Annotated in this window: 56 protein-coding genes (2 of these 56 only partly in view); 18 read left to right on the forward strand and 38 right to left on the reverse strand. The window is 65.2% G+C overall.

The window, feature by feature from the left end; genetic code table 11:
* Together EAH76_RS08140 and acs are read left to right on the forward strand one after the other, a co-directional pair.
* On the forward strand, positions 1-595 hold the 3' portion of the coding sequence (locus EAH76_RS08140; RefSeq protein WP_140849744.1) for a GntR family transcriptional regulator. 107 nt of this gene lie to the left of the window's left edge; 595 of the gene's 702 nt are visible here — the last part of the coding sequence; the start codon falls outside the window, past its left edge; the stop codon is at positions 593-595.
* A gap of 9 nt (positions 596-604) precedes the next feature.
* Positions 605-2,509, forward strand: a complete 1,905-nt coding sequence (gene acs, locus EAH76_RS08145) for an acetate--CoA ligase (RefSeq protein WP_140849745.1) — start codon at positions 605-607, stop codon at positions 2,507-2,509.
* A gap of 274 nt (positions 2,510-2,783) precedes the next feature.
* On the opposite strand, the gene EAH76_RS08150 is transcribed toward acs, so the two are convergent.
* The 4 genes from EAH76_RS08150 to EAH76_RS08165 all read right to left on the reverse strand — a co-directional run bounded on the left by EAH76_RS08150 (position 2,784) and on the right by EAH76_RS08165 (position 5,407).
* Positions 2,784-3,161 (reverse strand): hypothetical protein, encoded by a 378-nt coding sequence (locus tag EAH76_RS08150; RefSeq protein WP_140849746.1) that lies wholly within the window; start codon positions 3,159-3,161, stop codon positions 2,784-2,786.
* A gap of 76 nt (positions 3,162-3,237) precedes the next feature.
* The gene (locus EAH76_RS08155) at positions 3,238-3,564 is read right to left on the reverse strand and encodes a hypothetical protein (RefSeq protein ID WP_140849747.1); all 327 of its coding nucleotides are present in this window, start codon (positions 3,562-3,564) and stop codon (positions 3,238-3,240) included.
* A gap of 220 nt (positions 3,565-3,784) precedes the next feature.
* Entirely contained in the window at positions 3,785-4,345 is a 561-nt protein-coding gene (locus tag EAH76_RS08160) for a hypothetical protein (RefSeq protein ID WP_241659602.1), read from the reverse strand.
* Positions 4,346-4,552: 207 nt separating this feature from the next.
* Entirely contained in the window at positions 4,553-5,407 is an 855-nt protein-coding gene (locus EAH76_RS08165) for a LysR substrate-binding domain-containing protein (RefSeq protein ID WP_140849748.1), read from the reverse strand.
* A 117-nt stretch (positions 5,408-5,524) separates the two neighbouring features.
* Between EAH76_RS08165 and EAH76_RS08170 the strand changes: the two genes are divergently transcribed.
* The 9 genes from EAH76_RS08170 to EAH76_RS08210 all read left to right on the forward strand — a co-directional run bounded on the left by EAH76_RS08170 (position 5,525) and on the right by EAH76_RS08210 (position 15,595).
* The gene (locus EAH76_RS08170; protein WP_140849749.1) at positions 5,525-6,340 is read left to right on the forward strand and encodes an ABC transporter permease; all 816 of its coding nucleotides are present in this window, start codon (positions 5,525-5,527) and stop codon (positions 6,338-6,340) included.
* Positions 6,341-6,343: 3 nt separating this feature from the next.
* Positions 6,344-7,096, forward strand: a complete 753-nt coding sequence (locus EAH76_RS08175; RefSeq protein WP_140849750.1) for an ABC transporter ATP-binding protein — start codon at positions 6,344-6,346, stop codon at positions 7,094-7,096.
* Between the two features lie 29 nt (positions 7,097-7,125).
* Positions 7,126-8,238, forward strand: a complete 1,113-nt coding sequence (locus tag EAH76_RS08180) for an LLM class flavin-dependent oxidoreductase (protein WP_140849751.1) — start codon at positions 7,126-7,128, stop codon at positions 8,236-8,238.
* Entirely contained in the window at positions 8,235-8,804 is a 570-nt protein-coding gene (locus tag EAH76_RS08185) for a cysteine dioxygenase (protein WP_140849752.1), read from the forward strand. Before EAH76_RS08180 ends, EAH76_RS08185 begins: the two co-directional genes overlap by 4 nt.
* Positions 8,801-10,024: a rhodanese-like domain-containing protein gene (locus EAH76_RS08190; RefSeq protein ID WP_140849753.1), complete on the forward strand. Its 1,224-nt coding sequence runs from the start codon at positions 8,801-8,803 to the stop codon at positions 10,022-10,024. Before EAH76_RS08185 ends, EAH76_RS08190 begins: the two co-directional genes overlap by 4 nt.
* Positions 10,025-10,033: 9 nt before the next feature.
* Positions 10,034-10,684 carry a glutathione S-transferase family protein gene (locus tag EAH76_RS08195; protein WP_140849754.1) on the forward strand — a complete coding sequence of 217 codons (651 nt, stop codon included), beginning with the start codon at positions 10,034-10,036 and terminating at the stop codon, positions 10,682-10,684.
* A gap of 154 nt (positions 10,685-10,838) precedes the next feature.
* Positions 10,839-13,238 (forward strand): TonB-dependent receptor, encoded by a 2,400-nt coding sequence (locus tag EAH76_RS08200; protein ID WP_140849755.1) that lies wholly within the window; start codon positions 10,839-10,841, stop codon positions 13,236-13,238.
* Positions 13,239-13,264: 26 nt separating this feature from the next.
* Entirely contained in the window at positions 13,265-14,197 is a 933-nt protein-coding gene (locus tag EAH76_RS08205) for an ABC transporter substrate-binding protein (protein WP_161988996.1), read from the forward strand.
* Positions 14,198-14,224: 27 nt separating this feature from the next.
* The gene (locus EAH76_RS08210; RefSeq protein WP_140849757.1) at positions 14,225-15,595 is read left to right on the forward strand and encodes an LLM class flavin-dependent oxidoreductase; all 1,371 of its coding nucleotides are present in this window, start codon (positions 14,225-14,227) and stop codon (positions 15,593-15,595) included.
* A 34-nt stretch (positions 15,596-15,629) separates the two neighbouring features.
* On the opposite strand, the gene chrA is transcribed toward EAH76_RS08210, so the two are convergent.
* Complete coding sequence (gene chrA / locus EAH76_RS08215) at positions 15,630-17,036, reverse strand: chromate efflux transporter (protein ID WP_140849758.1); 1,407 nt, start codon at positions 17,034-17,036, stop codon at positions 15,630-15,632.
* On the reverse strand, positions 17,033-17,881 hold the full coding sequence (locus EAH76_RS08220) for a chromate resistance protein ChrB domain-containing protein (protein WP_140849759.1): 849 nt from the start codon (positions 17,879-17,881) through the stop codon (positions 17,033-17,035). Before EAH76_RS08220 ends, chrA begins: the two co-directional genes overlap by 4 nt.
* Before the next feature lie 288 nt (positions 17,882-18,169).
* Between EAH76_RS08220 and EAH76_RS08225 the strand changes: the two genes are divergently transcribed.
* Together EAH76_RS08225 and EAH76_RS08230 are read left to right on the forward strand one after the other, a co-directional pair.
* On the forward strand, positions 18,170-19,543 hold the full coding sequence (locus tag EAH76_RS08225) for an ATP-grasp domain-containing protein (protein ID WP_170208006.1): 1,374 nt from the start codon (positions 18,170-18,172) through the stop codon (positions 19,541-19,543).
* Positions 19,540-20,331, forward strand: coding sequence for a sulfite exporter TauE/SafE family protein (locus tag EAH76_RS08230; protein ID WP_140849761.1), 792 nt, complete (start codon positions 19,540-19,542; stop codon positions 20,329-20,331). Before EAH76_RS08225 ends, EAH76_RS08230 begins: the two co-directional genes overlap by 4 nt.
* A gap of 132 nt (positions 20,332-20,463) precedes the next feature.
* Here the strand turns inward: EAH76_RS08230 and EAH76_RS08235 are convergent, their stop codons facing one another.
* Positions 20,464-20,673: a hypothetical protein gene (locus EAH76_RS08235; RefSeq protein ID WP_140849762.1), complete on the reverse strand. Its 210-nt coding sequence runs from the start codon at positions 20,671-20,673 to the stop codon at positions 20,464-20,466.
* A 921-nt stretch (positions 20,674-21,594) separates the two neighbouring features.
* Complete coding sequence (locus EAH76_RS08245; RefSeq protein WP_241659603.1) at positions 21,595-24,183, reverse strand: PAS domain-containing protein; 2,589 nt, start codon at positions 24,181-24,183, stop codon at positions 21,595-21,597.
* 1,286 nt (positions 24,184-25,469) lie between these two features.
* Here EAH76_RS08245 and EAH76_RS08250 point away from each other — a divergent pair.
* Positions 25,470-26,906, forward strand: coding sequence for a carboxylesterase/lipase family protein (locus tag EAH76_RS08250; protein WP_140849763.1), 1,437 nt, complete (start codon positions 25,470-25,472; stop codon positions 26,904-26,906).
* A 43-nt stretch (positions 26,907-26,949) separates the two neighbouring features.
* On the opposite strand, the gene EAH76_RS08255 is transcribed toward EAH76_RS08250, so the two are convergent.
* From EAH76_RS08255 to ndhC, 21 genes are all read right to left on the reverse strand, one after another.
* A complete protein-coding gene (locus EAH76_RS08255; RefSeq protein ID WP_140849764.1) occupies positions 26,950-27,993 on the reverse strand; it encodes a GGDEF domain-containing protein in 1,044 nt (347 codons plus the stop codon).
* Between the two features lie 89 nt (positions 27,994-28,082).
* Entirely contained in the window at positions 28,083-28,361 is a 279-nt protein-coding gene (locus EAH76_RS08260) for a DUF1467 family protein (protein ID WP_140849765.1), read from the reverse strand.
* Positions 28,362-28,506: 145 nt separating this feature from the next.
* Positions 28,507-30,144: a ribonuclease J gene (locus EAH76_RS08265; RefSeq protein WP_140849766.1), complete on the reverse strand. Its 1,638-nt coding sequence runs from the start codon at positions 30,142-30,144 to the stop codon at positions 28,507-28,509.
* 124 nt (positions 30,145-30,268) lie between these two features.
* Positions 30,269-31,051 carry a type III pantothenate kinase gene (locus EAH76_RS08270; protein ID WP_140849767.1) on the reverse strand — a complete coding sequence of 261 codons (783 nt, stop codon included), beginning with the start codon at positions 31,049-31,051 and terminating at the stop codon, positions 30,269-30,271.
* A gap of 30 nt (positions 31,052-31,081) precedes the next feature.
* Positions 31,082-31,873 (reverse strand): biotin--[acetyl-CoA-carboxylase] ligase, encoded by a 792-nt coding sequence (locus EAH76_RS08275; protein WP_140849768.1) that lies wholly within the window; start codon positions 31,871-31,873, stop codon positions 31,082-31,084.
* Between the two features lie 5 nt (positions 31,874-31,878).
* The gene (nuoN, locus tag EAH76_RS08280; RefSeq protein WP_140849769.1) at positions 31,879-33,318 is read right to left on the reverse strand and encodes an NADH-quinone oxidoreductase subunit NuoN; all 1,440 of its coding nucleotides are present in this window, start codon (positions 33,316-33,318) and stop codon (positions 31,879-31,881) included.
* Positions 33,315-34,844, reverse strand: a complete 1,530-nt coding sequence (locus EAH76_RS08285) for an NADH-quinone oxidoreductase subunit M (protein WP_140849770.1) — start codon at positions 34,842-34,844, stop codon at positions 33,315-33,317. The genes nuoN and EAH76_RS08285 overlap by 4 nt, the downstream gene beginning before the upstream one ends.
* Positions 34,845-34,998: 154 nt before the next feature.
* Positions 34,999-37,137, reverse strand: coding sequence for an NADH-quinone oxidoreductase subunit L (gene nuoL, locus EAH76_RS08290; protein ID WP_140849771.1), 2,139 nt, complete (start codon positions 37,135-37,137; stop codon positions 34,999-35,001).
* A gap of 5 nt (positions 37,138-37,142) precedes the next feature.
* On the reverse strand, positions 37,143-37,448 hold the full coding sequence (gene nuoK, locus EAH76_RS08295) for an NADH-quinone oxidoreductase subunit NuoK (RefSeq protein WP_140849772.1): 306 nt from the start codon (positions 37,446-37,448) through the stop codon (positions 37,143-37,145).
* Positions 37,445-38,056 (reverse strand): NADH-quinone oxidoreductase subunit J, encoded by a 612-nt coding sequence (locus EAH76_RS08300; RefSeq protein ID WP_140849773.1) that lies wholly within the window; start codon positions 38,054-38,056, stop codon positions 37,445-37,447. The genes nuoK and EAH76_RS08300 overlap by 4 nt, the downstream gene beginning before the upstream one ends.
* Before the next feature lie 33 nt (positions 38,057-38,089).
* Complete coding sequence (gene nuoI / locus EAH76_RS08305; RefSeq protein ID WP_010187228.1) at positions 38,090-38,575, reverse strand: NADH-quinone oxidoreductase subunit NuoI; 486 nt, start codon at positions 38,573-38,575, stop codon at positions 38,090-38,092.
* Positions 38,572-39,738: an NADH-quinone oxidoreductase subunit NuoH gene (nuoH, locus tag EAH76_RS08310; RefSeq protein ID WP_140849774.1), complete on the reverse strand. Its 1,167-nt coding sequence runs from the start codon at positions 39,736-39,738 to the stop codon at positions 38,572-38,574. The genes nuoI and nuoH overlap by 4 nt, the downstream gene beginning before the upstream one ends.
* On the reverse strand, positions 39,735-41,735 hold the full coding sequence (nuoG, locus tag EAH76_RS08315; protein ID WP_140849775.1) for an NADH-quinone oxidoreductase subunit NuoG: 2,001 nt from the start codon (positions 41,733-41,735) through the stop codon (positions 39,735-39,737). Before nuoG ends, nuoH begins: the two co-directional genes overlap by 4 nt.
* 23 nt (positions 41,736-41,758) lie before the next feature.
* Entirely contained in the window at positions 41,759-42,475 is a 717-nt protein-coding gene (locus EAH76_RS08320) for a hypothetical protein (protein WP_140849776.1), read from the reverse strand.
* Between the two features lie 26 nt (positions 42,476-42,501).
* Positions 42,502-43,806 (reverse strand): NADH-quinone oxidoreductase subunit NuoF, encoded by a 1,305-nt coding sequence (nuoF, locus tag EAH76_RS08325; protein WP_140849777.1) that lies wholly within the window; start codon positions 43,804-43,806, stop codon positions 42,502-42,504.
* Positions 43,806-44,474: a complex I 24 kDa subunit family protein gene (locus EAH76_RS08330; protein WP_140849778.1), complete on the reverse strand. Its 669-nt coding sequence runs from the start codon at positions 44,472-44,474 to the stop codon at positions 43,806-43,808. The genes nuoF and EAH76_RS08330 overlap by 1 nt, the downstream gene beginning before the upstream one ends.
* Positions 44,474-44,779, reverse strand: coding sequence for a nuclear transport factor 2 family protein (locus EAH76_RS08335; protein WP_140850430.1), 306 nt, complete (start codon positions 44,777-44,779; stop codon positions 44,474-44,476). Before EAH76_RS08335 ends, EAH76_RS08330 begins: the two co-directional genes overlap by 1 nt.
* Before the next feature lie 26 nt (positions 44,780-44,805).
* Complete coding sequence (locus EAH76_RS08340; protein WP_140849779.1) at positions 44,806-46,041, reverse strand: NADH-quinone oxidoreductase subunit D; 1,236 nt, start codon at positions 46,039-46,041, stop codon at positions 44,806-44,808.
* Positions 46,038-46,862 (reverse strand): NADH-quinone oxidoreductase subunit C, encoded by an 825-nt coding sequence (locus EAH76_RS08345; RefSeq protein ID WP_140849780.1) that lies wholly within the window; start codon positions 46,860-46,862, stop codon positions 46,038-46,040. Before EAH76_RS08345 ends, EAH76_RS08340 begins: the two co-directional genes overlap by 4 nt.
* Positions 46,859-47,437, reverse strand: a complete 579-nt coding sequence (locus EAH76_RS08350) for a NuoB/complex I 20 kDa subunit family protein (RefSeq protein WP_241659604.1) — start codon at positions 47,435-47,437, stop codon at positions 46,859-46,861. Before EAH76_RS08350 ends, EAH76_RS08345 begins: the two co-directional genes overlap by 4 nt.
* Complete coding sequence (gene ndhC, locus EAH76_RS08355) at positions 47,428-47,802, reverse strand: NADH-quinone oxidoreductase subunit A (RefSeq protein ID WP_133189380.1); 375 nt, start codon at positions 47,800-47,802, stop codon at positions 47,428-47,430. Before ndhC ends, EAH76_RS08350 begins: the two co-directional genes overlap by 10 nt.
* A gap of 179 nt (positions 47,803-47,981) precedes the next feature.
* Here ndhC and EAH76_RS08360 point away from each other — a divergent pair, with 179 nt between their 5' ends.
* Complete coding sequence (locus EAH76_RS08360; RefSeq protein ID WP_140849781.1) at positions 47,982-48,638, forward strand: hypothetical protein; 657 nt, start codon at positions 47,982-47,984, stop codon at positions 48,636-48,638.
* 117 nt (positions 48,639-48,755) lie between these two features.
* Here EAH76_RS08360 and EAH76_RS08365 read toward each other — a convergent pair whose 3' ends face one another.
* The 4 genes from EAH76_RS08365 to EAH76_RS08380 form a co-directional block, all read right to left on the reverse strand.
* Positions 48,756-49,568: an inositol monophosphatase family protein gene (locus tag EAH76_RS08365; RefSeq protein WP_140849782.1), complete on the reverse strand. Its 813-nt coding sequence runs from the start codon at positions 49,566-49,568 to the stop codon at positions 48,756-48,758.
* A gap of 183 nt (positions 49,569-49,751) precedes the next feature.
* Positions 49,752-50,315, reverse strand: a complete 564-nt coding sequence (gene efp, locus EAH76_RS08370) for an elongation factor P (RefSeq protein ID WP_140849783.1) — start codon at positions 50,313-50,315, stop codon at positions 49,752-49,754.
* 57 nt (positions 50,316-50,372) lie between these two features.
* Positions 50,373-50,987: a M23 family metallopeptidase gene (locus tag EAH76_RS08375; RefSeq protein ID WP_140849784.1), complete on the reverse strand. Its 615-nt coding sequence runs from the start codon at positions 50,985-50,987 to the stop codon at positions 50,373-50,375.
* Positions 50,988-50,991: 4 nt separating this feature from the next.
* Positions 50,992-52,008, reverse strand: a complete 1,017-nt coding sequence (locus EAH76_RS08380; protein ID WP_140849785.1) for a L,D-transpeptidase family protein — start codon at positions 52,006-52,008, stop codon at positions 50,992-50,994.
* A 79-nt stretch (positions 52,009-52,087) separates the two neighbouring features.
* Here EAH76_RS08380 and EAH76_RS08385 point away from each other — a divergent pair, with 79 nt between their 5' ends.
* The gene (locus EAH76_RS08385) at positions 52,088-52,633 is read left to right on the forward strand and encodes a DUF882 domain-containing protein (protein ID WP_140850431.1); all 546 of its coding nucleotides are present in this window, start codon (positions 52,088-52,090) and stop codon (positions 52,631-52,633) included.
* 1 nt (position 52,634) lies between these two features.
* On the opposite strand, the gene EAH76_RS08390 is transcribed toward EAH76_RS08385, so the two are convergent.
* Genes EAH76_RS08390 through EAH76_RS08410 form a run of 5 tightly spaced genes read right to left on the reverse strand, consistent with a single transcriptional unit; the run spans position 52,635 to position 55,193 of the window.
* Complete coding sequence (locus EAH76_RS08390) at positions 52,635-52,907, reverse strand: type II toxin-antitoxin system RelE/ParE family toxin (protein ID WP_140849786.1); 273 nt, start codon at positions 52,905-52,907, stop codon at positions 52,635-52,637.
* Positions 52,885-53,079, reverse strand: coding sequence for a type II toxin-antitoxin system RelB family antitoxin (gene relB, locus EAH76_RS08395; protein WP_140849787.1), 195 nt, complete (start codon positions 53,077-53,079; stop codon positions 52,885-52,887). The genes EAH76_RS08390 and relB overlap by 23 nt, the downstream gene beginning before the upstream one ends.
* A gap of 32 nt (positions 53,080-53,111) precedes the next feature.
* On the reverse strand, positions 53,112-53,810 hold the full coding sequence (gene thiE / locus EAH76_RS08400) for a thiamine phosphate synthase (RefSeq protein ID WP_140849788.1): 699 nt from the start codon (positions 53,808-53,810) through the stop codon (positions 53,112-53,114).
* Positions 53,800-54,249 carry a hypothetical protein gene (locus tag EAH76_RS08405; RefSeq protein WP_140849789.1) on the reverse strand — a complete coding sequence of 150 codons (450 nt, stop codon included), beginning with the start codon at positions 54,247-54,249 and terminating at the stop codon, positions 53,800-53,802. The genes thiE and EAH76_RS08405 overlap by 11 nt, the downstream gene beginning before the upstream one ends.
* A gap of 35 nt (positions 54,250-54,284) precedes the next feature.
* On the reverse strand, positions 54,285-55,193 hold the full coding sequence (locus EAH76_RS08410) for a class I fructose-bisphosphate aldolase (RefSeq protein ID WP_140849790.1): 909 nt from the start codon (positions 55,191-55,193) through the stop codon (positions 54,285-54,287).
* A gap of 134 nt (positions 55,194-55,327) precedes the next feature.
* On the opposite strand from EAH76_RS08410, the gene EAH76_RS08415 reads away from it, so the two are divergent.
* On the forward strand, positions 55,328-56,536 hold the full coding sequence (locus EAH76_RS08415) for an MFS transporter (protein WP_140849791.1): 1,209 nt from the start codon (positions 55,328-55,330) through the stop codon (positions 56,534-56,536).
* 47 nt (positions 56,537-56,583) lie between these two features.
* Positions 56,584-56,945 carry the 5' portion of a TlpA family protein disulfide reductase gene (locus EAH76_RS08420; RefSeq protein ID WP_140849792.1) on the forward strand. 145 nt of this gene lie beyond the right edge of the window, so the window shows 362 of its 507 coding nt (coding positions 1-362); its start codon is at positions 56,584-56,586; its stop codon lies beyond the right edge, outside the window.

A 56,945-nucleotide genomic window follows, 5' to 3' on the forward strand; every position in this document is an offset into this window, starting at 1 on the left:
CGAGCAGCAGCTCGCCGCCCGCTACGGGGCGTCCCGCACCCCGGTGCGCGAGGCGCTGCGCCAGCTCGCGACCAGCGGGATGGTCGAAGTCCGCCCGCGCCGCGGGGTCATCGTCCGCCACGTCACATCGGACGAGGTGATGGACATGTTCGAGACGATGGCCGAGCTGGAGGCGACGTGCGTCCGGCTCGCGACCTACCGCATCACCCCGCTCGAGCGCAGCCGGTTGCTGCGCATCCACGAAGCCAGCGAAGCCGCGGTCGAAACCGGCGATGTCGATGGGTATGATGCGCTCAACCGCGAGTTCCACGAAGCGATCTACCGCGCCGCGCATAACGACTTCCTCGCCGAACAGACGATGGCGGTGCGCACCCGGCTCAACGCCTTCCGCCGCATACAGCTGCGCCAGGCGCGCCGGCTGTCGGTCTCGCGCGCCGAGCATGACGCGGTGATGCGCGCGATCGCGCAAGGCGATGGCGACGAAGCCGCGCGCCGGATGCGCGCGCACATGCTGAACGCCGCCAGCGCGCTCGACAGCTATATCGCGCAGCAGGATCTCGCGCTCGGCACCCCTGCCCCTTTTGCAAAGCCCTGAGGACGTTTCATGACCGTTGCAGACCTGACCATCGATCCATCCTGCCGCGCCGCCTTGCATGCGCGGTCGCTCGCCGACCCCGACGGGTTCTGGCTCGAGCAGGCGCAGCGGCTCGACTGGATCACCGCGCCGACCAAGGCGGGCGACTGGTCGTTTGCCGAGAGCGATTTCCACGTGCGCTGGTTCGACGATGGCGTGCTCAATGTCTCGGCGAACTGCATCGACCGCCATCTGGCGACCCGCGGCGACCAGGTCGCGCTGATCTGGGAGGCCGACGACCCCGCCGAGGAGCCGCGGCGCTACACCTATGCGGCGTTGCACGAAGAGGTCTGCCGCTTCGCCAACGTGCTGAAAAGCCGCGGTGTCGCCAAGGGCGATCGGGTCACCATCTACATGCCGATGATCCCCGAAGCGGCGTTCGCATTGCTCGCCTGCGCGCGGATCGGGGCGGTGCATTCGGTGGTGTTCGGCGGATTCTCGGCCGATGCGCTCGCCGGCCGGATGGAAGATTGCGGATCGAGCATCGTCATCACCGCCGACGAGGGCCGGCGCGGCGGCAAGGCCGTCCCGCTCAAAGCCTGTGTCGACGAGGCCGCACGGATCTTCACCGGGATCGAGACCGTCGTCGTCGTCCGCGCCACCGGCACCGCCGTCGCAATGCAGGAGGGCCGCGACGTCTGGTATGACGCGGTCGCCGCAACCGTCTCAGCGCAGTGCGACCCCGAGCCGATGGCGGCGGAGGACCCGCTGTTCATCCTCTACACCAGCGGGTCGACCGGCAAGCCGAAGGGCGTCGTGCACACCACCGCGGGCTATCTGCTGTGGGCAGCGCTCACCCACGCGACGGTGTTCGACTATCGCGCCCCCGAAGTCTATTGGTGCGCCGCCGATGTCGGCTGGGTCACGGGGCACAGCTATATCGTCTACGGTCCGCTCGCCAACGGTGCGACGACGCTGATGTACGAGGGCGTGCCCAACTGGCCGACCGCGTCGCGCATTTGGGAAATCGTCGATCGCCACCAGGTCGCCACGCTCTACACCGCCCCCACCGCTTTGCGCGCGCTGATGAAGGAGGGCGATGGCTATGTCACCGCGACCAGCCGCGCCTCGCTGCGCGTGCTCGGCAGCGTCGGCGAGCCGATCAATCCCGAGGCGTGGCGCTGGTATCACGACGTCGTCGGCGAGGGCCGCTGCCCGGTGATGGACACGTGGTGGCAGACCGAGACCGGCGGCCATATGATAACGCCGACGCCGGGCCTGCCGCTGAAGCCGGGTTCGGCCACCCTCCCCTTTTTCGGGATCGCGCCGCAGCTGCTCGATGCCGATGGCAAGACGCTGGAGGGCGCGGCCGAGGGCAATCTCGTCATCGCCGCAAGCTGGCCCGGCCAGATGCGCGGCGTGTGGGGCGACGAGCAGCGCCATTTCGAGACCTATTTCCGCACCTTCCCCGGGGTCTACACGACCGGCGACGGCGCCCGGCGCGACGCCGACGGCTATTACTGGATCACCGGCCGGGTCGACGACGTGATCAACGTCAGCGGCCACCGCATGGGCACCGCCGAGGTCGAAAGTGCGCTCGTGCTGCATGATGCGGTCGCCGAGGCCGCAGTCGTCGGCATGCCGCATGACGTGAAGGGCCAGGGCATCTACGCCTATGTCACGGTCAACGCCGATGTCGAGGCCGACGCGGCGCTCGCGAAAACGCTACGCGACTGGGTCCGCCACGAAATCGGCCCGATCGCGACCCCCGATGCGATCCAGTTCGCGCCGGGCCTGCCCAAGACGCGCAGCGGCAAGATCATGCGCCGGATCCTCCGCAAGATCGCCGAGGGTGACGTGTCGAGCCTCGGCGACACGTCGACGCTCGCCGATCCCGATGTCGTGACCGATCTGGTGCGCAACAGAGTCTGCTAAGCTTATACCTTGTTGCTGAGCGCCCGTGGTTCTGCGAGCTCACCCCGTGTCTACGCGGAGGATGTCCCTCGCAGTTGCACGGGCGTGGAACACGATCGCGCCGGTAGGCAGCACCCTCATGATCGTCGTGAAGCAATCATGTTTCATCGGCGTCTCTTCGAACCCGCTTTTTGCGTCGCCTCCGGCCCTTCCCAACTTCCGTGATTCTTTCAGGTCGACCAGAAGATCGGTTTAGATGCCGGCGCTTTGCCCCCTAAACGGCGATAACTGGTGGTTAGCTACCGTTCGGGCGGGCAGGAACGTAAACCGCTTCTGAAGAAGGGACACTCTGCAAGTCCCAGCCGAACGTGGCAGCGGCGTCCTTAGCCGCTATTCGTATCTGCTCCCAGAACGGGTGCTCGCGGACAGCCGTCTCATTCCAAAACGCGGCATGTTGCTCTCCAATCTTCGACAAGATCAGCGCGTCCAGCGCATCGATTGCGCCCCGCTGTTGCTCGGAAAACTGCCCTTCGTGGCCGACCATTTCATAAAGCCCATCTTCGAAATCGAGAGCCAACTCGTCGGCCTTGCGAACGAAGTCTGGGAAGAGAGAAAGCTGGATGTCAGCGGGCTGCGCCAGCGCTATGACCGCTCGCTGTAGCTGGTTGCGCACCGCTCTCTCCCATCACCCGCTGCGATCATAACAGTTGGGGTAGACGTCCGCTATTGGTCGCCTGCGGCCTGTTCGGTCAGCGCTCGACAGATCGCGGAAGTCGCGAGCAATCTGGCCCATGCACCTCATCGACACTCGTATCCGTCACCCATGCGCCGAACCATGAAAACGAACTCATGTCGGGCAGGTATGGCTTCAGCACCTCACGCTCGTAAAATTCGAGACGTCGAACGTCAGCTTCGACATGCGCCGATTGCTTCACGATCACCGTCTCTAATCGGTGGTGCTCCTGTCGGTGGGCATCGATCCAGTTCAACTTGCGAGCGCAAATACCTGTGCGGTCTCCGCGTGTTTCGGCGGCACTGGATAACGAGGCACCCGACAAGGCAACAAAACTAATCACGACTGATGATATGCGAAGCGCTCTCGACATCTCTCGCTAATAATCGAAACTTGCGATGTCCGCTATTGGTCGAATTCGGCCCGACCGCTTTTCCGCTCAACAGCGGACAGTCGGCTTTGGGGAATGGCGATCGCGCTGGCGGCGCTCAAACGGCGCAAATTGGTGGAGAGCGGTCACAAGCCTGTGTCCCGTCTCGATCTCAACCGTGAACCGACGCGAGTTATGGCAAGCGATCCGGTTCCGGCACGGGTAAAGATTTTAAGATCGACCGCAACTCGTCATTCCGAGTTTTGTATCGTTCGCGATCACATCCATAATCGACGTCGTAGTACTGGTCGAGCGACGGTCCGATCCAATGGAATGAGATCCCGCCGTTATCCGTGGCGTAGGGGCCATCGCATCGGCTACCGTGCATTAAATGCTCAAGAATTTTGCTGGAGGGGATTGTGTCAGGAGAGAGCCGAAAGGGTTCTGTCCGGTCGCGAAGCGCGTCCCACTTGTCAGCAGATAGTAAAAAGCGTCCTGACTTACCTGTAGAAGACTGCTTGAAGTTGCCGTTGCCTTTCCGGTCGATCAAAATCGCCAAGCCGGGGACGCTGATTTCCAACCGCTCGACGACGGGTTTATCAAACTTGCACCCCACGATAGCGACCGCGAGGGCGAAAATCGGCATCATGCGTTTCTGCATGATCGATGATCGCTTGTCGGTCGAGTGTTTGCAAGTGGTCGCAAGGCGCCCGGCTGCTTTTGAAGCGCGAAAGACCCAGAAGTCGACAGTCAAGCCCGCCCCGACCCTTCTTGAAAGCGGGCGTTGGTCCATCCTCGATTATGCCATGGATTGACCGCGAGTTGGCCGACCGTCTCATGGCCGGCTTGCCCTAAAGTCAGCCGATCATACCTCCGTCCGGACGTCCAACCTTAGTCGCTGATTGATAGCGGACGACCGACGCCAGCAGATGACTTCAGATGATTGGGGAGTCACGCTTCATCAAAATTCGGCACCCGACAAATCCATGTCCTTCACCCGCTCGGCGATAAGATCGTGAAGATGCAGCACCGCCGGCGGCAATCGCTCGCGCCGCTGCAATACGTACGTGACCGCCGGAAGCGGGGGCAATGAAGAGCCGATGATTTCGGGTAAGCCTGCAAATAGCTCGGTACGACAGGTAATGGCCACCCCGCCGAGCACGGCTGCGCGCAACACCGAGAGACTGGGCGTCTCGACCACCACTTGGTAAGGGGTGTCGGCCGCCTCGAGCGCAGCAATCGCCGCGTCACGGAAGCGGCATGGTCGTTCCAGCACGGCGAGCGGAACAGCGTCGCGTCCGACAAGCGGCGCGTTGCCGAACCAGCGCATCGGTTCCTCGCGAATGGCAGCGGGGTCTCCCACTGGCCCCATGCCGAGGATAACGTCCAACCGGTCGCTTTCGAGCAACTCGATCAGTTGTGGCGTGCCACCGACGCGCACCTCGAGCCGCGCGTCCGGATGCAATGCGACAAGCTGTGCGAGCACGCCCTGCAGCAGCGTTTCAGCGAAATCCTGGACAAATCCGATCCGCACCGATCCGGCCAGCGCGTCACCTGTCAACGTAGCGACGATACGATCGTTGAGCGCCAGGATTTCGCGCGCGTGAACCAGTACGCCTTCTCCCTGCGGGGTCAGTACCAGGCGCCGACCCTCGCGCAGGAACAACGGCACTTGCAGCAATTCTTCGAGCCGCTTCATCTGCAGGCTGATCGCCGGCTGGCTCAGGAACACGCGCTCGGAGGCGCGCAGCATCGAGCCGCCATCGACCACGGCGATGAAACTGCGCAACACATCGATCGGAAGATTGAGGGCCATGGGCCACCTATAAGCAACGCCAATCAGGCGCGTTAGCAAATCTATATTGATTTGGTAGGAGATAAACTGTCCTTTGGCACCGTAACGCTGGCATCCCCGCCACCGTGAGGAGCCGACATGGCACACAACGCCGCGACCCACGCACCGCACACGCTGCGCTCGTACCTTGGCCGGATCCGGTCGGGCGGCGCGCGCTGGGTGTCGCCGCTTGTCCTGCTGCTCTTGTGGGAAGCGGGTTCGCGCACCGGGCTGATCCCCGCGCGCACACTCGCAGCACCATCTGCGGTCGCCGCGACGATGGGGGGCATGATCGCCTCGGGCGAACTCGGCCACAACGTCCTCGTCTCGCTCGGCCGGGCAGGCCTCGGTCTGGCGATCGGAGTTCTGGTCGGTGGAACGCTGGCGATCCTGGCCGGACTGTCGAAGCGCGGTGAAACCGCGATCGACTCGCCGGTGCAGATGCTGCGCACGCTGCCGACCCTCGCGCTGACGCCGCTGTTCATCGTCTGGTTCGGGATCGGCGAAACGCCCAAGATCGTGCTGATCGCGGTCGCCACGACCTTCCCGGTCTATCTCAACCTCTACAACGGCATTCGCGGCGTCGATGCCCGGCTGGTCGAAGCCGCTCGCGCGTTCGGCCTGTCGCGCGCGGCGGTCATCCGCCACGTCGTGCTGCCCGGCGCGCTGCCCGCCTTCCTGGTGGGCTTGCGCTACGCCCTGTCGATCTCGGTGCTGATCCTCGTCGTCGCCGAGCAGATCAACGCATCGTCGGGGCTCGGCTACCTCATCAACAATGCGCGCGACTTCATGCGGACCGACGTCATCGTCGTCTGCCTGATGGTCTACGCCGCGCTCGGCCTCGGTGCCGATGCGGCGGTGCGGCTGATCGAGTTGCGCTCGCTCGCCTGGCGCCCGACGATCCTGGAGGCTTGAGCCATGAACGCACCCATTCCCTTCCCGACGCGTCCGCAACCCGTCGTGTCGCTCCGCGGCTTCACCCGGCGCTTCGGCAGCAACACCGTAATCGCCGGTCTCGACCTCGACATTGCCGAAGGCGAGTTCGTCGCGCTGCTTGGCCGCAGCGGCTCGGGCAAGACCACCTTGCTGCGCACGCTCGCCGGGCTCGACGGAGCGAGCGAAGGCGAGGTGCGCGTGCCCAACTCGCGTGCGGTGGTGTTCCAGGATGCACGGCTGCTGCCGTGGAAGCCGGTGTGGCAGAACATCATGCTCGGCTTGACGGGTCGCGATCTGCGCGCGCGGGCGGAAGGAGCACTGGCCGAAGTCGGTCTCGACCACCGCGCCGATGCCTGGCCGCTGACCCTCTCCGGCGGCGAGGCGCAGCGCGCGGCGCTCGCCCGCGCCTTGGTGCGCGAACCCAAGGTGCTGCTGCTCGACGAACCGTTCGCCGCGCTCGACGCGCTGACGCGGATTCAGATGCACGAGCTCGTGCTCGGCCTGTGGCGCCGGCATCGTCCGGCGGTGCTGCTGATCACGCACGATATCGACGAAGCGATCGCGCTCGCCGACCGCGTGCTGGTGCTCGATGGCGGCCGGATCGTCGCCGAGGAGCGCATCGCCTCCGATCGGCCGCGCACGCTCGATCCCGCGCTGCGCCGCCGCCTGCTCGCGCGTCTCGGTGTCGCCACGCCCGAACCGGTCGAGACCGTGTGGGCCGAAGCCGCCGACTGATCCCCTTCTTATTCAACAGGAGTTTACCGATGAGCCAGCACCCCGACACGCTCGAGATCCTCGGCATGATCTCGACCAATTACGCGTCCGAGATCCATCCGCCGAGCGGTCCGCAGATCGACCCGAGCTACACCGCCGCCTTCGCGCTGGCGCACGAGCAGGCCGGCTTCGACCGCATCCTGATCGGCTATCACAGCGCGGCGCCGGACGGATTCCAGGTCGCCGCCTATGTCGCGCAGGCCACGACCAAGCTGAAGATCCTGCTGGCGCATCGCCCCGGCGTGATCCAGCCCACCGTCGCCGCACGGCAGATCGCCACGCTCGACCAGTTCAGCGGCGGACGCCTCGCGGTGCATATCATCTCTGGCGGGTCGGACGCCGAGCAGCAGCGCGACGGCGATTTTCTGACTAAGGACGAACGCTACGCCCGTACCGACGACTATCTCGACGTCGTCAAGAAGACCTGGACCTCAGCCGCGCCGTTCGATCACGACGGGCCCTTCTATAAAGTGCGCGACAGCTTTTCGCCGATCCGCTCGGCGCAGCAGCCGCACGTGCCGATCTTCTTCGGCGGCGCGTCGGACGCGGCGATCCGCGTCGCCGGGCGCCATGCCGAAACCTACGCCTTTTTCGGCGAAACGCTCGAGCAGACCCGCGAGACGATCGCCCGCGTCCGCGCCAGCGCGGCCGAGCACGGCCGCCCTGCTCCACGCTTCAGCGTCTCGTTCCGCCCGATCCTCGGTCGAACCGAGCAGGACGCATGGGATCGTGCCGAACGCATCCTGGCCGAAGCACAGGCAATCAAGGAAGCGGGCGCCTCGCCGTTCCGCCGCGTGACGACGGAATCGGAGGGCTCGCGCCGCCTGCTCGAGACCGCGGCCGGCGGCAAGGTCCGCGACAAGCGACTGTGGACCGAGATCGCCAAGCTGACCGGCGCGCCCGGCAACTCGATATCGCTGGTGGGCACCCCCGACCAGGTTGTCGATGCGCTGCTCGATTATTATGATCTCGGCATCCGCACCTTCCTGTTCCGCGGCTTCGATCCGCTCGAAAATGCGATCGATTACGGGCGCAATCTCCTGCCGCGGCTGCGCGCCGCCGTCGCAGAGCGCGAAAATCCGCTGGCGGTCGCGGCAGAATGAGCACGCCGCACACCCAGGCGATCGACCGGCTGGTCGCGGCGATCGAAACGATCGTCGCGGGCGCCCCCGACGCAATCCTCGCGCGCGCGGCCGAACCACTCGCCGCCCTCGTCGCCAAGGACGACTGGATCGACCCCGCCTTCGCCGCACCCGATCCGGTGCGCTATCGCCAATATCTCCTCTATCGCGACCCGGCCGACCGCTTCTCGGTAGTCAGCTTCGTTTGGGGGCCGGGCCAGGCGACGCCGATCCACGACCACCGTGTCTGGGGCCTGGTCGGCGTGCTGCGCGGCGCGGAGATCGACCAGCGCTACGCACGCACCGCCAGCGGTGCGCTCGGGTTCGCCGGGCCACCAACGCAGCTCGACGCCGGAGCCGTCGCCACGCTCTCGCCCGAGAGCGGCGACATCCACCAGGTCAGTAATGCCTTTGCCGACCGCGTGTCGATCAGCATCCATGTCTATGGCACCGATATCGGCCGCGTCGAGCGCGCGACGTATGATGCGACCGGCGCCGCCAAACCCTTCATCTCCGGCTACGCCCAACCCGCATCGGTATTCGCATGACCCCGCACGATATCCGTCACGCCTGGATCGCCCGCGACGAACTCGCGCTGTTCGACCTGCGCGACGAGCACCCCTTTGCCGGCGGCCACCCGCTGTTTGCCGCGCAGCTTCCGCCGCACCGCATCGCGATCGAAATCGAGCGCCGCGTGCCGCGCAAGGCCACCCCGATCGTCCTGTATGACGATGGCGAAGGCCTGGTCGACGCCGCGCTGAGCGAGATCCGTGCACTCGGCTACACCAATGTTTCCGCGCTCGACGGTGGGCTCGCCGCTTGGAAAGCCGCTGGCTACGAGCTGTTCCAGGACGTCAATTCGTACAGCAAGGCGTTCGGCGAGCTCGTCGAGGTGCGGCGCCATACGCCATCGGTCGCCGCGCCCGATCTGCAGGCGCTGATCGACGCGAAGGCCGATATCGCCATCCTCGACGCGCGCCGCTTCGACGAATATGCGACGATGAGTATCCCGACCGGCACCAGCGTTCCGGGCGGGGAACTCGTGTTGCGCGCGCGCACTGCGGCGCCCGATCCCGATACGCTGATCGTCGTCAATTGCGCCGGTCGCACGCGCAGCATCATCGGTACGCAGTCGCTGATCAACGCCGGGCTGCCCAACCGCATCGTCGCGTTGCGTAACGGGACGATCGGCTGGACACTTGCCGGCCAGTCCCTCGACAAGGGCCAGGCGCGCCGCATCGCCGAGGTTGCGCCCGACCAACGCGACGAGGCGCGCGTGAAGGCCCGCGACGTCGCCTATCGCGCCGGCGTCCGCCACATCGATGCGGCGACACTCTCCAGGCTCGCCGGCGAAACCGACCGCACACTCTACCGCTTCGACGTGCGGACTCCCGAGGAGCACGCCGCTGGCCACCCCGCAGGCTTCGTCGAGGCGCCCGGCGGCCAATTGGTGCAGGAGACCGACCACTTCGCTCCGGTGCGCGGCGCGCGCATCGTTCTCGCCGACGATGTCGGTCCGCGTGCCGACATGACCGCGTCGTGGCTCGCGCAGATGGGCTGGGACGTACTGGTGCTCGAAGGCGGCTTCGACGGCGCGCTCGAGACCGGCTCGACCGCCCTCCCCGCGCGCGGTCCCGAGGGCCGCTACAAGCGCCCGTACGAGGGCACCGACAATGCAGCCGCAGCGATGCAGGCCTATCTCGACTGGGAATATGGCCTGGTCGACCAACTCGCACGCGACGGCACCCACGGCTTCGTCGTGATCTGAGAGGACGATATGGCTATTACACTGTATTTCGCGCCGAACAGCTCGGCCTTCGCCCCGCTCGTCGCGCTTGAGGAAGCCGGCGCCGATTTCAACGCGGTCCGCATCGATCTTGCCGCCGGCGAGCAGCACACGCCCGCCTATCGCGCGATCAATCCACGCCGGCGCGTGCCGACGCTGGTGATCGATGGCACACCGGTCACCGAGGTGATCGCGATCCTGAGCTGGATCGCCGACAGCTATCCGCACGCCGGCCTGCTGCCCGATGACCCGGTCGAGCGCGCCCAGGCGTTTGCGCTGATGGGCTGGATCGCGAGTACGGTGCATGTCGCGCTCGCACAGGTCCGGCGTCCGGAACGCTATGCCGACGACCCCGCCGTCCGCCGGGCGCTAGAGGCACCCGGTCGTGCCGCCTTCGCCGCCGCGCTCGCCGAGCTCGAAGCGCGCTCCGCCGCCACGCCGTCCCCTTTCCTGATCGGCGGCCGCTTCGGCGCCGTCGATGCCTATGCGCTGGTCGTGCGGCGCTGGGCCGATAGCCTGGGGATCGATCGCACGTCTTTTCCCAGCTTCGCCGAGCGCACCGACCGCCTGTTCGACCGCCCGGCGGTGCGTCGCGCGGTCGAGCACGAAACTCTCCTTCCCGCCGCCGCGGCGGCCGCCTGATGCGAGTCTACCGATGCCGCTGAGCAGTAGGATGCGGCCAGCCTAGGAGGCCGCGCCCCGCCCCAACCAAGACCACACCATCTCGCGGCAGCTGTCGCGGGAAACGGAGGAGCGCGCCGATCACGGCGGCTCCCGACCAAAGACAGGGACCTTCATGCACCTTCGACCTTCGCGCACCGTTGTCACCCCGCTGGCGCTGCTGCTCGCCACCACTGCGCTCGCGCCGGCCTATGCAGGAGATGCCCCCGCGGCGCCGACCCCGGCAGCGGCGGCGGCTGCCCCCGCGGCGGAGCCCCCCGCCGCTCCGGCCGCTGCCGACGGGGCGAGCGACGACATCGTCGTCACCGCGCGCTACAAGAACGAGACGCTGCAGAGCGTGCCGATCGCCATCACCGCGCTGTCGGCGGCGCAGATCGGCGCGATCGGCGGGCAGACGAGCATCAAGAATCTCGCCAATTTCGCGCCCAGCGTCACGATCCAGGGATTCAGCGGCCGCAATCAGACGATCACCATCCGCGGCCTCGGCACCAATTCGGGCGGCACCAACGACGGGCTCGACCAAGGCGTTGGCCTCTATATCGACGGCGTCTATCGCCCGCGCACCGGCACGGTGATCAACGATCTGCTCGACGTCGACAGCGTGCAGGTGCTGCGCGGTCCGCAGGGCACGCTGTTCGGCAAGAACACCGTCGCCGGCGCGATCGACGTCCGCACCAAGCTCCCCAGCTTCACGCCGGAGGTGTCGACCGATCTGACGTACGGCAATTACAATTACATGCGCGCGCAGGCGTCGATCTCGGGCGGCCTCACCGACACCCTGGCGCTGCGGGTGAGCGGGCTCGTCGCGAGCCGCGACGGCACGATCTACAACACCACCCAGAAGCAGGACTGGGACGACTATACCAACGTCGCGGCGAAGGCAGATCTGCTGTGGAAGCCGAGCGATACGCTGAGCTTCCGCCTGATCGCCGACTATGCCCGCCAGAGCGGCAACATGGGCTTCTACGTCTCCGGCCAAGTGCTGCCGACCACGCTCGCCAATGGCGCGTCAGCGAAAGGCTTCTATGCGCACGCTGCCGACGTCGGGTACACGCCGATCGCGATCAACCCGTACAATCGCCAGACCGACATCAATGGCTCGCAGGCGATCGCCATGCCGAGCGGCGGTGTCACCGCGCGGGTCGATGCCACGATCCTCGGCGGCCACACGCTGACCTCGATCACCGCCGGCCGCTTCTGGAAGTGGATCCCCAATTGGGATGGCGACCAGTTCGGCGCCGACGTGCTCGGCCAGGCGACCGTCGCCACCGACCAGAAGCAGTTCAGCCAGGAGCTGCGCCTCACCTCGCCGAGCGGGCACACGCTCGAATACACTGCGGGCCTGTACTATTTCTACCAGAAGGCCGATCTCAAACAGGAGGTATCGTTCGGTAGGGACGCCGCCAAATGGTATCTCGGCGCGGCGGCCCCCAGCGCACTGCTGAATGGGCTCGACACCTTCAGCTACCTCAACCCCTCGACCAACAGTTATGCCGCCTACGGCCAGGCGACATGGCACGTCGCGCCCGGCACGAGCCTGACCGGCGGGCTGCGCTACACCTATGAAACCAAGGCGGGCAGCTACAACGCAGTCAACGTCGGCACGGTCGCGCCGATCTCGAGCCTGCCGCTCGCCTATCAGGCGAGCGCCGCAGCGATCCGCGCGAGCTTCGCGCCCGACGGCGGCGCCTATAGCGCGAGCCGGTCGAAGGGCACCGTGTCGTGGTTGCTCAGCGCCAACCAGGATATCGGTGATGATGTTCATGCCTATGCGAGCTATTCGCGCGGGTACAAATCCGCCGGCATCAATCTTGTCCGCAAATCCGCCGGGATCAATATCTTCGTCGAACCCGAAAAGGTCGATTCCTACGAGATCGGGGTGAAGACGCAGCTGTTCGACCGCCACGTGCAATTCAACACTGCTTTGTTCTGGGCGATCGACCAGAATTACCAGGCCAATTTGTACGACGTCTCCAACCGCATCAGCTATCTCGGCAATGCGGGCAAGGTGCAGAGCCGCGGGGTCGAGGTCGATCTGCGCGCGACCTTGGCCAAAGGGCTTAGCCTGAGCGGCTCGGGCTCGTTCACCGATGCCAAATATATTCGCTATACCAATGCGATCTGTCCGTTTCTGCAGTCGTACAAGACATCGTGCGACATCTCGGGACAGCGCCTTTCGGGCACGTCGAAATGGGTCGGCGCGGTCCAGGCGCACTACGAGGCACCGTTGAGCGAAACGCTGGTCGGCTATGTCGCAGGCGACGCCAGCTACCGCTCGAAATTCTACTCGGCGGTCAACGACGATCCCTTCTCCGAGATCAAGGGCTATGCGTTGGTCGGGGCGCAGCTTGGCGTGCGCGCAGCGCGCGGGACTTGGGACGTCTCGCTGTGGGGCCGCAACCTGCTCAACAAGAACTATCTCGTCACGTCCACCGTCAACGCGACCTGGGGCATCACCCAGGTCGGGCTCGGCGACCCGCGGACGTACGGCATCACGCTTAGGAACCGCTTCTAATGCGCTTCCCACCCAAGGATCCCGCTATGTCCCTCGAATTCTCGGTCTCACGTCGCGGCGCGCTGGCGATCGCCGGCGCCGGCTTGCTCTCCGCTTGCGTCAAGGGCTCGGCCAAAAAGCTGGTGATCGGCGATCAGCGCGGCGGCGTCCAGGCGCTGCTCGCGGCGTCGGGCGAGCTCAAGACCGTCCCCTACGCGATCGAGTGGGCACAATTTCCCAATGCCGCGCCGTTGATCGAGGCGCTCGCCGCCGGCGCGATCGACACCGGCGTCGGCGGTGACGCGCCGTTCATCTTCAGCCTGCAGGGCAATGCCGGGGTCAAGGCGATCGCCGCGTTCCGCACCAAGGGCAATCCGACGACCGTGATGGTGCCGGGCACATCGGCGATCCACAGCTTCGACGACCTGCTCGGCAAGCGCGTCGCGACGCCGCGCGGCTCGATCGGCCATTATCTGCTGCTCGCCGGGCTCAAGCGCGCCGGCAAGCCGCTCGACGCGATCCATATCACATTCCTCAGCCCGAGCGACGGGCGCGCCGCTTTGACCAGCGGCTCGGTCGATGCCTGGGCGATCTGGGATCCCTATGCCGCGATCGGCGAATTGAGCGACGGCCTGCGCATCCTCGACCTCGACCGCTCGCTGACCCCGGGCCTCGGTTTCGTGTTCGGAACCGAAACCTCGCTCGCGACCAAGCGGCCGTTGCTGACCGACCTGTCGGCGCGCTTTGCCCGCGCCCGCAAATGGGGCGAGACCCACCGCGAGGAATACGCGCAAATGCTGACGCAGCAGACCGGCGTGCCGATCGCGGCGACACGGCGCTATCTCAACCGCAGCGTCAACGTTCCCGTCCCGATCGACGCGGGATTGATCGCCGAGGAACAGGGCATTGCCGACCTGTTCCATCAGGCGGGGCTGCTCGCCAAGCCCGTCCTGGTCGCCCCCCACTTCGAACAGATCTGATCCCTTCCAACGCGCAAGGACAGCCTCATGACCCAAAGACAGCTCAAGCTGGGCCTCGTGACCACCGGCGTCGGCGGTCCCGGCCAGACCAATCGCTGGCTCGACCCCGAAATTCCGGTCGATGCCAGCGTCAACATCGACTGGTATATCGACATCGTCCGCCAGGCCGAGGCAGCCAAGTTCGACCTAGTGTTCATCGTCGACAGCCAGTTCATCACCGCCGACTCTCCGCCGCACTATCTCAACCGGCTCGAGCCGCTGACCTTGCTCTCGGCGCTGGCGGTGGCGACCAGCCATATCGGCTTGGTCGGCACGCTCACCACCTCATACAACGATCCGTTCAACCTCGCGCGCAGGCTCGCCTCGCTCGACCTGATCAGCAAAGGGCGCGCTGGCTGGAACGTCGTGACCAGCGGCGACGCGGGCACCGCGGGCAATTACGGGCGCGAGGAGCATTACGATTACGCCACGCGCTACAGTCGGGCGTTCGAATATCTCGACGTCGTGCGCGGGCTGTGGCGCAGTTACGAGGACGACGCGCTGGTCCGCGACCGCGCGACCGGTGTGTTCCTCGACAAGACCAAGCTGCACGCGCTCAATCACAAGGGCGAACATTTCTCGGTTGTGGGTCCGCTCAATATCCAGCGCTCACCGCAGGGCGAACCGGTGATCTTCCAGGCCGGCGACTCCGAACAGGGACGCGATCTCGGTGCGACCGTCGCCGATGCGATCTTCACCCACGCCCGGACGATCGAGCAGGGCCAGGCCTTCTACGCCGACATCAAGCGGCGCGGAGCGACGCTCGGGCGCAATCCCGACGAGATCCTCATCCTGCCCGGTTTCTCGATCACGGTTGGCGACACCGACGACGATGCCCGCCGGATCGAGCGCGAGCATCGCCGGCTCGACCAGAGCTTCGATCAGGCGCTGGCCGAGTTCGGGCGCGCCTTCGGCTGGCATGACTTTCGCCAATACGATCTCGACGCGCCCTTCCCGGCCGCCGCGCTCGAGCATGCCAAAAGCAGCTTCTTCACCCAGGCCAAGCACATCACCGATCTTGCAGTCGAACGGGGTTGGTCGCTTCGGCAGACGATCGACCATCAGCGTGACCAGTTCACCAGCCCGTTCGTGGGATCGGCCGAGACGGTCGCCGACGAGATCCAGCGCTGGTTCGAGGGGCGGGCGTTCGATGGGATCAACGTTCATGCGGGTCATCCGAGCCAGTTCCGGCGCTTTACCGAGGAGGTTGTCCCCTTGCTCCAGGCGCGCGGACTGTTCCGTACCGACTATGACCAGAGCACGCTGCGCGGCCATCTCGGGTTGCCGATCCCGGACAATCGCCGGGTCGAATCCCGCGATCCGATCCCGATCGTTGCCCGCCGGTCGGCGGTTGGCTGAACATGCTCGCCGCCACCCGCCTGGCGGGCGGCGGTCAGCCGGCGGCGGCACCGCTCACCTGCAGCAAGATCCCGACCACTGATGCAGCACCGAGCGTCGCGAAGATGCCGAGCTTCAGTCGGAACATCGCAACGATCGCGGCAGCCGCGATCCCGAGCGCCCAGGGGTCGAGGCTCGCCATCACGGGCAGGTCCATCCGGACCGGCCCCGCCGTAAATGGCCGCACGGTCCGAAAGAGCGTATGAATCGCGAACCACACCGCCAGGTTGAGCACCACGCCGACCACCGCTGCGGTGATCGCGGATAGCGCGCCCGACAGCGCCACGTTGCCACGCATCCGCTCGATGAAGGGCGCGCCGAGGAAGATCCACAAAAAGCACGGCACGAACGTCACCCAGGTCGCCAGCAACCCGCCCAGCGTCCCGGCCAGCAGCGGCGACAGCATCCCTGGATGGCGATACGCGCCGAGGAACCCCACGAACTGCAGCACCATGATCAGCGGCCCGGGTGTCGTCCCCGCCATGCCGAGCCCGTCGAGCATCTCGCGCGCGGTGAGCCAGTGATACTGCTCGACCGCCTGCTGCGCGACATAGGCGAGCACGGCATAGGCGCCGCCGAAGGTGACGACCGCCATGGTCGAGAAGAAGGTCGCGATCTGGCTGAAGACGCTGCCCTGCCCCAGCAGCAATACCAACGCCGCGACCGGTGCCAGCCACAGCACGAGCCAGACCCCGGCCTGCTGCACCGACTGGCGGATCGTGGGGCTGGCGTGCGCGGGCAAGGCCTCGCCGAGCAGCGTGTCGGCATCGGCGACGAGCGCACCCTTGCCCGACGCATGGCCCCCGCCAATCCGGAAAGCCGGCATGTCGGCGCGGCCCCCGAAATACCCGATCAGCCCCGCCCCCAGCACCATCAGCGGGAACGGCACGCCCAGAACGAAAATCAGCCCGAACGCGGCCGCGGCGAGGCCACGCATCACGCCGTTGCGGAGCGCGCGGCTCCCGATCCGCACCACCGCCTGCAACACGACCGCGAGGACCGCGCATTTCAGGCCGAAGAACAGCCCCGCGACCGCCCCGACCTGCCCGTACAGCACATAGATCCAGCTGAGCGCCATGATCGACACCGCCCCCGGCAGCACGAACAGTGTCCCCGCGACGATCCCGCCGCGGGTCCGGTGCAGCAGCCAGCCGATATACGTCGCGAGTTGCTGCGCCTCCGGCCCCGGCAGCAGCATGCAATGATTGAGCGCGTGGAGAAACCGATGCTCGCCGATCCAGCGTTTTTCCTCGACCAGGATGCGGTGCATCACCGCAATCTGACCCGCGGGTCCGCCGAACGACAGCGCCGCGATCCGCAGCCACACCCAGAAGGCCTGCCGCAGCGTCACCGGCGCGGGCCGCGGGATCGGTGAGATTGTGGCCTCGGCCACCGTGCTCATGCCGACACCTTCGGGCGCACCGCTTTCGGATGATGGGAAACCCAGTCATGCGTCTCGCCGGTCGCATCGCGGCACCAGCGATACAGCGCATCGTACAGCAGCATTCCGGCGTCGAGTTGCTCCAGATCGTTCGAAAACATGCGCGACAGGCCGAGCGACAGCGCGACCAGCCCCGCCGCCTCGGGTGCGAGCTCGGGCCGCGCGGTATCGGCCCCGCGCACGATCGTCGCGAGATGCGAAAGGCCTGGAACGGCGGCAAGCCCGAACCGCGCCACCATCGCGTTGAACGCACAGCACTCGCCCACGTGGCCCCACACCACGCCCTCGCCCGCAATATCGAAAGCAGCCGCGCCGAAGCGCTCCGCCACGCCGGTCACCTCGGCCGGGCTGACGAACAGGAACACCGCGTTCGGATCGACGAAGCGGCGGATCAGCCACGGGCAGGCGATGCGATCGACCTTGGACCGCGCGCGCGTGACCCACAGCGTCCGCCCCTGCGCGTCGCGTGGCGGCAGCACCGCCGCAGGCACCATCGGCAGGCCCGCGGCCGCCCAGCCGAGCGTCCCGCCGTCCAGAATTTCGGCCGCGATGCCCTCATGCCGCAGCCACGCCGCGACGCCCTCGCTGACAGCGCGTCCCTGCGCGTCGACGATCACCGCAGACCGATCAGCCACTCTGCTGGCCCAAACCGCAGGATCGGCGTCGCCGCGGCGAACCGACCCCGGCACCAGGTTCGGGTCGGCGGCAAAATCCCGGTCGGTCCGCACGTCGATGATCGCGGGACCATGCGGAAGCCCGATCAGGCGGGCAAGTTTCTCGGGAGTGATGGCGTTGATCGCGGGCATGGAGCGTCCTCGGGTGCGGCAGGGACGCGATGCTTCGGCTGTCGCCTCATGGGGAGATCGCTGGCCCCATCAGCGTATTGAGCAATGCGCCGGGGCCGTTGTCAACTCCGGTTTGGAAGCGCCCTAAGCGGACGTCCTCATGCCCCGCTCTGGCTGACAAGACGGGCAGCACCGCCCATCCCGGTTGCCAACCGCGGCCCCGACCGACAAGACGATCGGCAGCTTGTGTTCGAATGGTAACCGGCGGGACCGCCGCATTCGGCGATCGCAATCGAAGGAAGCGCGACAATGCTGGGCTGGATCCTGTTTCATCGCGCGCTCGACCCGGCGTTGCCGGAAGTGCCCGAGATCTTTCGGTTTCAGGAAGCCGCCGCGGCCATGGGAATCGATCTGCAGATCCTCCACCCGCACCATTTCGATCTGGTCGTCGGCGCAGGCGAAGAGTGGACGGTGAAGTATCACGGGAGCCCGATCGCGCGTCCCGATTTCGTCCTCTGTCGCAGCGGTGCCGAGACCGATTATTTCACTTTGGCGCTGCTGCGCCATTTGGAACGGCGCAACGTTCGGCTGGTCAATGGCCCGGTCGCGATCGAGCTCGTTGCGGACAAGTTGCACAGCCTGCAGGAGCTGGTCCGGGCGGGGCTGCCGGTCCCCCGCACGATCCTTGGCAAATTTCCCGTGGATATCGAGTTGGTCGAGCGCGAGCTCGGCTTCCCCGTGATCGTCAAGACGCTGAAGGGAACGCGCGGGACCGGGGTGCTCAAATGCGAAAACCGCAGCCAGTTCGAGGATCTGGCGGGACTGCTGGAAAGCGCCGAGGCGCAGGCCGATTTCGTGATGCAGCATTACATCCGCGCGAGCCACGGGCGCGACGTCCGCGTCCTCGTGGTCGGCGGCCGGGTCGTCGCGGCGATGGAACGGCGATCGCTCACCGGCGGGTTCAAGTCGAACGTTTCGCTCGGCGGGGTCGGGATCGCCTATAACCCGCCGCGGGAAATGGCCGAGCTGGCGGTCCAGGCGGCGGATACGCTCGGCCTCGACGTGACCGGCATCGACATTCTGTTCGATGAAACGGGCTATCGCATTTGCGAGGCGAACTCGGCCCCCGGGTTCCAGGGGCTGGAGCGGGCATGCGGCGTGGACGTGCCGTCCAGCATCCTCGAATGGATCGTCTCCACCCAGGCGTCGGCCATGGCACCCCCCGTCACCGGCGAGAATGACGCACTGGTCGCCTTGGTGTTCGGGGGCCGCAGCGGTCTTCGCACGATCAGCGACCGAAGCCCCACCTACCGGCGCTTCGCCGGATCGGTCGGCACACGCCTGATCGCGGTGGGACTTCGCGCCATGGCACAGTCGGCGGTTCCGCCAGCCTTTATCGACCGCAAGAGCAGCACCACCCTCGGGCTCCGGACGCTGTTTGCGGGCAGGATCACCACCCCGCTCGCCGCCTTCGACGAGACCGAGCAGGAGCGCGCCTTGCTGATCACGCTGGCCGTCTCGATCTGGGCGGCGGTGCTTCCGTGGCTGGCGGGGGCTGGTCCCGCCATCAGCGGCGTCCTCTCGATGCTGGCCCTGCTGTTCCCGATCGTCTTCCTGCTCACCGCGCCGATCGGACGCCTTCGCGGCGCCGCCCGGCTCCAACATGGAGGACCGCGCGCGTGATCGATTTCAGCGCGATCTCCTGGCGCGATCTCGCGCCGTTCATAGCGATCGGGTTCCTGGCGCAGGTGGTGGACGGTACGGTGGGCATGGGGTTCGGCGTGATGACGAACAGCCTGCTCGTCGCGCTCGGCCTGCCCGGCCCGGCGGCTTCGGCTGCGGTTCGCACCGCGGAGAGTTTCACCAGCGGGATTTCGGGGCTCAGCCACGCGCTTCAGCGCAATGTCGACTGGTCGCTGTTCGGCCGGCTGGTCATCCCCGGCATCGCGGGTGGCTTTATCGGGGTGTGGGTCTTCACTCATGTCGGAATCGCGCTGATGCGCCCGGTCGTGCTGGTCTATCTCGCGGCGGTCGGATCCTACCTCCTCTGGCGCGGTCCGCGCCGTCCGCAGACGTTCCGCCGGACGCGCCTGGTCGGAACGGTCGGGTTCCTCGGCGGAATGCTCGATGCATCGGGCGGCGGCGGTTGGGGTCCGATCGTCACCGGCAATCTCCTGTCGCAAGGCGCAAACCCGCGCTCGGTGATCGGGACGGCCAATGCGGCAGAGTTTTTCGTCACTGTCACCGTGCTCGCGGCGTTTATCGGGACGCTTGGCCTGCAGTCGGTGACGATCGCCGCAACGGGGCTGGTCATCGGCGGCGTGGTCGCCGCACCGATCGGCGCCTATCTCGTCAAACGGCTTGCGCCCAGAACGCTGATCGTCGGCGTCGGAGGCGCGCTGGTCGCGATCGCCCTGTTCGGGCTGCTGGCGCTCATCTTCGCACCGATCCCGACGTTTCCGAGGTTCTGATCCGCGCCGCCGCGCAGTTGCTCGGAGCGCGGACTGGATAGCGCCCACGTAACGGTCCGTGATGCGTCACGCTTATCATGTCACCTGCCAGCGCGCGCCAGAGATTGACATAGGTCGGCCTCGCACCATCGATCACAATGCCGCGCGTACCGGATTGAGCTTGGCATCGAGCGCGTCAATGGTGCTGGCTGCCGTGATCGGATCTCGCACAAGCGGCCGTCTCGCGTTGGATGCGCATTCAGCGAACGAACGGCGCGAGTCGGTAGCGGCCGCTGCGGCGGCAACCCAGAGCCTGCCGTTCGCGCGCCCTTCCGCGCTTCCCGACTTCAGAGACTCACGCATCGAAGCGACGATGGTGCAGCACTGGAGCGCAAACCTCTAAATGGTGCGCTTTGCCAGAGGATGGCGGCGCGTGCCGTAGAACTTTGCCACCCGCGCACGGGCGGCGGCGTGTTACTCGAATGGCACGCACTTTGCAGAGCCTCCCGCGTCGTCACCGATATTGTGACGGATACGGGGATCTCGATATGAACCTAATCGCCACCACCGAACTTATTGCGGCTGTGTTGCTTGTCAGCGTCCTGCCAGCGGGGACCGCCACGGCACATAGCAGCACGACAACCGAGGATTACCGAGCGCGCTATGACGAGCGGCGCGATGTCTATTGCATCCGGTTCTTCGCGGACCCACCCGCTGCCGACCCTCATCCCGGCCCATCGCGTGACATATGCCAATCGCGAGCGGCTTGGGCGAGAGAGGGCATAAAGGTCGACCAGGTCTCCCGTCCTGGGCCGTCGTGATCGATATGGAGTCGGCTCCCGACCTTGAGCTGGCGCAAGCGGTTACGTGACGCAAACAATCGGCAGCATCGTCCTTGCAGCGTGGAGCGATACCAGCGACTTGAGACTCTGCGAGAAGAGCCAACATCGGGCGCTGGCGGCGTGTTTCAGTATGTTAGGTCTGGGCATCGTTTCATATGGCATGCACCGGTAATACCTAGAATAATCGAGGCGACCTAAGGCGACGCGACGATATACGGCATGTCAGATGCAAGTGGAGCCGGCAGGCAAACCTGTCGTTCTCGCCCCTCACTATTCCTCGATGGTATTGCCGTCGTCGCTCCCCTCGTCGGCCGAATCAAGACGAGCCGTCAGTGCATCGAACGCGAAATCGTTCTTCGTGGACAAGCCAGCTCTTGGCGGGCCCGTGAATCCCAGGGCGATCTCATCCTCTGTATTGAGAACAAGACGCCACCGTATCCGGTTATCCGGCGACTTTTCTGAGAACGCGCGAGAGTTGCTCTACCGAATAGGGCTTGTGCAGCAGCTCGAAGCCATGGGTACCGTCCTGCGCCAGCACGTTGCTGTATCCTGACGTCAAAACGACGGGCAGTTCCGGATAGCTTGAACGGATCTCCTTCCCCAGTTCGATGCCGTTCATGCCCGGCATCACGACATCAGAAAACACGATGTCGAACCGAGCTGCGTCCTTGGCCAATTCTGCCAACGCCTCTTTGGCATCCCCGGCCCAAATTGTTTCATAGCCCAATTCGGCAAGGGATTGGGTCGTGAACGTTCCGACCTCTCGATTGTCCTCGACGACGAGGACGCAGGTGCCATGACCTTCGGTCAGCGTTTCATGCTCGGGCTTAGCGACCGCTTTGGCCGCTTCCTCAGCGCGCGGCAGATACAAAGTGAATGTCGTCCCGGACCCAAGCTGGCTCTCGACGATAATGTCGCCGTCGGACTGCTTGGCAAAACCAAACACCTGGCTTAGCCCGAGCCCAGTCCCCTGGCCGACGCCCTTGGTCGTGAAAAACGGCTCGAAAATGCGTTCCAGTTTTTCCGGCGCTATCCCCGACCCAGTGTCCGTCATCGAGATTGCGACATACTCGCCTTCGACGGGCGGGTGCGAGCGGACCGCCGGAATACAGGAAGCGGGCCGTACCGCGATATCAATGCGCCCCTCCCCGTCCATCGCATCACGTGCGTTCACGGCCATGTTGACCAGCGCGGTATCGAGTTGGCTTGGATCGACATTGGTGAAACAGGCAATTTCGGGCAGATCGATGCCGATCGCGATCCGCGATCCAGTCAATGTTCCCAGCATATCGGAAATCACACGGAGGCTCTGGCCGACATCGATGACTTCCGGACGCAGCGCCTGGCGACGAGCGAACGCGAGCAGCTGCCCCGTTAGCTTGGCGGCACGATCAGCGGTATCGGATATCGCATCGATATAGCGTTCTCGGCGCTCGTCGCTGAGATCCGGTCGCTTCAACAAATCCGTCGCCGACCGAATAACGGTCAGCAGATTGTTGAAGTCGTGCGCGACTCCACCCGTCAGCTGGCCGACCGCTTCCATCTTTTGTGACTGGCGCAGCGCATCCTCGGCATGGTGCAGTTCGCTCGTCCGCGCGATGACCTGTTGCTCGAGCGACGATGCTAGCGATGCAAGCGCCTGTTCGGTTCGGCGGCGCTCGGTCGCGATACGAGTCCGTTCGGCGACCTCGCGTGCGAACATCACCTCGTCCGACCGCCAGTGCCGTTCCCAGCCGCTGCCAAGATATAGCATGGCGACCAGCTGACCGCTCTCCATGATCGGCATGTTGATGATGGCACGCGCATCGACGGCTTCGAGCATAGCGACGGTTGCCGCTGTCCGAACGTCGGTACGAGCATCGTCGATACAGACCTCCTCGCCGCGCTTGAGGTCATCGACATAGGAGCCGAAATCCCGCAGCGCGAATGTTCCCGACAGCCGCTCGACGCCCGGCGCGGTCCAATCGCGGGGAACCGTGACCCATTCGGTCGTGGCATCGATCTCGCCATAGCCGACCCTGCTTACATCAATCGTTCGTCCGATGATCGCCGCCGCCGCGAACGAGATCTCGTCCGCACACTCAGTGTCGCGAAACATGTCGCCCAATTCGACAAGCGCCGCGCGCATGTTCTCACTGCGACGCTGGTCGGTTATATCGGTAGAAACACCCGCAATGCGTAGCGCATTACCATCGGCATCGAAAAAGGGCTGACCGCGCGATCCGATCCAGCGCAATTGGTCATCTCTACGATAGTTTCGGTAGACAACATCATAGTCCGACCCGTCCTCGATGCACCGGCGAACCTCCGCAACACTGATCGCTCGGTCATCGGGATGAATGGCATCTAACCGGTCCGCGTAGGTGAAAGGCTCATCGGCTGGCCAACCGAAGATTTCCTTACACGTCTCCGACGCTGTGAGCCGTTTCGTTTCGATCTCGAGGCTCCACGTGCCAAATCGGGCTGCCTTGAGGGTGAACGCCAGTTCGCGCTCATGCTCTTGTTGCATGCGAAGCCGATCGGTGAGTTCGGCCATCAGCGATGCGTTACTGGTCTCGAGGCCTTTGAGGCGATCTCGCTCGAGGGTGACATCGACCTGGCTTGCAAAGAAATACGCCAGGACGCCTTCGGTATCGAAGACCGGCGCCATCAAAAGCCGATTCCAGAACGTCTCCCCATCCTTCCGATGATTTTGGATATCGATCTCGATCGACTCCACGCGACGAACGGCTTCGCGGATTTTCCGCACCGTTTCGGGATCAGTTTCCGGGCCTTGCAGGAAGCGACAATTCCGCCCGAGTATTTCCTCCCGATCATAGCCGCTAAGGCGACAAAACGCGTTGTTCGTGAAAACGACGGGGTTATCAGGCAGCCTGGGGTTGGTGATGATCATCGGCATTCGGGTGGCACGCACTGCCGCCACGAATGGGTCGGTTCCGAGATCCTGGCCGATCAACTCAGCCGCGATCCGCTCGGCATCGGCCGTCAATTTCGGCCCGCTCTCGACGGCGCCATCAATTACATGAGTCAAGGAGGTTACTCGTTATCTACAGCTAACGAACAATCGTCTAGGCGATGGCTATTTGGTCTGCAACGCTTCGGCATGCGCACCCAAGACGCACATTCGCGAGCCTGTGTCATGGCGGGTTGCCGGTCGAGTTCTGGCGCGCCCGAGCGATCCTGCTCCTCATCGGCGATTTGGCGCTAACGGTGATGCGCTCGTTGTCGTTCTGGATGTGCGGCAACAAGCAGTTGCGGGGTGGTCCTTTCCACCGCCCCGACTGTGATCCAGATGCTGACCCGTCGAAAGGGGGCGGAAATCGTTGTCGACCGACGTGGACGAGACGAGACTGGTAGCGACACGGGGTCACGCGACGCCCCATTTCCAAACGTTCAAGCCGGCGCCAGCGCTTCCCTAAAAGAGTCGCTCGTTCATCTTACGGTCCGCGCCTGGTTGGCAAAAACGGTCAGCGCCAGGCTTTGTAAGGCGGAAGCGCCGGCCGATGCGGACAATCAGGTCGTCGGGCGGGGCGCTGCGAACCTCGTACCGGATCTCGCTCGTGATGACGGAAAATGCGTCTACGACCAACGACCAGGTCGTCGAAGCGCGCGGCGCTCTCATCGCCATCTGACGGACGAATACGCCGCCGCCATCACGCGCTCCGAATTGCATCCGCGCGCCTGCAGTCACACTCTCCTGATTGTCGTCGTTCCCGGTCTGCGAGGCTGCGGATGCGAACAGGTCGAGCCCGCTCGTCAGACGATAAGCGAGCCCCCTCCCGCCGTGTGTCGCTCCAAACCGGCTCGACCACTTCCGCGGGCCAAGGACGCTCACATGCTGATGCGAGACCCTCTGCCTTGACGGGAGCCCGGGCGTCGATCGTGCCAAGGATACGGTGATCGCGCTATGGTGGCGAGCATCGCTCTTGCCTACCCTCTCATCAACACAGTTGCAGTATCCTCGTGCGATTTCAGATAAAGGCGCTCCCGCTAAAGATCCTGCATGCAAAAGGCAGAAAAAGGCGGACTGCTCGATCTGCATAGCAAACAAAAATCGTGACCGACCCGGGCAAATAAATACGGCGTCTTGTTCTAGCGATGGAGACGGAAGATCTACGAAGGGAGGAAGAACTCACTCCCTATTTGAGTGCAAGGGCTGCGACATGGCATTCTACGAAATATCAATCTAAGACACCAATGACCTAGACCGCTCCCCCACTCATTCCGCAAACGACAGGCCATGCGTGCGAACGAGCGACGTGACACCCGCGCGCGAAACGGCGTAGCGTCGGCGCGAGTTCGTAAGGGAAGCACCACATGACACAGCCCGTTCTGATCGCCTTGCTGGCCGGCATCGCGCTCGCCGCGCCCGCCTACGCCCAATCCGAGCAGGCGCCCATCGTGCAGACCGACACCGGCGGCGTCCGCGGCACGACGGCCGAGGGTGTCGCCAGCTGGAAGGGCATTCCCTTCGCCGCGCCGCCGGTCGGCGCGCTGCGCTGGCGCGCGCCGCAGCCGGTCGCGCCATGGCCTGGCGTGCGCGATGCGACCGCTTATGCGCATGATTGCATGCAGTTGCCTTTCCCGAGCGACGCCGCGCCGCTCGGCACGCAACCGGCAGAGGACTGCCTCTACGCCAATGTCTGGAAACCCGCTGCGGCGCGCGGCAAGCTGCCGGTGATCGTGTGGATCTATGGCGGCGGCTTCGTCAATGGCGGGGCCTCGCCGCCGACCTATGCCGGCGCGGCGCTTGCACAGCAGGGCGTGGTGTTCGTCAGCTTCAATTATCGGCTCGGGCGGTTCGGTAGCTTCGCCTTTCCACAGTTGACCAAGGCCGATCCCGATCACGGCCAGCTCGGCTCTTACGGGATCATGGATCAGATCGCAGCGTTGCGCTGGGTCAAGCGTAACGTCGCGCGCTTCGGTGGCGACACGGCGAACGTCACGATCATGGGCGAAAGCGCGGGCGGGCGCTCGGTCCATGCGCTGGTGACCTCACCGCTGGCGGCAGGCCTGTTCGCCAAGGCGGTTGTGATGTCGGGCGGCGATGCCGGCGCCGAGCCCGACCGGACGCTCGCCGCAGCCGAGCAGATCGGCGCCAATTTCGCCACGGCAAAGGGAATCGACCCCACCGCCCCCGACGCGCTAGCGAAGCTCCGCGCGCTGAGCGCCGAGCAAGTCACCGACGGCCTCAATCTGGCGCGCCGCCCGCAAGCCGGTCCAGCAACCTATGGCGGTCCCTTCCCCGACGGACGCGTGGTGGTCGACACCCACCAGGCCTATGCCGGCGGGCGCTTCGCCAAGGTGCCGATGCTGATCGGAGCCACCAGCGCCGACATCGGCGGCAAGACCGGCGCGATGATCGCCGGCGCGCGCGACGTCTCTGCAACGCTCGCCGCGGCGGGCGTTCCGGTGTGGGAATATCGCTTCTCCTATGTCGCCAGCTCGGTCGGCACGCCCGGCGCGCAGCACGCGACCGATATCCCGTTCTTCCTCGACACGACCGCGATCAAATATGGCGCGGCGACGACGCCGACCGACGTGGCGATCGGCAAGGCGATGAGCCGCGCGATCGTCGCCTTCGCCAAGACCGGTACGCCCAACGGCGCGGGGCTCCCCGACTGGCCGCGCTACGACCGCATGCGCGACACGCTGATGGACTTCGGCGCCGACGGCAACGCCATGGCGCAGCGGGATCCATGGGGTGCCGAGATCGACGCTGGGCGCGCCGCAGCGACTACGCCGGGGAAATAGCGGATCGCGACGGGGACCGGGCGCAAGCGCGCAACGCACCCGGTCACGCCGCGCGCTGCGTGGTCTCCTCGCTATAGACCGTGTTCCGCCCGGCTTCCTTCGCGCGATAAAGCAAAAGGTCCGCCGCCGCGATCGCGTCGAGCGCCAGCGCGCGCTGCGTCAGCACGATCCCCGCTGAAAAGGTGATCGGATCGAGCGCTTCGCCCGATTCGCGGATCCGGAACGCGCGGTTCTGCAGCGCGTGATTGGCGGCGGCGACGATCTCGTGCGCTTCGGCGAGCGTGACATCGTCCATCAGGATGAGGAATTCCTCGCCGCCCCACCGCGACACGACGTGCGGGGCACAGCAGCGCGCGATCGACTCGGCAACCGCCTTGATCACGCGATCGCCGACCGGATGGCCGTGCCGGTCGTTGATCGCCTTGAACCGGTCGATATCGCAAATCGCGAGCACGACCGGCGCATCGCTCGCGCCCTTGGCAAGCTCGGCCGCGAAGCCCCGGCGATTGACGAGCCCGGTCAGTGAATCGCGCAGCGCGTCGTTCTGCGCCGCGGCGACCTCGGCGTGCAACGCGTCGATCTGCTCGAGCGCGGCTACGAGATTGCGCTCGGCATCGCCCGATCGTGCGATCATCGTCGTAATCGTCCGTGCGATCGGCAGCGAATCGGCCTCGATGTGGATCAGCTCGGCACTCAGATCGCGCCCGAACTGCCCGGTGACGTTCGCCGCATCGCTGGCAAGATCGTGCAGCTGCAGCGTCTGGTGGCGCAGTCGCGCGCCGTTCGGCGTTTCCACCCCGGCGTTGGACGCGTCGGCGCTCTCACGCGGCAGGGCGTGACAGGCGCTAAGGATATAGTCGGCCTGCGCCTGGGTCAGCGTCGCGCCGCTCGTCAGGACCGCATCGATCGATCGCGCGGCCAGGCTGTCGCGATCGGTGCGATAGAGATAGCCCAGTTCGTAATTGCCGGGAGTCGGGTGGAGCGCTTGGGCGGCGAGAAACGCGAGGACGCTTGCGCCGATATCCCCGACCGGATCGCCATTCGGCGAACCCTGTGTCGCCCCCTTTTGCGCGTGCCGCACCTTCATCGTCTGCCCCGTTTCCCGCCCTGCTCTAGCAGGAACGGGTTAATAACGGATGCAGAACGATTCAAGGAATAGCCGCGGCGGTCCTTTTCTCAGTCGACCCCGTTCCCCGTGCCGAACACGTCGAGCATTTGCGGGGTCAGCCAGCCGAAATGGAAGTTGAGCATGTAGAGCGACCATAGGATCGTCGCGACGATCGTCACGCGCTTGGCGATCTTGCCAGGGTGGAATTCATGCGGCGCGCTTTCGGCCTGGCCGGGTACGCGCGCGACACCGGCTTCGTCGCTCGTCTTCACGCCGAACGGCAGCACGAAGAAGACCGAGAAAGCCCAGAACAGGAAGTAGATCGCCAGCGCCGAAGTCCACCGCATTGGTCCTGGTCCTGTCCTAGCCGCATGGTCGCCCCTGCTCTTCAGGGGAGGGGATGGGGGTGGGGAAGTGCCTCGCAGAGACCTGCGCTTACGACTTCCCCACCCCAACCCCTCCCCTGAAGGGGAGGGGCTAAGGCGTATGTCTTTACGCCTCGATCAGCAGCACGTCGACGTTCGGCTTCTTGCCGGTCCAGCGCGTCGCGACCTTGCGCGTGGCGAGGCGAATCTGCTCGCGCAGCTTGTCGCGGTCACGCCCGCCCTGCTTGGTCGCCGCGATCACCGCGCTGACGGTTTCCTCGAGGAACGGCTCGCGGTCTTCCTCGACCGGGATGCCCTGAATGCGGACCTGCGGCGTGCCGATCAGCCCGCGCGAACCGATCGCGACCGCGACCGAGATCTGGCCGTTGAGTGCCAGCTTGCGGCGCTCGTTGATCGTCTGGCCGTCACCCGGCAGAATCACGTCGCCGTCGAGCACGAGACGTCCGACCGGCGCATTGCCGATCTTGGTCGGCGCACCCGGCGCGAGCCGCACGATGTCGCCATTGGTCTGCACCAGCGCGCGCGGAACGCTTTCCGACAGGCCGAAGCGCGCATGCTCCATCAGGTGGCGCATCTCGCCATGGACCGGCATCAGGATCTCGGGCTTCATCCAGCGGTACATCTGGAGCAGCTCGGGGCGACCCGGATGGCCCGACACATGGACATGCGCCTGGCGGTCGGTGATCATGATCACGCCCTTGGCCGCGAGCTGGTTCTGGATGCGACCGATCGCGACTTCGTTGCCGGGGATCTGCTTCGACGAGAAGACGACGGTGTCGCCGGTCGCCAGGGCGATCGGGTGCTGGCCGTTGGCGACGCGCGCGAGCGCAGCGCGCTCCTCGCCCTGCCCGCCCGTGGCGACGACGAGCACCTTGTCGCGCGGCAGCCGCATCGCGGCCTCGGCATCGATCGTCTCGGGGAAATCCTTCAGATACCCCGTCGCACGCGCGACCTTGAGGATGCGGTCAAGCGAGCGGCCCTGGACGCAGAGCGACCGGCCGGTCTCGATCGCGACCTTGCCGAGCGTGTGGAGGCGCGCGGCGTTCGACGCGAACGACGTCACCATCACGCGGCCCTTGGCGCGGCTGATCACGTCCATCAGCCCCGAGAACACGTCGCTCTCCGAGCCCGAAGCGTCGTTGTTGAAGATGTTGGTCGAGTCGCAGACCAAAGCGAGGATGCCTTCCTCGCCGATCGCGGCGAGTTCGGCGGGGCTCGAGGGGTGGCCGATGACCGGGGCCGCATCGAGCTTCCAGTCGCCGGTGTGGAAGATCCGGCCGTACGGCGTGTCGATCAACAGCGCGCTCGCCTCGGGGATCGAGTGCGACATCGGCACGAAGGTCACGCCGAACGGCCCGAGGTCGAACGGCGCATTGGGCTGGATCACGCGCAGTTTGACGCGCGAGGCGTTGCCTTCTTCCTCGAGCTTGCCGCGGATCAGGCCCGCGGTGAACGGCGTCGCATAAAGCGGCACGCCGAGATCCTCGGCGAGATACGGCAGCGCGCCGATATGGTCCTCATGGCCGTGCGTCAGCACGATGCCGACCAGATCGTCGAGGCGTTCCTCGATGAACTGCAGGTCGGGCAGGATCACGTCGATGCCGGGATATTGCGGATCGGCAAAGGTGATGCCGCAATCGACCATCAGCCACTTGCCTTCGCAGCCGTAGAGATTGACGTTCATGCCGATTTCGCCCGACCCGCCAAGGGCCAGGAAGAGAAGCTCGTTCTTTGGTTTCGTCACGTAGAATCGGTACTTTCATTTCGGCCGCGCATCGCGCGTGCCTTCAGGTTTGCGCGTGTTAAGCGCGGAATTTCGTAAGAGTTGGGGAAGCGGGGCTCCGAAACGCGGCGCACACTCGCTGACTCTAGGCTCCTATATGGGCGCGATCCCACAGAATCGCCAGCCCCTGAATTGTCAGGTCGGGTTCGACCACATCGAACATCGCGGTATGCTGCTCGAACAGGATCGCCAGGCCGCCCGTCGCGACGACCTTGATCGGCCGCCCGACCTCGGCCTTCATCCGCGCGACGAGCCCCTCGATCATCGCGACATAGCCCCAGAAGATGCCGATCTGCATCTGGCTGACGGTGTCGCGGCCGATCACGCTGGCGGTCGCGGGGGCCTCGATCGCTATGCGCGGCAGCTTGGCGGCGGCGGTGACGAGCGCGTCGAGCGACAAATTGATGCCCGGCGCGATGATCCCGCCTTTGTACGCTCCGGTATAATCGACGACGTCGAGCGTCGTTGCGGTGCCGAAATCAATCACGATCAGGTCGCCGGGGTGGCGGGCATGTGCCGCGATCATCGTCACGGCCCGATCGGCGCCGACGCTCTTGGGCTCGAGCACGTCGAGCGCCATGCCCCATTCGACCGGCGGCTCGCCCGCGACGAGCGGCTCGGTGTTGAAATACTTCCGCGCGAGCGTCTGGAGGTTGTGGAGCGCACGCGGGACGACGGTGGCGATGATCACCCCGGTTACCGCCGCACGGTCATAGCCTTCGAGATTGAGCAGCTGGTGGAGCCACACCGCATATTCGTCGGCGGTCCGGCGCGGATCGGTGGCGATCCGCCAGCGTGCCTTGATCGCTTTGTCCTCGAGCAATGCGAAGACGATGTTGGTGTTGCCGGCATCGATCGCGAGCAGCATGGGCAGAGCCTTGTACGAACGGATGGGAAGCTAGATCAGAAACACGTCGCCGGCGTGAATGACACGGCTGCCGCCGTCCGCCAAGCGCAGGATGAGCGCGCCGTCGCCGTCGAGCCCGCCAAACAGGCCGTCGATCGCCTGGCCGTCGGGCAGCCGCGCGGTGAGCGCGGTGCCAACCGGGTGCGCGCGCTCGAGCCAGCGCGTGCGGATCGGCGCGAGGCCCTGCCCGCGCCAGATGGCGAGCCAGCGGGCAAAGGCTTCGGCGAGCGTTTCAGCGAAGTCGGCGGGGTCGGGTGTTGCGCCGTGGTCGGCGAGGCTGGTGGCGAGACGATCAGTGTCGTCGGGGTGATGCGCGAGGTTAACGCCGATCCCGACGATCACTGCGTCCCCGGAGCGTTCGAGCAGAATGCCCGAAAGCTTCGCGCCGTCCAGAAGAAGGTCGTTGGGCCATTTGATCCACATCGTCGCCCCGGCGGAGGCCGGGGCCGCTGGCGCATCGCGCGCACCGGCCGGTGCGCGTCCCAACGCAGCGGCCCCGGCCTTCGCCGGGGCGACGGTATTCGTCAGATAGACGCGAACCACCTCTTCCAAGGCAATCGCAGCAACCAAAGCCAGTGTAGCCGCCGCCGGATCCCCAGCGCGCACCCGCACCACCGTAGACCCGTAGAAATTCCCGACCGGCGAGGCCCAGACCCGCCCCTGCCGACCACGCCCGCCACTCTGCCGCTCGGCCCGCAGCCACAGCCCCTCCTCGGCGCCCGCAGCGGCGAGGAGGAGCATGTCAGCGTTCGTAGACCCCGTCTCGGCGACGGTGCGGATCATCGCCGTCAGAACAGCGCCTTCGCCGCGAACATCGTCGCCACGCCGAGCGGTGCGAGCAGCAGCCACCCGATCGGCGACACGAACACCGCCGACACCGCGATCACCGCGCTCTCGACCGGCGTCGCACGGCCCGAATAGGCCTCGGCCGGATCGTCGAAATACATCACCTTGATGACGCGCAGATAATAATAGGCGCCGATCACCGATGCGACGAAGCCGACCACCGCCAGCGGATAGAGCCCCGCATTCACCGCCGCGGTGAACACCGCCAGCTTGGCGTTGAAGCCGAGCAGCGGCGGAATGCCCGCGAGCGAGAACATGAAGATCGCCATCGCCAGCGCCAGACCCGGCCGCGAGCGCGACAGGCCAGCCAGGCTCGCCAGCGTCTCGACCGGCTGGCCCTCGGCGTCCTTCATCTGCAGGACGACGACGAAGCTGCCGAGCGTCATCACGACATAGACGGTGAGGTAGAACAGCACCGAAGCGACGCCCTCCTGCGTGCCGGCGGCAAGACCGACGAGCAGGAAGCCCACATTGTTGATCGACGAATACGCGAGCAGCCGCTTGACGTTGGTCTGGCCGATCGCCGCAACCGCGCCGAAGATGATTGACGCGAGCGCTGCGAAGATCACGATCTGGCGCCACTGGTCGGTCGCCGGGCCCATCGCCTCGATCGCGACGCGCACCGCGAGCGCGACCGCCGCAACCTTCGGCGCCGAAGCGAAGAAGGTCGTAACCGGGGTCGGCGCGCCTTCGTACACGTCGGGCGTCCACATGTGGAACGGCACTGCGCTCATCTTGAAGGCAAGACCCGCAAACACGAAAACCAAGCCGAAGGTCAGTCCAAGCGAATGGCCCGCGCCATACGCCGTCGCGATCGACGAGAAGAGCGTCGTGCCGCTGAAGCCGTACACCAGGCTGATACCGTAGAGCAGGATCCCGCTCGCCAGCGCGCCGAGCACGAAATACTTGAGGCCCGCTTCAGCCGACCGCGTGTCGCGCCGCATGAAGCTCGCCAGCACATAGGCCGCGAGGCTCTGCAGCTCGAGACCGACATAGAGCGTCAGCAGATCGCCCGCCGACACCATCATGCCCATGCCTGCTGCCGACAGCAGGATCAGCACCGGATATTCGGGACGCAGATCGTCCCCGCGCCCCTGCGCGAAGAAGCGCGGCGCGATCAGGATCGCAACCGCCGAGGCGACGTAGATCAGCACCTTGGCGTAAGCCGCAAAGGCATCGGCGCGGTACAGACCTTCGAACGCAGCGCCACCCTTGGACGCCGGCCCGAGCAGCGCCAGCCCGGCGCCGATCAGCACCGCGACCGAGGCCCACGACACCAGCCGGGTCGAGCCCTGCCCGCCCCAGGCGGACACCAGCATCAGAGCAATCGCACCTGCCGCGAGCACCAGTTCGGGCAGCGTCATCAACAGCGAAGCGTTCATGGCCGTGCCTCCGCATGTGCCGCGGGTGTGGCCGGAGCCTTGCCCGGCGTCGGCAGCGAGTCACCCTTGGGCGTCGCGCGTGCGATCCGTGCCTCGAGCGTCGCGACATCGCTGCGCATCGGGGCGAGGAAGCTCTCGGGGTAGACGCCCATCCACAGAGCGACCGCAGCGATCGGTGCAAGCAATGCCATTTCGCGCAGGCTGATGTCCTTCATCGCACGGACGTCGTCATGGACGATCTCGCCGAAGACGACACGGCGGTAGAGGTAGAGCATGTAGGCGGCACCCAGGATGATGCCCGTCGTGCAGAGCAAGGTGGCAATGGTGGAAACGCGGTAGGTCCCGGCGAGCGAGAGGAACTCACCGACGAAGCCGCTAGTCCCCGGCAGGCCGATCGAGGCCATCGTGAAGAACAGGAACAGCAAGGCGTAGCGCGGCATGTTGATCGCCAGACCACCATAGCGCGAGATCTCGCGGGTATGCAGCCGGTCATAGATCACGCCGACGCACAGGAACAAGGCCGCCGAGACGAGGCCATGCGACAGCATGACGATCATCGCGCCCTCGATGCCCTGCCGGTTGAAGGCGAACAGGCCGATCGTCACGATCGCCATATGCGCGACCGACGAATAGGCGATCAGCTTCTTCATGTCGGACTGCACCAACGCGACGAGCGAGGTGTAGATCACCGCCACGGCCGACAGCGCTAGGATCAGCCAGGTCAGCTGTGCCGACGCTTCGGGGAACATCGGCAGCGAGAAGCGCAGAAAGCCGTATCCGCCGAGCTTGAGCAACACGCCCGCCAGGATCACCGACCCTGCGGTCGGCGCCTGGACGTGCGCGTCGGGAAGCCAGGTGTGGAACGGCCACATCGGCATCTTGACGGCGAACGAGGCGAAGAAGGCGAGCCACAGCCAGGTCTGCACCTGCACCGGGAAATCTGTGTTGAGCAGCGTCGGAATGTCCGAGGTGCCGGCGAAATTCACCATCCACAGCATCGCGACGAGCATCAGCAGCGAGCCGAGCAGCGTGTAGAGGAAGAATTTGTACGACGCGTAGATCCGGTTCGCACCGCCCCAGATGCCGATGATCAGGTACATCGGGATCAGGCCGGCTTCGAAGAAGATGTAGAACAGGAACAGGTCCTGCGCCGCGAAGGTGCCGATCATCAGCACTTCGGTGATCAGGAACGCGGCCATATATTCCTGGACGCGCTTCTCGATCGCGACCCAGCTCGCGCCGATGCAGATCGGCATCAGGAAGACGCTGAGCATGACCAGCAGAAGCGCAAAGCCGTCTAGGCCGAGCTTCCAGCTGAACACGCCGAGGCTGCCGGCATTCTCGACGAACTGCCACTGCGGCCCGCCGATGTCGAAGGTCGACCACAGACCGATCCCGAGCACGAAATCGATCAGCGTCGCGATCAGCGCGATCCAGCGTGCGCCCTGCGCACTGACGAAGAGGCACGCGACCGCCGCAAGCGCGGGGATGGCGAGCATCACGGAGAGGATGGGGAAGCCGGTCATTATATCCCCGTCACCCCGGCGAAGGCCGGGGTCGCTGCGTTGGTGTGTCCGGCGTCAGCCACTTGCGGCTGGCCGGCCCCGGCCTGCGGGGTCCCCAAAAAGTAATACTTTTTGGGGTGCCCCGGCGCCGGGGCGACGAATGAGAGGCGCGCGCTCATCGCGTGATCGCCCAGGTGACGGCGCCGGTCAGACCGAGCAACATGACAAAGGCATAAGTGTAGACATATCCAGTTTGCAGCTTTCCAGCGACGCGCGAGCCTTGCGACACGACCCAGGCCGAGCCGTTGGGGCCGAGCCGGTCGATCGTCTTCTCGTCACCGCGGTGCCAGAAGAAGCGGCCGATGGCGAAAGCGGGTTTGACGAAGAGCAGATTGTAGAGCTCGTCGAAATACCATTTGTTGAGCAGGAAGTCGTAGACCGGGGCATAGGTCTCGGCGAGCTTCCGCGGCGCGTGTGGCGAGCGGATGTAGAAGATGTAGGCGCCGAGCAACCCGGTCAGCATCGCGATCGACGCCGACAGTTTCACACCCAGCGGCACTTCGTGCATCGCGTGCATCAGATGCTCGCGGAACGCGATCGCGCCGTGCCAATATTCCTCGCCCGCGGTCGGCTCGATGAAATAGCCGTGGAACACGAAGCCCGCAGCGATCGCGCCGATCGACAGGATGATCAGCGGCAGCAGGATCGGGAACGGGCTCTCATGCGGATGATAGCCGCCCGTGCCGTCGCCATGCGTGGTGAACACCGGATGCGCCTGGACGACGTGGCCGTGATCGTGACCATGCGGCTCGCTGCCCTGCCCTTCCTCGGCGGCTTCGCCGTGGTGCGCATGCGCTGCGGTCGTACCGTGATCGTCGTGACCGGCGTCATGGCCGTGGCCATGCGCGTCGTGGATCGCGTGCTGGATATGCTCGGACTGCTCCCAGCGCGGCTTGCCCCAGAAGGTCAGGAACATCAGGCGCCACGAGTAGAAGCTCGTCAGCAGAGCGACGATGATCCCGACGATCGACGCGCCATGCTGGCCCGAAGCCCATGCCGCCTCGATGATCGCATCCTTCGAATGGAAGCCCGCAAAACCGATCGCGAGCGGGTTGCCGAACACGGCCGGAATCCCGACGCCGGTGATCGCCAGCGTGCCCATCATCATCCCCCAGAAGGTTACGGGGATGCTTTTCCGCAGGCCGCCATAATAGCGCATGTCCTGCTCGTGATGCATCGAGTGGATCACCGAACCGGCGCCAAGGAACAGCAAAGCCTTGAAGAAGGCGTGCGTGAAGAGGTGGAACATCGCGGCGCCATAAGCACCACAGCCAGCAGCGAAGAACATGTAGCCCAGCTGCGAGCAGGTCGAATAGGCGATGACGCGCTTGATGTCGGTCTGCACCAGCCCGACCGTCGCTGCGAACAGGCACGTTGCGGCACCCACCGTCATCACGACGGTCAGCGCGAACGGCGAGGTTTCGAACATCGGCGACAGGCGGCACACCATGAACACGCCCGCGGTGACCATCGTCGCCGCGTGGATCAGCGCCGACACCGGGGTCGGGCCTTCCATCGCGTCGGGCAACCAGGTGTGGAGCCCGAGCTGCGCCGACTTGCCCATCGCGCCGACGAACAGCAGCAGGCAGAGCACCGTCATCGTATCGAAGCGGCCGCCGAAGAAGCCGATCGTCGATCCGGCCATCCCCGGCGCGAGCCGCAGGATCTCGGGGATCGAGACGGTGTTGAACACCAGATAGGTGCCGAAGATGCCGAGCATGAAGCCGAGATCGCCGACGCGGTTGACGACGAACGCCTTGATCGCTGCGGCGTTGGCGCTGGGTTTCCGGAACCAGAAACCGATCAGGAGGTAGGATGCGAGACCCACGCCTTCCCAGCCGAAGAACATCTGGACGAGGTTGTCGGCGGTCACGAGCATCAGCATCGCGAAGGTGAACAGCGAAAGGTACGCGAAGAACCGCGGCTGGTCGGGGTCCTCCTCCATATAGCCCCAGCTATACAGATGGACGAGCGCCGAGACCGACGTGACGACGACGAGCATCACCGCGGTCAGCGCGTCGACACGCAGCGACCAGTCGATCCGCATGTCGCCCGAATGGATCCAGTCGAGCACCGGCGTGACGGTCACCTCGCCGCCGCTGAGATACGGGATGAACACCATCCAGCTCAGGATCGCGGCGATGAACAGCGCAGCCGTTGTGACGACCTTCGGCAGGATCGCGCCGAAGCTCTTGTTCGCGAAGCCCGCGACGATCGCCGCGAGCAGCGGCAGGAAGACGATGAAGAGGATCACGAAATTTACCCCTGCATCCGGTTGGCGTCGTCGACCGAGATCGTCCCGCGGCTACGGAAATAGATGACGAGAATGGCGAGACCGATCGCGGCCTCACCCGCCGCGACGGTCAGCACGAACATCGCGAACACCTGGCCGACGAGATCGTCGAGATACCCCGAGAAGGCGACGAAGTTGAGGTTCACCGCGAGCAGGATCAGCTCGACCGCCATCAGCATGACGATGAGGTTTTTGCGGTTGGCGATGATGCCGAGCACGCCGAGCGCGAACAGGATCGCGCCGACCACGAGATAATGGCCGAGACCAATCACAGCTCAATTCCCTTGCCGACGGTGGGTTGCGTGTTGCGCGTGGCATCCTGCGGACGCCGTGCGTTCTGGCGGCTGACATTCTGCGCGCGCGCACCCTTGCGCTCGCGGTGCGTCAGCACGATCGCACCGATCATCGCGACGAGCAGCACGAGCCCCGCGCCCTCGAACACGAACAGATAGCGCGTGTAGAGCAGCATCCCGAGCGCCTCGATGTTGGGCACCGTGTCCGGCGTCGGCGCGGCGCGGCGCGCGAGCTCGATCTTGCCGGCGCTCCAGGCACCGAACGCGACCATGATCTCGGCGGCGAGGCCGACCGCGAACACGGCGCCGATCGCCGCATATTTGGCGAAACCGGCGCGCAGCTCGGCGAAATCGATGTTGAGCATCATCACGACGAACAGGAACAGCACCGCGACCGCGCCGACATACACGATGACGAGCAGCATCGCGATGAACTCGGCGCCGACGAGCACCATCAGCCCTGCGGCGTTGAAGAAGGCCAGGATCAGCCACAGCACGGCGTGCACCGGATTGCGCGCGGTGATGGTCAGCGCGGCGGACGCGATGACCATGAACGCGAACAGGTAAAAGGCGATTGCTTGGATCACGGAATCAGTGGGCCCCTCTAAGTCGCGTGGCGCTTAACGGTACGGTGCATCGGCGGCAAGGTTCGCCGCGATGGCGCTTTCCCAGCGGTCGCCGTTGGCGAGCAGTTTCGCCTTGTCGTAGATCAGCTCTTCGCGCGTTTCGGTCGCATATTCGAAGTTCGGGCCTTCGACGACGGCGTCGACCGGGCAGGCTTCCTGGCACAGGCCGCAGAAGATGCACTTGGTCATGTCGATGTCGTAGCGCGTCGTGCGGCGGCTGCCGTCGTCGCGCGGCTCGGCCTCGATCGTGATCGCCTGTGCCGGGCACACCGCTTCGCACAGCTTGCACGCGATGCAGCGTTCCTCGCCGTTCGGATAGCGCCGCAGCACGTGCTCACCGCGGAAGCGTGGGCTCAGCGGGTTCTTTTCGAACGGATAGTTGATCGTCGCCTTGGCCTTGAAGAAATATTTCAAGGTCAGCGTGTGCGCCTTGAGAAATTCCCAGAGCGTGTACGACTTGATGATCTGCCCGATGTTCACGAGCGCTTCTCCGACTGGTTCGCGGACGCGGCCCGGCACACGCCATCGGTCGGATAGCGTGGACGGCCGTCATCGTAGAGATATTGCTTGGTATGGACTCGGTCCTGCGGGGCGCACTCGGTGCCGACGCGGGTGAGCATCAGCACACCCGAGACGAGGAACACCCAGAACAGCGACAGCGGGAGGAAAATCTTCCAGCCCAGCCGCATCAGCTGGTCGTAGCGGTAGCGCGGGACGGTCGCCTTCACCCAGCTGAACAGGAAGAAGAACAGGCCCATCTTGAGCAGCAGCCAGATAATCCCCGGCACGAGGTAAAGCGGCGCCCAGTTGAACGGCGGCAGATACCCGCCCCAGAACAGCGTCGCATTGAGCGCGCACATCAGGATGACGTTGGCATATTCACCGAGCCAGAACAGCGCGAACGACATCGACGAATATTCGGTCTGATACCCGGCGACGAGTTCGCTTTCCGCCTCGGTCAGATCGAACGGCGCACGCTGCGTCTCGGCGAGCGACGAGATGAAGAACATCACCGCCATCGGGAACAGCAACGGGTTGATGAAGAAGCCGTTGACGATGCCGAGGCCCATGCCGCGCTGCGCCTCGACGATGTTCGTCAGGTTGAAGCTGCCGGTCCACAGCACGACCGAGATGAGGATGAAGCCGATCGCGACTTCGTAACTCACCATCTGGGCGGCCGCGCGGATCGCCGAATAGAACGGATATTTCGAGTTCGACGCCCAGCCGGCGAGGATGATGCCATAGACGCCGAGCGACGACGCCGCGAGCACATAGAGCAGACCGACATTGATATTGGCGACTGCGGCGCGCTGATCGAACGGCACCACCGCCCATACGATCAACGCGACCGTGAAGGTGATGATCGGCGCGAGCAGGAACAGCGCCTTGTTCGACGCGGTCGGGATGATGGTTTCCTGGAGGAAAACCTTCAGACCGTCGGCAAACGACTGGAGCAGACCGAACGGCCCGACGACGTTGGGGCCGCGACGCAGCGCCATCGACGCCCAGATCTTGCGATCGGCATAGATGATCATCGCGACCGCGAGCATCAGCGGCAGCGCGATGACAAGAATGTCGATCAGCGTCGCGACGAACCAGGCCCAGCCGAACGGCAGGCCGAGATAGGTAAACCAGGAGGTCATTCCGCTGCCTCCGCAAAATCGACACCGTGGACGAGTTCGGCCGAGCAGCGCTGCATCGTCGGGCTCGCCCGGCAGATCGCGTTGGTCAGGTAGAAGTCCTGGATCGGATAGCCGGTGATCTCGCCGGTCACGCTTGCGTCGAGCGCAGGCGGTGCCCAGTCGAAACTGGCGAGGCCGAGATTTGCGAGTGCAGGCGTATCGACGCCCATGTTCGCACGCAGTTCCTCGATCGTGTCGAACGGCAGCGTCTTGCCGAGGACAGCCGAAAGCGCGCGCAGGACCGTCCAGTCGTCACGCGCGTCGCCCGGCGGGAACACGGCCCGCTCGCCGCGCTGCACGCGACCCTCGAGATTGACGTAGGTGCCCGACTTCTCGGCGTAGCTCGCGCCCGGCAAGATCACGTCGGCAGCCGCCGCGCCCTTGTCGCCGTGATGGCCGACATAGACCTTGAAGCTACCAGCGAACTTGCTGAAATCGACTTCATCGGCACCGAGGAAGAAAGCGAGCTTAGGCGCCGCCGCGACGAGATCGGCGATGCCGCCCTTCTGCGCGAAGCCGAGCATCAGACCGCCCATCCGGCTCGCCGCCATATGGACGACGTTGAAGCCGTTCCACCCATCCTTGATCAGGCCAAGCGGCGAAACCAGCGCGAGCGCAGCGCCGAGCGCCTTGAGCCCTGCCCCGCCGACGATCACCATCGGATGCTCGGCCGAAGCGAACGCCTCGGTGACCGCGTTCGGCAGATTGCCGAGCAGCGCGAGGTCAGCACCAAGCCATTCGACCTTGTAGGTCAGCTCGGTTTCCGGCCCGATTGCGAAGACCTTCGCGCCCTTCTTGATCGCCTTGCGGATCCGCGTGTTCACCAGCGGCGCTTCCCAGCGCAAATTGCTGCCGACGAGCAGGATCACGTCGGCCTTTTCGGTGCCCGCGATCGTCGTGTTGAAATTGACCGCGGCGAGGCTCGACGTGTCGTAATCCATGCCGGTCTGGCGGCCTTCGAGCAGGGTCGAGCCCATGCTCGCGAGCAGCGCCTTGGCTGCATACATCGTCTCGGCGTCGATCAGATCGCCAGCAACCGCAGCAACGCTAGACCCAGCGTCGACCGCTGCGATGGCAGCGAACGCCTCGTCCCACGTCGCCTTGGTCAGGCGGCCATCCTTGCGGATGTACGGCGTGTCGAGACGCTTGCGCACCAGGCCATCGACGGCGTGGCGGGTCTTGTCGCTCGCCCACTCCTCGTTCACGTCCTCGTTGATCCTCGGCACGGCGCGCAGCACCTGGCGACCGCGGCTGTCGAGCCGGATGTTGGTGCCGACCGCGTCCATCACGTCGATCGTCAGCGTCTTCTTCAATTCCCACGGACGCGCCTCGAAAGCGTAGGGCTTCGAGGTCAGCGCGCCGACCGGGCAGAGATCGACGACATTGCCGGACAGCTCGCTCGTGACGGCGCCTTCGAGGTACGACACGATCTGCATGTCCTCGCCCCGACCGATCGCACCGATTTCCTCGACGCCGGCGACTTCCTCGGCGAAGCGGATGCAGCGCGTGCACTGGATGCAGCGCGTCATCACCGTCTTGACGATCGGGCCCATGTACTTCTCGGTGACCGCGCGCTTGTTCTCGTCATAGCGCGAGTGGCCGCGGCCATAAGCGAGGCTCTGGTCCTGCAGGTCGCATTCGCCACCCTGATCGCAGATCGGGCAATCGAGCGGATGGTTGATCAGGAGGAACTCCATCACCCCTTCGCGCGCCTGCTTGACCATCGGCGAGTTGGTGAAGATTTCCTGCTTGTCCGCCGCCGGCAGCGCGCACGACGCCTGCGGCTTCGGAGGCCCGGGCTTCACTTCGACCAGGCACATCCGGCAATTGCCGGCGATGCTCAGGCGCTCGTGATAGCAGAAGCGCGGAATTTCCTTGCCGGCGATCTCGCACGCCTGGAGCACAGTGGCACCAGCGGGTACTTCGACTTCGACGCCGTCGACTTTAAGTTTAGGCATGGTTCGCGCTCAAACTTTCTTATTCATGGCTTCGTTGCCGTCGCCGCTTGGGCTGACTGAGGGCGGGAAAAGCGGTTCCACAATCCGTCAGCGACGTAAACGCGGATACTTGTCGGCGTCATAGAGAATTGAACGCCCTGGTCTAGGCACTTGCCTAAGGTCGGGGCGAGCGCCCGTGCCGCAGCCCGTTCTCCAACGCTTTCCGGCATAGTCCGGAGCAAGGCATCGGCCCGTCCGACATCGGTGAAAACGATGCAATCCGAAAAAGCCGCAAGTGCGCGCGCCTTGGCCAGATTTTCACCTTCGGACACGAAATTGCGACCGGTGCTTTCGGATCCGCCGACCGGAAGCGTTGGCACCGCAGAATGCCCGGAGAGGTAGGCCTCTTCCGATAGCAAACCCCGAAGCATGTCGCGCTTGAACTTGAACCCGAGTGCGTTTTGCGTCGCCCCCGCTTGCTCACCCAAACAATCCGACATGTTCAAAGCACCGGAAAGATCGGCGATATTCGCGCCCTTCAAATCGATAAGCATCGAATCGCTATGGGAAAGGATCGCTACTGCCGCCTTGGTGTTACTCTTGTAGATGCACCGCGCGAACGCCTTCTTTATGAGGCCCGCTTCCGCGCCCTGAACAGCCTGGGGCGAGACCGGAATATGCGACCCGGTCTGCTGCTCAGGCTTCAATTGCGCGAAAACAACCGTGGGTATCCCTGCAAGCACGCCGGCGAGCAGATACATCCTCCACTTCAAGAGACGTGGCGAAATCACTCCGCCGCCTCCATCATCGGGCTCAGCCCACCACCGCGCTTTTCCGTAATCCGCCGCTCCATCTCTGGGCGGAAGTGCTTGATCAGGCCCTGGATCGGCCAGGCCGCTGCATCGCCGAGCGCGCAGATCGTGTGGCCTTCGACCTGCTTGGTCACCTGGTACAGCGTGTCGATCTCGGAGATGTCGGCGTCGCCGGTGCGCATCCGCTCCATCACGCGCCACATCCAGCCGGTGCCTTCGCGGCACGGCGTGCACTGGCCGCAGCTCTCATGCTTGTAGAAATAGGACAGCCGGCTGATCGCGCGGACGATGTCGGTCGACTTGTCCATCACGATGATTGCCGCGGTGCCGAGACCCGAACCGACCTTCTTGAGGCCGTCGAAATCCATCGGGCAGTCCATGATCTCGGCCGCCGGCACGAGTGGCACCGAGGAGCCGCCGGGGATCACCGCGAGGAGGTTGTCCCACCCGCCGCGAATCCCGCCGCAATGCGTCTCGATCAGCTCGCGGAAGGTGATCGACATCGCCTCTTCGACGACGCACGGCTTGTTCACGTGACCGGAGATCTGGAACAGCTTGGTGCCGCGGTTGTTCTCCGCGCCGAAGCTGGCGAACCACTCAGGCGAGCGGCGCAGGATCGTCGGGACGACCGCGATCGACTCGACGTTGTTGACCGTCGTCGGGCAGCCATACAGCCCCGCCCCTGCCGGGAACGGCGGCTTCAAGCGCGGCTGGCCCTTCTTGCCCTCGAGACTCTCGAGCATCGCGGTCTCTTCGCCGCAGATATAGGCGCCCGCGCCGCGATGGCAGAACACGTCGAAATCATAGCCCGACCCGCAAGCGTTCTTGCCGATCAGACCCTTGTCATACGCCTCGGCGATCGCCGCGAAGAGCACTTCGGCCTCACGGATATATTCGCCGCGAATGTAAATGTAGGCCGCGCGCGCACGCATAGCGAAGCCCGCGATCAGCGCGCCCTCGATCAACTTGTGCGGATCGTGGCGGATAATCTCGCGATCCTTGCACGAACCCGGCTCGGACTCATCGGCGTTGATCACCAGGAAGTTCGGGCGATCGGCCTTCGGCTCCTTCGGCATGAACGACCATTTGGTGCCGGTCGGGAAGCCAGCGCCGCCACGGCCGCGCAGACCCGACGCCTTGACCGCATCGATCAGCGCATCCTGACCGCGTGCCATCAGGCCCTTAGTGTCGTCCCAATCGCCGCGCTTGATCGCGGCATCGAGGTTCCACGGCTGGAAGCCGTAGACGTTGGTGAAAATGCGATCCTTATCGGCGAGCATCAGCCCCACTCCCCGCGATAATCGTGATTCTCGTCGACCATCGCGACGAGGTTGGTCGGGCCACCCGCGGCGCAGCTGTCGCGACGCCCGGTCTGCGAGCCCGGCGTCACCGTCCCGCCCGTGGCGAGCGCCTCGAGGATCGCGGTGGTCTTGTCATAATCGAGGTCTTCGAAATTATCGTCGTTGATCTGGACCATCGGCGCGTTGGCGCAGGCGCCCAGGCACTCGACCTCGGTCAGCGTGAACATGCCGTCGGGCGTCGTGCGCCCCTTGATCAGGCCCTTGTTCTTGCACGCCGACAAAACGTCGTCGCTGCCGCCGAGCAGGCACGGCGTCGTGCCGCAGACCTGGACGTGATAGCGGCCAACCGGTGCCATGTTGAACATCGTGTAAAAGCTTACGACTTCGTAGACGCGCATGTACGGCACGCCGATCTGGCGCGCGACGAACTCGATCACCGGAACGGGCAGCCAGCCCTGCGTTTGCGTCTCGGCGCCGACCTGGCGCTGTGCGAGATCGAGCAGCGGCAGCGAGGCGGATTGCTCGCGACCCTTGGGATAGCGGCCGAGGATCTCGTTCGCTTTGGTCTGATTCTCGTCGGTCCAGGCGAACGCGCCCCAGCGCGCGCGGGTCTCGGCCTCGTCAGGAATTTTGGGCGCTTCGGCCATTAGCGGATGAACTCCACGCGGTCGACTTTGTCGCCGACGAACGAATAGATGGACATGACTTCGAACGCTTCGCCGCCCGGCGCGCGCGAAACATTCTCGTGCAGGACGACGGTATCGCCGAGCACGTAGGACGACAGGATCCCGGCATGGTTGTGCGGGAATTGCGCGAACATCGCCTTGAGCCCAGAGCGCACGCCCTCACGCCCCTCGCGGACGACGGCGCCGCGATAGGTCGCCTCGCACGCCGCCTCGGTCATCAGGTCGACATAGCCGTCGGCATCCTGCGCATTGTACAGCGCGATCATGCGGTGCGCGGTCTCGAGCTTGCCGGTCACCGGTCGCACTCGCCGAACACGATATCCATCGCACCCAGGATTGCGGTGGTGTCGGCGAGCATGTGCCCCTTCGACATGAAGTCCATCGCCTGCAGGTGCGAGAAGGCCGTCGGGCGGATCTTGCAGCGGTACGGCTTGTTGGTGCCGTCGGCGACGAGATACACGCCGAACTCGCCCTTGGGGCTTTCGGTCGCGACATAGACGTCGCCCGCCGGCACGTGGAAGCCCTCGGTGTAGAGCTTGAAGTGGTGGATCAGCGCTTCCATCGAGCGCTTCATCTCGGCGCGCTTGGGCGGCACGACCTTGCGGTCGAGCGACGCGATCGGCCCCTCGGGCATCTCGTTCAAGCACTGCTTCATGATCCGCGCCGACTGGCGGACTTCCTCGACGCGCACCATGAACCGGTCATAGCAATCGCCGCGCGTGCCGACCGGCACGTCGAAGTCCATCCGGTCGTAGACGTCATACGGCTGCGACTTGCGCAGATCCCAGGCGATGCCCGAGCCGCGGATCATCGGGCCCGAGAAGCCCCACTTGATCGCATCGTCGCGGCTGACCGTCGCGATATCGACGTTGCGCTGCTTGAAGATGCGGTTGTCGGCGACGAGCGAGATCGCATCCTCGAACAGACGCGGCAGGCGCGTGTCGAGCCAGTCGGCGATGTCGGTCAGCAGCTTGAGCGGCGCATCCTGGTGGACGCCGCCCGGACGGAAATACGCGCTGTGCATCCGCGCTCCCGAGACGCGCTCGAAGAAGTTCATGCAGTCTTCGCGGATTTCGAACAGCCACAGGTTCGGCGTCATCGCGCCGACGTCCATGACGTGCGAGCCGAGGTTGAGCATGTGGTTCGAGATGCGCGTCAGCTCGGCGAACAGCACGCGGAGATACTGCGCTCGCAACGGCACTTCGAGATCGAGCAATTTCTCGACCGCAAGCACGTAGCTATGCTCCATGCACAGCGGCGAGCAGTAATCGAGCCGGTCGAAATACGGCAGCGCCTGCATGTAGGTCTTGTATTCGATCAGCTTCTCGGTGCCGCGGTGCAGCAGACCGACGTGCGGATCGACGCGCTCGATGATCTCGCCGTCGAGCTCCATCACCAGGCGAAGCACGCCGTGCGCGGCCGGATGCTGCGGACCGAAGTTGATCGTGTAGTTCTGAATCTCGACGTCGCCGACCTCGGGGTCTTCGCCGTCAAAACGCTTTTCCAGCTGGTCGAGATAGTCGGTCACTGGTTCTGCCCCTTTGCGGAGGGAACGACATCGGGGTTGGCCGGCTTCTCGCCTGCGCTCGGACCAGGCTTGCCAGCACCCGATTGCGCGGTGCTTTCGGTCGTCTTGGGGTCGCTCGGCGCTTTCTTGGCCGACACGTTGGCGTCGGCCTTGACGATCTCGTCGGCCTTGAGCGGCGTCGGCGCGCCCTTCTCTGCCGGCAGCTTCGCCTTTTCGTCACCCGGAAGGACGTATTCAGCGCCTTCCCACGGGCTCATGAAGTCGAACGTGCGGAAATCCTGCGCGAGCTGGACGGGCTCGTACACAACGCGCTTGGCCTCTTCCGAATAGCGCAGCTCGACATAGCCGCTCAGCGGGAAGTCCTTGCGCTGCGGATGACCACGGAAGCCGTAGTCGGTGAGGATGCGGCGGAGATCGGCATTGCCCGAGAAGAGCACGCCGTACATGTCGTACACTTCGCGCTCGAGCCAACCGGCGACCGGCCAGATGCCCGTCACCGACGGTACCGGCTTCTCGTCATCGGTCTGCACGTGCACGCGGATGCGATGGTTGCGCGTCAGCGAGAGCAGGCAATAGACCACTTCGAAGCGATCGACCCCACGATCGGGATAGTCGACGCCGGCGATTTCCATCAGCTGCTGATATTCGAGGCCGGGCGTATCGCGCAGCGTGACCATCGTCTCGACCAGCGAGACGCGATCGACATGCAGCGCGACTTCGCCAACGGCGTCGAGCGAATGCAGCAGACGGCCACCGAGCGCAGCCGACGCCGCGTCGATCACGCCATCATTGGCGACATAGGCAGGTGAAGGCGCCCTCACCGTTCGATCGTCCCGACGCGGCGGATCTTCCGCTGGAGCTGCATGATGCCGTACAGCAGCGCTTCCGCGGTCGGCGGGCAACCCGGCACGTAGATGTCGACCGGAACGATCCGGTCGCAACCGCGAACGACGCTGTAGCTATAGTGGTAATAGCCGCCGCCATTGGCGCACGAACCCATCGAGATGACGTATTTCGGCTCCGACATCTGGTCGTAGACCTTGCGCAGCGCCGGGGCCATCTTGTTGCACAGCGTACCCGCGACGATCATCACGTCCGACTGGCGCGGGGAAGCGCGCGGCGCGGCGCCGAAGCGCTCGAGATCGTAGCGCGGCATGTTGACGTGGATCATCTCGACCGCGCAGCAGGCGAGACCGAAGGTCATCCACCACAGCGAGCCGGTGCGCGCCCAGTGAAACAGGTCCTCGGTCGAGGTGACGAGGAAACCCTTGTCGCCGAGCTCGCCGTTGAGATCGTTGAAGAACGCCTGATCGGGCTGGATGATGTCGCTGCCGCTGGGCTGCCGGAGCAGCTCGACGGAGCCCGAGTGACCGGGCAGGCTTGGTGCTACTCCCATTCGAGCGCTCCCTTCTTCCATGCATAGACGAGGCCGAGCGCGAGTTCGACGATGAACAGCATCATCGAGCCCCAGGCGACCCAGCCGAGTTTGAAGACCGATACGGCCCAGGGATAGAGAAACGCCGCTTCCAGATCGAAGATGATGAACAGGATGGCGACGAGGTAGAAGCGCACGTCGAACTGGCTGCGCGGATCCTCGAATGCGGGGAAGCCGCACTCATATTCGCTGAGCTTCTCGGCCGTGGGCTTGTGCGCCCCGGTGAAGCGTGCAGCCAGAATCGGCAGGAACACGAAGGCACTCGACAGCACCAGGGCTACGCCCAGGAACAGCAGAATCGGTAGATATTGCGACAGGTCGAGCATGATCAGCCTTGGGTGCTTCTCGCATGTGCGAACGGATGACCGCGGCTTTAGGACGATGGTCCCGAGCGGGCAAGGCTCTGGACAGTGAGAATGAATCGCAACAAGGCCGCTCGCCTAACCCCTTGACGCGACACGGCTTGCGAGCGGACTATCGCGCCATTGGATTTGGGGGAATCCGGATGAGTCGGCACAACGTCGCGACTGCGCTGTCGGCCTGTGTCCTGGCGTTCCTCCCTACCTCCGGACTCGGCGCCGATCGAAGCGCGAGGCCGCGCCAGTTGCAGCGCCTGCTCGCCATGACTCCCGAGCAGTTCGAGGCGGCCTCCGATCTGCACGATGACGCACTCGAAACCGTCGCAACGATTACCACCAAGAATGGCTGGCAGCAGCGCGACGGGCTGCTCGGCGTCGTCAACACCGACGCGTTCCTTCGCGCGTTCATCGACAAGAAGAGCGGCGCGACGCGGTTCCAGGTGTATCACGCGGTGCATTATCTCGCGCGACACCGCGACTCGTTCATCACGGTCAATTTCGAAACGCCGGCCGGGCCCGCGACCGCGCCGCTGACGGTGATCTTCCGGACGCGCGACGATTGCCGGCGCGCCTCCGGGTGCCTGTTTGACGAGGTGGTCGGCTTCGATGTCGATGAGACTTTGTTGCGGACCCTCGCGGCGCGCTACGTCGCCGGACAGGCATCCGCTTGGCGTTATCGGCTCAAGGCCCGTTCGGGCCTGACGCGCGATGACGGTTTCGTCGCGGCGGAGATTGCCGGGGTACTCGCGGCCGTCGATCATTATCGCGCGGCGCATGGACTGGCAGCGCCGTCCGGCGGGTAGATTGCTCCCCTCCCCTTCAGGGGAGGGGCTGGGGGTGGGGGAAGCCTCGCAGAGACCAACGCCCGTTACAGCCCCACCCCAACCCCTCCCCTGAAGGGGAGGGGCTTAATTTCGGCATCAGCGCAGCGCGTTCGCCAGCAGCTTGTGCAGCCGCGACTGCAGCGCATCGTTCGCCGCGAGGATTTCGCTCCGCTGCATCATCTGGTCGCTGCCGCGGAAATCGCTGACGAAACCGCCGGCTTCCTTGACCAGCAGCATGCCAGCCGCAACGTCCCACGGCTTGAGGCCGCTTTCCCAATAGCCGTCATACCGGCCCGCCGCGACCCAGGCGAGATCGAGCGCAGCCGAACCCATCCGACGGATGCCGGCGACTTCCGGCGCGATCGCACCGAAGATCCGGCTCCACTCGGTGAAATTGCCATGCCCCAGGAAGGGAATGCCCGTCGCGATCAGCGAGTCGGCGAGGTCGCGGCGTGCCGAGACGCGCAGACGCTGCTCCTGAACCCACGCGCCGCGGCCCTTTTCGGCCCAGAAGGCCTCGTCGGTGATCGGCTGGTAGACCATTGCCGAGGTAATCTCGCGCTTGCCGTTAGGCAGCGTCTCCTCGACCGCGATCGAGATCGAGAAATGCGGAATGCCGTGGAGGAAGTTAGTCGTGCCATCGAGCGGATCGACGATGAAGCGCGGCTTGTTGGGGTCGCCGGGGACTTCGCCGCGCTCCTCCATCAGGAAGCCCCAATCGGGGCGTGCGCGCGACAGCTCCTCGTAGATCGTCTGCTCGGCGCGCTGGTCGGCGATCGACACGAAGTCGGCCGGGCCCTTGCGGCTGACCTGGAGCTGCTGGACTTCGTTGAAATCGCGCCGCAGCCGCGGGCCGGCCTTGCGGACCGCGCGGTCGATGATCGTCATGAGGCCGGAATGGGAGGGCATTGGCTATACTCTATCTTGCCCTCTCCCGCGCGCGGGAGAGGCTACGGAGACTTGGCCCGCCTTCTTCGGGCGGGCCTAGTCGTAGTCGGTGAGGGCCTTCTTCCGTCGGCGCGTCGGGGAAGAAAAGAAGGCCCTCACCCAACCCTCTCCCGCCAACGCGGGAGAGGGCTAAGAAGCGAAGAATCAGTCCGCGCGGCGGACGTAGGTCTGCTCGTACACATCGACAACGATCCGCGTTCCCGCACCGATATGCGGCGGCACCATCACGCGCACGCCGTTCTCGAGGATCGCCGGCTTGTACGACGAAGAAGCGGTCTGCCCCTTCACCACGGCATCGGCCTCGACGATCATCGCCTCGATCGTGTCGGGGAGCTGCACCGAGATCGGGCGCTCTTCCCACAGCTCCATCACGACATCCATGCCGTCCTGCAGGAACGCCGCGGCGTCGCCGAGAATGCCCGCGTCGAGCGTGATCTGCTCGTAATTGATCTTGTCCATGAAGGTCAGCGTCTCGCCCTCGCGGAACAGATACTGGAAATCGACCGTATCGAGCCGAACCTTTTCGACGCTTTCGGCCGAACGGAAGCGGACATTGGTCTTGCGGCCGTCGATGAGATTCTTCATCTCGACCTGCATATAGGCTCCGCCCTTGCCCGGCTGGGTATGCTGGATCTTGACGGTCTTCCAGATACCGCCTTCATATTCCAGGATATTGCCGGGACGAATTTCGACCGCGTTGATCTTCATGGGGGAGCCTGTAGTTGGAAAGAGCCAAGCGCACGGCACGCCGCGCGGACGTGCGCCTTAGCGGGGCAAGGGCTTTCCGGCAAGATAGGGGTAAGGATCGACGTCCACCCCTTCGTACCAATGCTGGTCGGGCGTGGTGTGGGTCAGGCCGAAATGCAGGTGGAAATTGCCAGCCCCGGCATTGCCGGTGTCGCCGACATAGCCGAGCACATCACCGACCTTGACCGACTGGCCTTCGTGCAGCCCGGGCGCATAGCCGCTGAGATGCGCGTAATAATAGATCCAGTTCCTGGCGGGCGAACGGACATACACGGTCGTGCCGCCTGCTGCGCTGGTCCACAGCTTTTCGACCGTACCGGGCGCGGCGGCGGAAACAGGGGTGTTGGCGGGCGCAGCCAAATCGGCGCCGTGATGTTCGCGCAAGCCATTCTCGCGCGGATCACCCCAGGAGTCGCGGATATCCTGCCGCCGCATGCCGCTGATCGGGACCGCAAGCACTGCCCCCTCCCCCAGCGCCACCGCGCCCGCCGCTGGCTGAGGCGTAACGCCGGGAGATGGCGCGACGCTGCCGCCGATCCGGCGCGAGGCCTCGGGCAACACGGCGAGCAACGCGATCCACGCTGCCGCCATGATCGCCAGCGAGATCAGGATGAAACGCGCAACCCGGCTCACGCGGTCACTTCTCGAAAACGGCCGGCGTGCCGGGCTTGACCATCATCGCGAGCCGCGCGGCATCCCAGTTTGTCAGGCGGATACAGCCATGGCTCTCGGCCCGGCCGATCGTCTCGGGCGACGGCGTACCGTGGATGCCATAATGCTCCTTGGACAGATCGAGCCACACCACGCCGACCGGACCGTTCGGCCCGGGCGGGAGCAAGGCGGCCTTCGCGCTGCCCTTGGCATCCCAGAACAGCTTGGGATTATAGTGGAACGGCGGGTTGTACGACGGGCCGTTGATCTTCCACGTGCCGATCGGCAGCGGATCATGCTCGCTGCCCATCGTCGCCATGAACTGCGCGACGAGCTTGCCGTCCTTGTCGAGCACGCGGAGCACTTCGCGCGACTTGCTGACCACGATCTTCGCGCCCGCCGGCTGCGTCGAATCGACGTTGAGCGAGGCGAGCGTCTGGCGCCACTTCTCGGGCAGTTTCGGATTGTACGCCATCGACGTGGCGATCGCGTTGGGGACGACGATCTTGCTACCGGCCTTGAGCGGCGTGCTCGGGCTATTGAGCTCGACCAGCACCGCCGGCGTGGTGTGGAACATCTCGCCGAGCTTCTCCACCGCGTTGCGATAGCCGAGCTGCGGCAGCTTCGCCTGAAGTGCCGGGTTCTTCGGCAGCGGGTTGGTGTACGGGCCCGCGAGCATCTCCGGCGTCAGCGTGACCGTCACGGTCGGACGCCATTTGCGGTCGGGATAGAGCGCTTGCAGCGTCGCGCGATCCATCGTGCCGCTTTGCGGCAGGCCGCGCGTTTCCTGGAACCCCTTCAAGGCGGCGACGAGCGACTTGCCCTGGCGGCCATCGAGCACACCCGGCGAGAAACCGAGATGATCGAGGATCACCTGGACATGCAGCGTGGACGGATCGAGCACATTTGCCGTCGTCGCAGTTTTGGTTCCGGGCGCGGCAGCGGCGATCAGCCCAAAGGAGGCTATCGCCAGACAGGCCGTTCCGGCCACCATTTTCCGCATTACGCTCGGCTCCTACATATTCACTATGCAGACAACGACTTGCGACACGCTTGTGTCCGACAAAATACGCGACCCCGAAATGAAACTTTCGCGGCGGGGCCTGATCGGCGGCGTCCTCGCTGGCGGGGCAGCCCTCGCCTTCCCGCTTCCCGCAATGGCGGTCGGGACCGAATGGCGCCTGGCGATCCGCAACGTCCATACCAATGAGAGCGTCGACGCCCTCTTCGCGCGCAACGGCGCGTTCGTTCCCGCAGGGCTCGCCGAGCTCAACCACGGCCTGCGCGACTGGCGTACCGGCCAGGCGACCATAATGGACCGCCGGTTGCTGGCACTCCTCGTGCGGCTGCGCGACAAGCTCGAATTGACCGGCCGCACCAAGATCGACCTGATCTCGGGCTATCGCTCGCCCGCCACCAACGCCTCATTGCGCGCCAAGGGCGGCGCGCATACCGGTGTCGGGAGCCAGAGCCAGCACATGCTGGGCAAGGCGACCGACATCAAGGTCGCGGGCGTGCGGCTCGACCGGCTGCATGGCGCGGCGCTCGCGCTGGGTGGCGGCGGCGTGGGATATTATCCGCGCGACGGATTCGTGCATGTCGATACCGGGCGCGTGCGGCACTGGTGAGTTAGGGGTAATCCTGCCGGGTGTGCAGGACGGCGATGATCGTGATCACCTCATTGTGAACACGGTAGACCACGATATAATTCGGGTGGACAACGGCTTCACGCGTCTCTGGAATGCGTCCAGCCCGGTGCATGAACGGATGTGACACCAGCAACTCGACCGATCGCTGGATGAGAGCGTCAAGTCGTTCGGCAGCCGCAGGATTACGCTTGGCGATATAATCGACGATCGAGTCAAAGTCTCTCTGCGCCTTAGCGCGCCAGACGAGCCGCATCTGCCTTGTGCTTTTCGATGATCGCCCGAGCCCCTGCCATCACAACGTCATGCGGAACGTCGGGTTCGGTCGAGTCCAGCGCTTCCTGCACCTTCGCCCGAAACCAGACGTCGTACGCCTCGGCCTCCTCGGTGGTGGCGAATTCGGACTCGATCGGAGACAGCTTGGCCATGACCAGGCCATAGCACAAACGCGCCCGAGTCTCTACCCGGCGAGCACCGCCGCGAAGGCCTGAACCGCCGCCGCCTCGTCCCCGCCCCATACCGCGCTCGATACGGCGAGGAAGTCCGCGCCGGCCGCGACGAGCGGCGCGGCATTGGCCGGCGTGATCCCCCCGATCGCAACGCAGGGGATTTCGAACACCGTCGTCCACCAACTCAGCAGCACCGGATCGGCGACATGCTCGGTCACCTTGGTCGTCGTCGGATAGAAGGCGCCGAACGCGACATAATCCGCCCCCGCCTCGCCCGCTTCCATCGCAAGGTGGCGGCTGTCGTGGCACGACACGCCGATCTGCGCGGTCGGCCCCAGCTCGGCGCGCGCCTCGCGCGGGTCGCCGTCTTCCTGCCCGAGATGCACGCCATCGGCGCCGAGCCGCTTGGCAAGCGAGATGCTGTCGTTGACGATGAAGGCGACGTCGGCATCGGCACAAATCCGCTGCAGCGGATCGGCCAGCGCGGCGGCGAGGTGCTGATCGACGTCCTTGACGCGAAACTGGAACGCCGCGACCGGGCCGGCGTCGAGCGCGCGCTTGAGCCGGTCGGCGAACCCGCCGGTGACATCGAGCGGCGAGACGAGATAGAGTTGGCACGGCGGCCGCCGGATGTCGCGCGTGAAGCGTGCGGCGAAATTGGGGTCGAGCGGGCCGAGCGGGTCTTCGCCGCGTGCGTCTTCAATATCCATCGCGCGGCGATAGCGCCGCGATCGCGGCATGGAAAGCCACGGGATCATCGAGCTTGTGTGCGACCGCGTGGAGCCGGCGCCCGCGGCGCAGTTCGATCGGCGGGTCGAGATCGACCAATACGCTCGGCCAGCTCGCCAGCGCCAGGTTGAGCACGCCGCGCTGCTTGATCGCCGCGGCATCCCAGCTGGCACGCAAGCCCGCGATCTGCGCGACGGGGATCGCTACCGATCGGAGCGACCCAGCGCGCATCGTCAGCAGGCCGTCGACCAGCGTCACCGGCAAGCGCCGGAACGATCGGAGCAGGCCGATCAGCGCGATCACCAGCGAAGCATCGAGCACGCCGACGATGAGCGCCGCCCACCAACCGAGCCAGGCGACGACGACGAGATGCACCACCAGGATCTCGACGATCGCGATGCCGAGCAGAACGCCTATCATCGGAGCCAGGCTACGATGATAGGCGAATTCCACGGCTATTCTTCGTTCTTGTAGATCGCGATGATCTTGCCGAGCATCTCGAGCGCTTCCTCGCGCGGGCGCTGGAAGGTGTTGCGCCCGATGATCGAGCCGTTGCCGCCGCCGTCGCGAATGTCGCGCGCGTCCTGATAGACCGCGTCGGCGCCCTTGGCTGCGCCGCCGGAGAAGACCACCACGCGGCGTCCGGCGAAGCTCGACTGGACGACATGCTTGACGCGGTCCGCCTGGTTCGACCAGTCGGTGCCCTCGTACAGCGGCTTGGCCTCTTTCTGCTCGATATGATCGCTCGGCAGCTTGACCTTGATGATGTGGGCGCCGAGCAACGCCGCAATGTGCGCCGCATAGGCGCCGACGTCGAGCGCGAGCTCGCCCGACTTGGGCAGCACGCCGCCGCGCGGATACGACCAGATCACGGTGGCGATGCCGACCGACTTGGCTTCGGCCGACATTTCGCGGATCTGGCCGATCATCTCGAACAGGTCGTCCGAGCCCGGATAGATGGTGAAGCCGATCGCTGCGCAGCCGAGCCGCACCGCGTCCTCGACCGAGCCCGTCACCGCCTGGTTGGCGCCCTGCGCCCAGCTGTTCGAGCTGTTGACCTTGAGGATCGTCGGGACTTGGCCCGCAAAGGTCTGTGCGCCCGCCTCGATCATGCCGAGCGGTGCGGCAAAGGCCGAGAGGCCGGCGTCGACTGCGAGCTGCCAATGATAATGCGGGTCATACGCCGCCGGATTGACCGCGAAGCTGCGTGCCGGGCCGTGTTCGAAGCCCTGATCGACCGGAAGAATCACCAACTTGCCCGTGCCGCCGAGCTTGCCATGCATCAGAATGCGCGCAAGATTCGCTTTGGTCGCAGGGCTATCCGACTCATATTTGTCGAGAATGGCTTGGACTATTGGGGTCATCGACAGCTCTCCAGTTGTGACTCTTTATGCGGCTGATAGTCAGCCTTGCATTGCACTGCAACGCAGCAATCTCGGGCCAGGTGATTGTGCCCTGCGCACTTGCCTTTTGCCGGCCCGCGCGCTTTCGCTGTGCGATGAGCGATCCTGATACGCACGACCTGTCCCCTATCGTCACCGTGCTGATGGCGGTCGCCTGTGGCGCGATGGTCGCCAATCTCTATTATGCGCAGACGCTGATCGAGATCATCGGCCCCGACATCGGCCTGTCGCCAGCGGCGGCCGGCGGGATCGTCACGCTGATCCAGCTCGGCTATGGGCTCGGCCTCGCTTTCATCGTGCCGCTGTCCGACCTGATCGAGAACAAGCGCCTGATCCTCATCGCCACCGCCGGCGCGGCGCTCGGCTGCATCGGCATCGCGATGGCGGAGGGGCCGCGCACGTTTCTGGTCGCGGCATCGATCATGGGGATCTGTTCGGTCGGCGCGCAGATTCTCGTGCCGCTCGCGGCGAAACTGAGCAGCCAGGCGCGGCAAGGCCGTACGATCGGGCTCGTGATGAGCGGACTGCTGACCGGGATCATGCTCGCGCGGCCGATCGCGAGCTTCGTCGCCGGCGCTTTGGGATGGCGCGCGCTGTTCTTCTGCTCGGCTGGCGTCACTGCCCTGGTGGGGCTCGCCTTGCTGCTGATGTTGCCGGTGCGGCGGCCCGAAAGCACGCTGCGCTATGCGGCGTTGCTCGCCTCGTCGTTCGAACTGCTACGGCGCTATCCCGCGCTGCGGCTGCGCGCGGCGTATCAGGCGCTGTTGTTCATCGCGTTCAACCTGTTCTGGACCGTGGCGCCGCTTGTCCTGACGCAGCGTTTCGGGCTGGGCGCGAACGGCGTTGCGTTGTTCGCGCTCGCCGGCGCGGGCGGCGCGCTCGCGGCGCCGATTGCCGGCTACTTCGCCGACAAGGGTCGCGCGCGGGCCACGACGCTGTTCGCGCTGTCGCTGCTCACCGTGTCGTTCGTCGCCGCCGATCTGGTCGTCGCGGCAAGCGCGCTGATCGCCTTCGCGGTGACCGCGGTGCTGATCGATGCAGCGGTCCAGCTCAACCAGATCTCGGGGCAACGCATCATCTTCGCGCTCGACAGCAGCGCGGGCGGACGGATCAACGCCGCGTACATGACGATCGTCTTCGTCTTCGGCGCGAGCGGATCGTTGATCGGCAGCGCGAGCTTCGCGGCGGGTGGGTGGTCGCTGTCGAGCCTGATCGGCGCGGCGATCGGCGGCGTAGCGCTGCTGCTCTATCTGCTGTTCGACCGCCGTTCGACCCGCAGCGCGGAGCCTCGGCCCGCGGATTGACGGCCCGCCGCATCCGCGACACTCTGCGGAGAAAGGGGGGCGCAACGATGCCGATCATATCGAAAGTCTCCGCCAGCCTGATGCTGGCGGCGGCGACAGTCTTGCTGCTCGGCGCGCGTGCGCCCCTGACTGTCGGGGAGCCTGCCCCGCCGTTCGAGCTGACGCTGATCGACGGCAGCAAGGTGTCTTCCGATCAGCTTCGCGGCCAGGTCGTCGTGCTCAATTTCTGGGCGACGTGGTGCGGACCATGCAAGAAGGAGCTGCCGCTGCTGGACGCCTATTACGAGGCGCAGAAAAGCCACGGCCTCAAGGTCTTCGCGATCGCGACCGAGGATTCGCTCCAGCCCTACCAGCTGAAGAAACTGTTCGCAGTGATGCACATGCAGTCGGCGCGGCGGATCAAGGGGCC

Source organism: Sphingomonas glacialis (genome assembly GCF_006439055.1).
GTDB lineage: Bacteria > Pseudomonadota > Alphaproteobacteria > Sphingomonadales > Sphingomonadaceae > Sphingomonas > Sphingomonas glacialis_A.

What these genes read in the sequence shown, in the direction of transcription:
- acs (WP_140849745.1), top strand. Translation starts at nt 605, where the DNA reads ATGACCGTTGCAGACCTGACCATCGATCCATCCTGCCGCGCCGCCTTG.
- EAH76_RS08165 (WP_140849748.1), bottom strand. Translation starts at nt 5,407, where the DNA reads ATGGCCCTCAATCTTCCGATCGATGTGTTGCGCAGTTTCATCGCCGTG.
- EAH76_RS08170 (WP_140849749.1), top strand. Translation starts at nt 5,525, where the DNA reads ATGGCACACAACGCCGCGACCCACGCACCGCACACGCTGCGCTCGTAC.
- EAH76_RS08175 (WP_140849750.1), top strand. Translation starts at nt 6,344, where the DNA reads ATGAACGCACCCATTCCCTTCCCGACGCGTCCGCAACCCGTCGTGTCG.
- EAH76_RS08180 (WP_140849751.1), top strand. Translation starts at nt 7,126, where the DNA reads ATGAGCCAGCACCCCGACACGCTCGAGATCCTCGGCATGATCTCGACC.
- EAH76_RS08185 (WP_140849752.1), top strand. Translation starts at nt 8,235, where the DNA reads ATGAGCACGCCGCACACCCAGGCGATCGACCGGCTGGTCGCGGCGATC.
- EAH76_RS08190 (WP_140849753.1), top strand. Translation starts at nt 8,801, where the DNA reads ATGACCCCGCACGATATCCGTCACGCCTGGATCGCCCGCGACGAACTC.
- EAH76_RS08195 (WP_140849754.1), top strand. Translation starts at nt 10,034, where the DNA reads ATGGCTATTACACTGTATTTCGCGCCGAACAGCTCGGCCTTCGCCCCG.
- EAH76_RS08200 (WP_140849755.1), top strand. Translation starts at nt 10,839, where the DNA reads ATGCACCTTCGACCTTCGCGCACCGTTGTCACCCCGCTGGCGCTGCTG.
- EAH76_RS08205 (WP_161988996.1), top strand. Translation starts at nt 13,265, where the DNA reads ATGTCCCTCGAATTCTCGGTCTCACGTCGCGGCGCGCTGGCGATCGCC.
- EAH76_RS08210 (WP_140849757.1), top strand. Translation starts at nt 14,225, where the DNA reads ATGACCCAAAGACAGCTCAAGCTGGGCCTCGTGACCACCGGCGTCGGC.
- chrA (WP_140849758.1), bottom strand. Translation starts at nt 17,036, where the DNA reads ATGAGCACGGTGGCCGAGGCCACAATCTCACCGATCCCGCGGCCCGCG.
- EAH76_RS08220 (WP_140849759.1), bottom strand. Translation starts at nt 17,881, where the DNA reads ATGCCCGCGATCAACGCCATCACTCCCGAGAAACTTGCCCGCCTGATC.
- EAH76_RS08225 (WP_170208006.1), top strand. Translation starts at nt 18,170, where the DNA reads ATGCTGGGCTGGATCCTGTTTCATCGCGCGCTCGACCCGGCGTTGCCG.
- EAH76_RS08235 (WP_140849762.1), bottom strand. Translation starts at nt 20,673, where the DNA reads ATGCGTGAGTCTCTGAAGTCGGGAAGCGCGGAAGGGCGCGCGAACGGC.
- EAH76_RS08250 (WP_140849763.1), top strand. Translation starts at nt 25,470, where the DNA reads ATGACACAGCCCGTTCTGATCGCCTTGCTGGCCGGCATCGCGCTCGCC.
- EAH76_RS08255 (WP_140849764.1), bottom strand. Translation starts at nt 27,993, where the DNA reads ATGAAGGTGCGGCACGCGCAAAAGGGGGCGACACAGGGTTCGCCGAAT.
- EAH76_RS08260 (WP_140849765.1), bottom strand. Translation starts at nt 28,361, where the DNA reads ATGCGGTGGACTTCGGCGCTGGCGATCTACTTCCTGTTCTGGGCTTTC.
- EAH76_RS08270 (WP_140849767.1), bottom strand. Translation starts at nt 31,051, where the DNA reads ATGCTGCTCGCGATCGATGCCGGCAACACCAACATCGTCTTCGCATTG.
- EAH76_RS08275 (WP_140849768.1), bottom strand. Translation starts at nt 31,873, where the DNA reads ATGATCCGCACCGTCGCCGAGACGGGGTCTACGAACGCTGACATGCTC.
- nuoN (WP_140849769.1), bottom strand. Translation starts at nt 33,318, where the DNA reads ATGAACGCTTCGCTGTTGATGACGCTGCCCGAACTGGTGCTCGCGGCA.
- EAH76_RS08285 (WP_140849770.1), bottom strand. Translation starts at nt 34,844, where the DNA reads ATGACCGGCTTCCCCATCCTCTCCGTGATGCTCGCCATCCCCGCGCTT.
- nuoH (WP_140849774.1), bottom strand. Translation starts at nt 39,738, where the DNA reads ATGACCTCCTGGTTTACCTATCTCGGCCTGCCGTTCGGCTGGGCCTGG.
- nuoG (WP_140849775.1), bottom strand. Translation starts at nt 41,735, where the DNA reads ATGCCTAAACTTAAAGTCGACGGCGTCGAAGTCGAAGTACCCGCTGGT.
- EAH76_RS08320 (WP_140849776.1), bottom strand. Translation starts at nt 42,475, where the DNA reads ATGTATCTGCTCGCCGGCGTGCTTGCAGGGATACCCACGGTTGTTTTC.
- nuoF (WP_140849777.1), bottom strand. Translation starts at nt 43,806, where the DNA reads ATGCTCGCCGATAAGGATCGCATTTTCACCAACGTCTACGGCTTCCAG.
- EAH76_RS08330 (WP_140849778.1), bottom strand. Translation starts at nt 44,474, where the DNA reads ATGGCCGAAGCGCCCAAAATTCCTGACGAGGCCGAGACCCGCGCGCGC.
- EAH76_RS08335 (WP_140850430.1), bottom strand. Translation starts at nt 44,779, where the DNA reads ATGATCGCGCTGTACAATGCGCAGGATGCCGACGGCTATGTCGACCTG.
- EAH76_RS08350 (WP_241659604.1), bottom strand. Translation starts at nt 47,437, where the DNA reads ATGGGAGTAGCACCAAGCCTGCCCGGTCACTCGGGCTCCGTCGAGCTG.
- ndhC (WP_133189380.1), bottom strand. Translation starts at nt 47,802, where the DNA reads ATGCTCGACCTGTCGCAATATCTACCGATTCTGCTGTTCCTGGGCGTA.
- EAH76_RS08360 (WP_140849781.1), top strand. Translation starts at nt 47,982, where the DNA reads ATGAGTCGGCACAACGTCGCGACTGCGCTGTCGGCCTGTGTCCTGGCG.
- EAH76_RS08365 (WP_140849782.1), bottom strand. Translation starts at nt 49,568, where the DNA reads ATGCCCTCCCATTCCGGCCTCATGACGATCATCGACCGCGCGGTCCGC.
- efp (WP_140849783.1), bottom strand. Translation starts at nt 50,315, where the DNA reads ATGAAGATCAACGCGGTCGAAATTCGTCCCGGCAATATCCTGGAATAT.
- EAH76_RS08380 (WP_140849785.1), bottom strand. Translation starts at nt 52,008, where the DNA reads ATGCGGAAAATGGTGGCCGGAACGGCCTGTCTGGCGATAGCCTCCTTT.
- EAH76_RS08385 (WP_140850431.1), top strand. Translation starts at nt 52,088, where the DNA reads ATGAAACTTTCGCGGCGGGGCCTGATCGGCGGCGTCCTCGCTGGCGGG.
- EAH76_RS08390 (WP_140849786.1), bottom strand. Translation starts at nt 52,907, where the DNA reads ATGCGGCTCGTCTGGCGCGCTAAGGCGCAGAGAGACTTTGACTCGATC.
- relB (WP_140849787.1), bottom strand. Translation starts at nt 53,079, where the DNA reads ATGGCCAAGCTGTCTCCGATCGAGTCCGAATTCGCCACCACCGAGGAG.
- thiE (WP_140849788.1), bottom strand. Translation starts at nt 53,810, where the DNA reads ATGGATATTGAAGACGCACGCGGCGAAGACCCGCTCGGCCCGCTCGAC.
- EAH76_RS08405 (WP_140849789.1), bottom strand. Translation starts at nt 54,249, where the DNA reads ATGATAGGCGTTCTGCTCGGCATCGCGATCGTCGAGATCCTGGTGGTG.
- EAH76_RS08410 (WP_140849790.1), bottom strand. Translation starts at nt 55,193, where the DNA reads ATGACCCCAATAGTCCAAGCCATTCTCGACAAATATGAGTCGGATAGC.
- EAH76_RS08415 (WP_140849791.1), top strand. Translation starts at nt 55,328, where the DNA reads ATGAGCGATCCTGATACGCACGACCTGTCCCCTATCGTCACCGTGCTG.